The organism is Streptomyces sp. NPDC056987 (genome assembly GCF_042673865.1).
In the GTDB taxonomy this organism is placed as follows: domain Bacteria; phylum Actinomycetota; class Actinomycetes; order Streptomycetales; family Streptomycetaceae; genus Streptomyces.
This window is the reverse complement of sequence record NZ_JBHURV010000004.1, coordinates 169205-224465: the sequence shown is the minus strand read 5'-3', so window position 1 is coordinate 224465 and position 55261 is coordinate 169205. Positions and strand designations below refer to the sequence as shown.

At 72.7% G+C, this 55261-nt stretch carries 48 protein-coding genes, 4 tRNA genes and 2 pseudogenes (2 of these 54 cut by a window edge); 30 read left to right on the top strand and 24 right to left on the bottom strand.

Going from position 1 to position 55261, the window contains the following annotated elements; translation table 11 throughout:
• From ACFTZC_RS07085 to ACFTZC_RS07075, 3 genes are all read left to right on the top strand, one after another.
• A protein-coding gene (locus tag ACFTZC_RS07085) for a GlxA family transcriptional regulator (protein ID WP_382887589.1) crosses the window boundary here: on the top strand, positions 1-786 show its 3' portion. Its footprint begins 432 nt before the window's first position; the window shows 786 of its 1218 coding nt (coding positions 433-1218); its start codon lies beyond the left edge, outside the window; it ends in the stop codon at positions 784-786.
• 10 nt (positions 787-796) lie between these two features.
• Positions 797-1399, top strand: coding sequence for an oligoribonuclease (gene orn, locus ACFTZC_RS07080; protein ID WP_382887587.1), 603 nt, complete (start codon positions 797-799; stop codon positions 1397-1399).
• A 199-nt stretch (positions 1400-1598) separates the two neighbouring features.
• Positions 1599-1671, top strand: a tRNA-His gene (locus ACFTZC_RS07075).
• Here the strand turns inward: ACFTZC_RS07075 and ACFTZC_RS07070 are convergent.
• A pseudogene (locus ACFTZC_RS07070) lies at positions 1663-1788 on the bottom strand (hypothetical protein); the annotation flags it as partial. The gene ACFTZC_RS07075 and the pseudogene ACFTZC_RS07070 overlap by 9 nt on opposite strands.
• A gap of 207 nt (positions 1789-1995) precedes the next feature.
• On the opposite strand from ACFTZC_RS07070, the gene ACFTZC_RS07065 reads away from it, so the two are divergent.
• The 4 genes from ACFTZC_RS07065 (at position 1996) to ACFTZC_RS07050 (ending at position 6890) form a co-directional block, all read left to right on the top strand.
• Positions 1996-3339, top strand: a complete 1344-nt coding sequence (locus tag ACFTZC_RS07065) for an extracellular solute-binding protein (RefSeq protein ID WP_382887585.1) — start codon at positions 1996-1998, stop codon at positions 3337-3339.
• A 3-nt stretch (positions 3340-3342) separates the two neighbouring features.
• Positions 3343-4437, top strand: a complete 1095-nt coding sequence (locus ACFTZC_RS07060; RefSeq protein WP_382887583.1) for a carbohydrate ABC transporter permease — start codon at positions 3343-3345, stop codon at positions 4435-4437.
• A gap of 9 nt (positions 4438-4446) precedes the next feature.
• Positions 4447-5406 (top strand): carbohydrate ABC transporter permease, encoded by a 960-nt coding sequence (locus ACFTZC_RS07055; RefSeq protein WP_382887581.1) that lies wholly within the window; start codon positions 4447-4449, stop codon positions 5404-5406.
• A 74-nt stretch (positions 5407-5480) separates the two neighbouring features.
• Entirely contained in the window at positions 5481-6890 is a 1410-nt protein-coding gene (locus tag ACFTZC_RS07050; RefSeq protein WP_382887580.1) for a GH1 family beta-glucosidase, read from the top strand.
• A 165-nt stretch (positions 6891-7055) separates the two neighbouring features.
• On the opposite strand, the gene ACFTZC_RS07045 is transcribed toward ACFTZC_RS07050, so the two are convergent.
• Entirely contained in the window at positions 7056-8504 is a 1449-nt protein-coding gene (locus ACFTZC_RS07045; RefSeq protein WP_382887579.1) for a sensor histidine kinase, read from the bottom strand.
• Positions 8501-9229, bottom strand: a complete 729-nt coding sequence (locus tag ACFTZC_RS07040) for a response regulator transcription factor (protein ID WP_382887577.1) — start codon at positions 9227-9229, stop codon at positions 8501-8503. The genes ACFTZC_RS07045 and ACFTZC_RS07040 overlap by 4 nt, the downstream gene beginning before the upstream one ends.
• Before the next feature lie 148 nt (positions 9230-9377).
• On the opposite strand from ACFTZC_RS07040, the gene ACFTZC_RS07035 reads away from it, so the two are divergent.
• Positions 9378-9992, top strand: coding sequence for a hypothetical protein (locus ACFTZC_RS07035; protein WP_382887576.1), 615 nt, complete (start codon positions 9378-9380; stop codon positions 9990-9992).
• Positions 9993-10037: 45 nt separating this feature from the next.
• Here the strand turns inward: ACFTZC_RS07035 and ACFTZC_RS07030 are convergent, their stop codons facing one another.
• Together ACFTZC_RS07030 and ACFTZC_RS07025 are read right to left on the bottom strand one after the other, a co-directional pair.
• Complete coding sequence (locus tag ACFTZC_RS07030; protein WP_382887574.1) at positions 10038-10895, bottom strand: spermidine synthase; 858 nt, start codon at positions 10893-10895, stop codon at positions 10038-10040.
• 490 nt (positions 10896-11385) lie between these two features.
• A complete protein-coding gene (locus tag ACFTZC_RS07025; RefSeq protein WP_382887572.1) occupies positions 11386-11826 on the bottom strand; it encodes a hypothetical protein in 441 nt (146 codons plus the stop codon).
• Positions 11827-12139: 313 nt separating this feature from the next.
• Between ACFTZC_RS07025 and ACFTZC_RS07020 the strand changes: the two genes are divergently transcribed.
• Positions 12140-13537: a tetratricopeptide repeat protein gene (locus ACFTZC_RS07020; RefSeq protein WP_382887571.1), complete on the top strand. Its 1398-nt coding sequence runs from the start codon at positions 12140-12142 to the stop codon at positions 13535-13537.
• 24 nt (positions 13538-13561) lie between these two features.
• Here ACFTZC_RS07020 and ACFTZC_RS07015 read toward each other — a convergent pair whose 3' ends face one another.
• Complete coding sequence (locus ACFTZC_RS07015) at positions 13562-14158, bottom strand: histidine phosphatase family protein (RefSeq protein WP_382887570.1); 597 nt, start codon at positions 14156-14158, stop codon at positions 13562-13564.
• A gap of 215 nt (positions 14159-14373) precedes the next feature.
• Here ACFTZC_RS07015 and ACFTZC_RS07010 point away from each other — a divergent pair, with 215 nt between their 5' ends.
• The 7 genes and pseudogenes from ACFTZC_RS07010 to ACFTZC_RS06980 all read left to right on the top strand — a co-directional run bounded on the left by ACFTZC_RS07010 (position 14374) and on the right by ACFTZC_RS06980 (position 21145).
• Entirely contained in the window at positions 14374-15408 is a 1035-nt protein-coding gene (locus ACFTZC_RS07010; protein ID WP_382887789.1) for a phosphatase PAP2 family protein, read from the top strand.
• Entirely contained in the window at positions 15329-16543 is a 1215-nt protein-coding gene (locus tag ACFTZC_RS07005; RefSeq protein ID WP_382887569.1) for a hypothetical protein, read from the top strand. The genes ACFTZC_RS07010 and ACFTZC_RS07005 overlap by 80 nt, the downstream gene beginning before the upstream one ends.
• Positions 16534-18168, top strand: a complete 1635-nt coding sequence (locus ACFTZC_RS07000) for a hypothetical protein (RefSeq protein WP_382887567.1) — start codon at positions 16534-16536, stop codon at positions 18166-18168. The genes ACFTZC_RS07005 and ACFTZC_RS07000 overlap by 10 nt, the downstream gene beginning before the upstream one ends.
• A gap of 109 nt (positions 18169-18277) precedes the next feature.
• A complete protein-coding gene (locus tag ACFTZC_RS06995; protein ID WP_382887565.1) occupies positions 18278-19618 on the top strand; it encodes an AAA domain-containing protein in 1341 nt (446 codons plus the stop codon).
• Between the two features lie 73 nt (positions 19619-19691).
• Positions 19692-20054 (top strand): hypothetical protein, encoded by a 363-nt coding sequence (locus ACFTZC_RS06990; RefSeq protein WP_382887563.1) that lies wholly within the window; start codon positions 19692-19694, stop codon positions 20052-20054.
• A gap of 317 nt (positions 20055-20371) precedes the next feature.
• Positions 20372-21081: pseudogene (locus ACFTZC_RS06985) on the top strand (bifunctional DNA primase/polymerase).
• Positions 21072-21145: transfer RNA gene (locus ACFTZC_RS06980), tRNA-Lys, on the top strand. Before ACFTZC_RS06985 ends, ACFTZC_RS06980 begins: the two are co-directional and overlap by 10 nt.
• A 72-nt stretch (positions 21146-21217) precedes the next feature.
• Here ACFTZC_RS06980 and ACFTZC_RS06975 read toward each other — a convergent pair.
• Positions 21218-22435, bottom strand: a complete 1218-nt coding sequence (locus ACFTZC_RS06975) for a M6 family metalloprotease domain-containing protein (RefSeq protein WP_382887787.1) — start codon at positions 22433-22435, stop codon at positions 21218-21220.
• Between the two features lie 527 nt (positions 22436-22962).
• Here ACFTZC_RS06975 and ACFTZC_RS06970 point away from each other — a divergent pair.
• A complete protein-coding gene (locus ACFTZC_RS06970; RefSeq protein ID WP_382887560.1) occupies positions 22963-25026 on the top strand; it encodes a putative bifunctional diguanylate cyclase/phosphodiesterase in 2064 nt (687 codons plus the stop codon).
• Between the two features lie 59 nt (positions 25027-25085).
• Here ACFTZC_RS06970 and ACFTZC_RS06965 read toward each other — a convergent pair whose 3' ends face one another.
• The 3 genes from ACFTZC_RS06965 to ACFTZC_RS06955 form a co-directional block, all read right to left on the bottom strand.
• Positions 25086-26141, bottom strand: coding sequence for an LLM class flavin-dependent oxidoreductase (locus ACFTZC_RS06965; protein WP_382887785.1), 1056 nt, complete (start codon positions 26139-26141; stop codon positions 25086-25088).
• A 196-nt stretch (positions 26142-26337) separates the two neighbouring features.
• Positions 26338-27066, bottom strand: a complete 729-nt coding sequence (locus tag ACFTZC_RS06960) for a decarboxylase (protein WP_382887559.1) — start codon at positions 27064-27066, stop codon at positions 26338-26340.
• The gene (locus tag ACFTZC_RS06955) at positions 27063-28046 is read right to left on the bottom strand and encodes a decarboxylase (protein WP_382887557.1); all 984 of its coding nucleotides are present in this window, start codon (positions 28044-28046) and stop codon (positions 27063-27065) included. The genes ACFTZC_RS06960 and ACFTZC_RS06955 overlap by 4 nt, the downstream gene beginning before the upstream one ends.
• 188 nt (positions 28047-28234) lie before the next feature.
• Here ACFTZC_RS06955 and ACFTZC_RS06950 point away from each other — a divergent pair, with 188 nt between their 5' ends.
• Together ACFTZC_RS06950 and ACFTZC_RS06945 are read left to right on the top strand one after the other, a co-directional pair.
• Positions 28235-29185: a D-2-hydroxyacid dehydrogenase gene (locus tag ACFTZC_RS06950; protein WP_382887555.1), complete on the top strand. Its 951-nt coding sequence runs from the start codon at positions 28235-28237 to the stop codon at positions 29183-29185.
• Positions 29178-30713 carry an amidase gene (locus ACFTZC_RS06945; RefSeq protein WP_382887553.1) on the top strand — a complete coding sequence of 512 codons (1536 nt, stop codon included), beginning with the start codon at positions 29178-29180 and terminating at the stop codon, positions 30711-30713. Before ACFTZC_RS06950 ends, ACFTZC_RS06945 begins: the two co-directional genes overlap by 8 nt.
• A 73-nt stretch (positions 30714-30786) precedes the next feature.
• Here the strand turns inward: ACFTZC_RS06945 and ACFTZC_RS06940 are convergent, their stop codons facing one another.
• The gene (locus tag ACFTZC_RS06940; protein ID WP_382887551.1) at positions 30787-31284 is read right to left on the bottom strand and encodes a DUF3830 family protein; all 498 of its coding nucleotides are present in this window, start codon (positions 31282-31284) and stop codon (positions 30787-30789) included.
• Positions 31285-31391: 107 nt separating this feature from the next.
• Between ACFTZC_RS06940 and ehuB the strand changes: the two genes are divergently transcribed.
• From ehuB to ACFTZC_RS06910, 6 genes are all read left to right on the top strand, one after another.
• Entirely contained in the window at positions 31392-32294 is a 903-nt protein-coding gene (ehuB, locus tag ACFTZC_RS06935) for an ectoine/hydroxyectoine ABC transporter substrate-binding protein EhuB (protein ID WP_382887549.1), read from the top strand.
• Positions 32291-32983, top strand: coding sequence for an ectoine/hydroxyectoine ABC transporter permease subunit EhuC (ehuC, locus tag ACFTZC_RS06930; RefSeq protein ID WP_382887548.1), 693 nt, complete (start codon positions 32291-32293; stop codon positions 32981-32983). The genes ehuB and ehuC overlap by 4 nt, the downstream gene beginning before the upstream one ends.
• The gene (gene ehuD / locus ACFTZC_RS06925; protein WP_382887547.1) at positions 32980-33633 is read left to right on the top strand and encodes an ectoine/hydroxyectoine ABC transporter permease subunit EhuD; all 654 of its coding nucleotides are present in this window, start codon (positions 32980-32982) and stop codon (positions 33631-33633) included. The genes ehuC and ehuD overlap by 4 nt, the downstream gene beginning before the upstream one ends.
• On the top strand, positions 33623-34417 hold the full coding sequence (gene ehuA, locus ACFTZC_RS06920; RefSeq protein WP_382887545.1) for an ectoine/hydroxyectoine ABC transporter ATP-binding protein EhuA: 795 nt from the start codon (positions 33623-33625) through the stop codon (positions 34415-34417). Before ehuD ends, ehuA begins: the two co-directional genes overlap by 11 nt.
• Before the next feature lie 190 nt (positions 34418-34607).
• Positions 34608-35366 (top strand): IclR family transcriptional regulator, encoded by a 759-nt coding sequence (locus ACFTZC_RS06915; RefSeq protein WP_382887543.1) that lies wholly within the window; start codon positions 34608-34610, stop codon positions 35364-35366.
• Between the two features lie 67 nt (positions 35367-35433).
• A tRNA-Lys gene (locus ACFTZC_RS06910) sits at positions 35434-35507 on the top strand.
• Positions 35508-35590: 83 nt separating this feature from the next.
• Here ACFTZC_RS06910 and ACFTZC_RS06905 read toward each other — a convergent pair.
• The 4 genes from ACFTZC_RS06905 to ACFTZC_RS06890 form a co-directional block, all read right to left on the bottom strand.
• Positions 35591-36082, bottom strand: a complete 492-nt coding sequence (locus ACFTZC_RS06905) for a phospholipase (RefSeq protein WP_382887542.1) — start codon at positions 36080-36082, stop codon at positions 35591-35593.
• 353 nt (positions 36083-36435) lie between these two features.
• Positions 36436-37023 (bottom strand): lytic polysaccharide monooxygenase, encoded by a 588-nt coding sequence (locus ACFTZC_RS06900; RefSeq protein WP_382887540.1) that lies wholly within the window; start codon positions 37021-37023, stop codon positions 36436-36438.
• A 235-nt stretch (positions 37024-37258) separates the two neighbouring features.
• Positions 37259-39034, bottom strand: a complete 1776-nt coding sequence (locus tag ACFTZC_RS06895) for an SPFH domain-containing protein (protein WP_382887538.1) — start codon at positions 39032-39034, stop codon at positions 37259-37261.
• Positions 39031-40383, bottom strand: a complete 1353-nt coding sequence (locus tag ACFTZC_RS06890) for a peptidoglycan-binding protein (RefSeq protein ID WP_382887535.1) — start codon at positions 40381-40383, stop codon at positions 39031-39033. Before ACFTZC_RS06890 ends, ACFTZC_RS06895 begins: the two co-directional genes overlap by 4 nt.
• A 205-nt stretch (positions 40384-40588) precedes the next feature.
• On the opposite strand from ACFTZC_RS06890, the gene ACFTZC_RS06885 reads away from it, so the two are divergent.
• The 3 genes from ACFTZC_RS06885 (at position 40589) to ACFTZC_RS06875 (ending at position 45113) form a co-directional block, all read left to right on the top strand.
• A tRNA-Lys gene (locus ACFTZC_RS06885) sits at positions 40589-40662 on the top strand.
• Between the two features lie 483 nt (positions 40663-41145).
• A complete protein-coding gene (locus ACFTZC_RS06880) occupies positions 41146-43164 on the top strand; it encodes a glycosyltransferase family 2 protein (protein WP_382887533.1) in 2019 nt (672 codons plus the stop codon).
• Positions 43161-45113: a galactose oxidase-like domain-containing protein gene (locus ACFTZC_RS06875; protein WP_382887531.1), complete on the top strand. Its 1953-nt coding sequence runs from the start codon at positions 43161-43163 to the stop codon at positions 45111-45113. The genes ACFTZC_RS06880 and ACFTZC_RS06875 overlap by 4 nt, the downstream gene beginning before the upstream one ends.
• A 10-nt stretch (positions 45114-45123) precedes the next feature.
• Here ACFTZC_RS06875 and ACFTZC_RS06870 read toward each other — a convergent pair whose 3' ends face one another.
• The 7 genes from ACFTZC_RS06870 to ACFTZC_RS06840 form a co-directional block, all read right to left on the bottom strand.
• Complete coding sequence (locus ACFTZC_RS06870; RefSeq protein WP_382887529.1) at positions 45124-45843, bottom strand: nucleoside/nucleotide kinase family protein; 720 nt, start codon at positions 45841-45843, stop codon at positions 45124-45126.
• A gap of 161 nt (positions 45844-46004) precedes the next feature.
• Positions 46005-47060 (bottom strand): glycoside hydrolase family 6 protein, encoded by a 1056-nt coding sequence (locus ACFTZC_RS06865; protein WP_382887527.1) that lies wholly within the window; start codon positions 47058-47060, stop codon positions 46005-46007.
• Positions 47061-47154: 94 nt separating this feature from the next.
• Positions 47155-47787: a class F sortase gene (locus ACFTZC_RS06860; protein WP_382887783.1), complete on the bottom strand. Its 633-nt coding sequence runs from the start codon at positions 47785-47787 to the stop codon at positions 47155-47157.
• Between the two features lie 169 nt (positions 47788-47956).
• The gene (locus ACFTZC_RS06855; RefSeq protein ID WP_382887525.1) at positions 47957-48829 is read right to left on the bottom strand and encodes a hypothetical protein; all 873 of its coding nucleotides are present in this window, start codon (positions 48827-48829) and stop codon (positions 47957-47959) included.
• Between the two features lie 93 nt (positions 48830-48922).
• Positions 48923-49702, bottom strand: a complete 780-nt coding sequence (locus ACFTZC_RS06850; RefSeq protein WP_382887523.1) for an HAD-IIA family hydrolase — start codon at positions 49700-49702, stop codon at positions 48923-48925.
• Positions 49703-49836: 134 nt separating this feature from the next.
• Positions 49837-50874 carry a hypothetical protein gene (locus ACFTZC_RS06845; protein ID WP_382887521.1) on the bottom strand — a complete coding sequence of 346 codons (1038 nt, stop codon included), beginning with the start codon at positions 50872-50874 and terminating at the stop codon, positions 49837-49839.
• Positions 50875-51000: 126 nt separating this feature from the next.
• Positions 51001-52242, bottom strand: coding sequence for an ROK family protein (locus ACFTZC_RS06840; RefSeq protein WP_382887520.1), 1242 nt, complete (start codon positions 52240-52242; stop codon positions 51001-51003).
• A gap of 109 nt (positions 52243-52351) precedes the next feature.
• Between ACFTZC_RS06840 and ACFTZC_RS06835 the strand changes: the two genes are divergently transcribed.
• Positions 52352-53521 (top strand): Gfo/Idh/MocA family oxidoreductase, encoded by a 1170-nt coding sequence (locus tag ACFTZC_RS06835; RefSeq protein WP_382887518.1) that lies wholly within the window; start codon positions 52352-52354, stop codon positions 53519-53521.
• Complete coding sequence (locus ACFTZC_RS06830; RefSeq protein WP_382887516.1) at positions 53518-54012, top strand: heme-degrading domain-containing protein; 495 nt, start codon at positions 53518-53520, stop codon at positions 54010-54012. The genes ACFTZC_RS06835 and ACFTZC_RS06830 overlap by 4 nt, the downstream gene beginning before the upstream one ends.
• Positions 54013-54124: 112 nt before the next feature.
• Here the strand turns inward: ACFTZC_RS06830 and ACFTZC_RS06825 are convergent, their stop codons facing one another.
• Both ACFTZC_RS06825 and ACFTZC_RS06820 read right to left on the bottom strand, forming a co-directional pair.
• The gene (locus tag ACFTZC_RS06825; RefSeq protein ID WP_382887515.1) at positions 54125-54985 is read right to left on the bottom strand and encodes a fumarylacetoacetate hydrolase family protein; all 861 of its coding nucleotides are present in this window, start codon (positions 54983-54985) and stop codon (positions 54125-54127) included.
• Positions 54986-55089: 104 nt separating this feature from the next.
• On the bottom strand, positions 55090-55261 hold the 3' portion of the coding sequence (locus tag ACFTZC_RS06820; protein ID WP_382887513.1) for a YidC/Oxa1 family membrane protein insertase. 599 nt of this gene lie beyond the right edge of the window; the window shows 172 of its 771 coding nt (coding positions 600-771); its start codon lies beyond the right edge, outside the window; it ends in the stop codon at positions 55090-55092.

Below are 55261 nucleotides of genomic sequence, written 5' to 3'. Positions count from 1 at the left end.
CACTGGATGTACGCGCCGACGCTCGCCAAACGCTATCCGTCCGTCCACGTGGACCCGCGGGAGCTGTTCGTCGACGACGGGGACGTACTCACCTCCGCCGGAACAGCGGCCGGAATCGACCTGTGCCTGCATATCGTCAGGACGGACCACGGCGCGGAGGCAGCGGGGGCCCTGGCCCGCCGGCTGGTCGTACCGCCGCGCCGCAGTGGCGGTCAGGAGCGCTATCTGGACAGGTCTTTACCGGAGGAGATCGGCTCCGACCCGCTCGCCGAGGTCGTGGCCTGGGCGCTGGAACATCTCCACGAGCAGTTCGACGTGGAGACGCTCGCGGCGCGCGCGTACATGAGCCGCCGTACCTTCGACCGGCGGTTCCGGTCGCTCACCGGCAGCGCGCCGCTCCAGTGGCTGATCACCCAGCGGGTGCTCCAGGCACAGCGGCTCCTGGAGACCTCCGACTACTCGGTCGACGAGGTGGCCGGCCGGTGCGGCTTCCGCTCCCCGGTGGCGCTGCGCGGGCACTTCCGGCGGCAGCTGGGCTCCTCCCCGGCGGCGTACCGGTCCGCCTACCGGGCCAGGCGCCCGCAGGGCGATCCCATGCCACCGGGGGTCATGGAGTCGATGGTGCCCGCCCAGGCGTCCGCGCACTCCAGACGAGCGGCGGCGGCCGGTGCCCCCGGTCATCCGGCGGCGTCGGCGGCCCTGCCGGACCACGGCAAGCCCGGAGCGGACCTCTACGCGGCAGGTCCGGGCCGTCCGAGTCTGCCCGGCCAGCGGAGCGCCCCGTAGGGTAAGGCGCATGAACGATCGAATGGTGTGGATCGACTGTGAGATGACCGGGCTCTCGCTGGTCGACGACGCACTCATCGAGGTGGCCGCCCTGGTCACCGACTCGGAGCTGAACGTGCTCGGTGAAGGGGTGGACATCGTGATCCGCCCGCCGGACGCGGCGCTGGAGACCATGCCCGAGGTGGTGCGGCAGATGCACACCACCTCGGGACTCCTCGACGAGCTGGCGGGCGGCACCACGCTCGCCGCCGCCGAGGAGCAGGTCCTGGCGTACGTACGCCGGCACGTGAAGGAGCCCGGGAAGGCACCGCTGTGCGGGAACACGGTCGGCACCGACCGCGGCTTCCTGCTCCGCGACATGGCGACGCTGGAGGGCTACCTCCACTACCGCATCGTCGATGTCTCCTCGATCAAGGAACTGGCCCGCCGCTGGTATCCGCGGGCCTACTTCAACAGCCCGGAGAAGAGCGGCAACCACCGCGCGCTGGCCGACATCCGTGAGTCCATCGCGGAGCTGCGCTACTACCGGGAGGCGGTCTTCGTACCGCAGCCGGGGCCGGACTCGGACACGGCGAAGCAGATCGCCGCGAAGCACGTCCTGCCCCCGGAGTAGCCCCCTCAGGGCCTTCCCAAGGGCCTCCTCCAGGGCCTCCTCCAGGGCCCTTGGGCCCGCCCCCGCACCCGCCCGCTCGGGGCCCGCCCCGGGCCCGCGCGGGCCCGGTGTCACGGCCACGACAACGCGGGTGCGAGCACCCTCGCGGACCCTGTACACTTTTTCTCGGCCGGTCAGGGAACCACGAAGACCGGTCGTGGTGGGTATAGCTCAGCTGGTAGAGCACCTGGTTGTGGTCCAGGATGTCGCGGGTTCAAGTCCCGTTACTCACCCTCGATGAAGATCGCCCCCGGAGCCCGTACGACAGGGTCCGGGGGCGATCTTCGTTCGCTCGCGACCACCGCCGGTGCCGCCACCGCCACCCGCGCGAGGAATCCGCGCCGAGTCCAGCCCGGTCCCTTGACACCCCTACGGGGACCCGCGACGCTTCAACACAACACCTGTGGGAGCGCTCCCACCGTACCTGACCCATACATGCCCCGCACGTGGCCCGACCGCGCCGGATCCCCCCTCACACCGCGGACAGCGGCACGCAGCACGACGCACGCACGCGGTTGGCCGGAGGCCGGCGACGTCGGTGGCACTAGGAGGACGTCATGCGTACACGTACTCGCCCGTCCCGCAGGCTCGCGGCCCTCGCCGTCGTCGCGACCCTGGCCGCGGGCGCGCTGGCCGGCTGCGCCTCGGACGACGATCCGGCCGATGGCGCCGACAGCGCGAGCAGCGGCGGGGCCGTCGGGGGCAAGGGGAGGACGACGCTCACGGTGGGGGTCTTCGGCGCCTTCGGCCTCCAGGAGGCCGGGCTCTACGACCAGTACATGAAGCAGAACCCCGATGTCGTCATCAAGCAGACCTCCATCGAGCGCAACGAGAACTACTACCCCCAGCTCCTCACCCACCTCGGCTCCGGCAGCGGACTCGCGGACATCCAGGCCGTCGAGGTCGCCAACATCGCCGAGGTCACCGCCACCCAGAGCGGCAAACTGGTCGACCTCGGCAAGGCGCCCGGCGTCCGGAAGGACAGCTTCGTGCCGTGGAAGTGGGCGCAGTCCACCACCGCGGAGGGCAGGACCATAGGGCTCGGTACGGACATCGGCCCCGAGGCCATCTGCTACCGCAAGGACCTCTTCGCCCGGGCGGGACTGCCCACGGACCGCGCGGAGGTGGGCAAGCTGTGGGCGGGTGACTGGGGGAAGTATCTGGCGGCCGGGAAGACGTTCCAGGCCAAGGCGCCCAAGGGGACGGCCTTCGTGGACTCGGCGAGCGGTGTGATGGCCGCCATCACCGGCAGTTCGGCGGAGCGCTTCTACGACCGGGACGGCAAGGTCGTCTACAAGACCAACCCGGCGGTGAAGGGTGCCTGGGACGAGGCCGCCGCGTTCGCGAAGGAGGGCTTGACCGCCAAGCTCCAGCAGTTCACGCCCTCCTGGGACCAGGGCTTCGCGAACAGCACCTTCGCCACGGTCTCCTGCCCGCCCTGGATGCTCGGCTACATCCAGGACAAGGCCGGGGCCGCGGGCAAGGACAAGTGGGACGTGGCCGCCGCGCCGAAGCCCGGCAACTGGGGCGGCGCCTTCCTCACCGTGCCCGAGGCCGGGAAGAACAAGGAGGCCGCCGCCAAGCTCGCCGCCTGGCTGACCGCGCCCGAACAGCAGGCGGTGCTCTTCGAGAAGCGGGGCAGCTTCCCCAGCTCGCAGGCGGCGTACGCGCTGCCCGCGGTCTCCGGCGCCAAGCACCCGTACTTCGGCAACGCGCCGATCGGGCAGATCTTCACCCGGGCCGCCCAGGGCGTCCCCGTGCAGATCCTCGGCCCGAAGGACGGCATCATCGCGCAGAACCTGGCCGATGTCGGCATGCTCCAGGTCGATCAGAAGGGGACCTCGTCGAAGGACGGCTGGAACGCGGCCGTGAAGGCGATCGACAACGCGCTGGACCAGTGACCCATGGCCAGTGACGCACCCGCCGCCGCGCCCTCCGGGAAGGAGGGCGCGGCCCCGGCCGCGGCGCCCGGCGCGCGGACGACCGGCCGCCGGAGCCCCGGCTCGCGAACCGGCGCCCGGGGCCCCGGCTCAGGGAGCCCTGGGAGCCGGTCCGGGGACGAGCGCCTGGAGAGGCGGCGGGAGCGGCGCAGCCGCTGGTACCGCCGCGACGTGCGGTGGAGCCCGTACGCCTTCGTCGCGCCCTTCTTCGTCTTCTTCCTGGCCTTCGGTCTCTTCCCGCTCCTCTACACCGGCTGGGCCTCGCTCCACCGGGTGGAGCTGACGGCGCCCGGCGACATGGAGTGGGTGGGGCTGCGGAACTTCTCCCGGCTGGTGAGCGACGAGTTCTTCTGGAACGCGCTGAAGAACACGCTCACCATCGGGGTGCTGTCGACCGTCCCGCAGCTGCTGATCGCGCTGGGCGTCGCCCATCTCCTCAACTACCGGCTGCGCGGCTCGATGTTCTTCCGGGTCGCCGTGCTCACCCCGTACGCCACCTCGGTGGCCGCCGCGACCCTCGTCTTCGTGCTGCTCTTCGGCCGCGACTACGGGATGATCAACTGGGCGCTGGGGATGGCGGGGATCGATCCGGTCGACTGGCAGAACGGCGCGTGGACCTCGCAGCTCGCGGTCTCCACGATCGTCATCTGGCGCTGGACCGGCTACAACGCGCTGATCTATCTGGCGGCGATGCAGTCGATCCCCGACGACCTCTACGAGTCGGCGGCGCTGGACGGGGCCTCGCGGTGGCAGCAGTTCCGCCATGTGACCGTGCCGTCGCTGCGGCCGACGATCCTGTTCACGGTCGTGGTCTCGACGATAGGGGCGACCCAGCTCTTCGGTGAGCCGCTGCTCTACAACGGCGCCGGGGGCGCGAACGGCGGGGCCGATCATCAGTTCCAGACGCTCGGGCTCTACCTGTACGAGCAGGGCTGGGTGAATCTGCACCTCGGCCGGGCCTCGGCGATCGCCTGGACGATGTTCCTGATCCTGCTGGTCGTCGGCGCGGTGAACTGGCTGATCAGCCGCCGTCTGCGCACGAGCTCGCAGGGCCGGTGAGGGAGGCACATGTCCACGACGACAGAGTCGCACGCACCGTCACAGCCACCGTCCGGGACCGGGCCCCCGGGGCCCGCGCGGCCCGGCCGGAAGGCACGGAAGGCGGCCCGGAAGGCGGCACGGGGAGCGCCGGGGCGGGGCGCCGGGCGGCAGCTGCACGGCGGCCGGATCACCTACGCGGTGCTGATCGTGTTCACCGTCGGCTCGCTGTTCCCGCTGGTGTGGACGGCGATCGCGGCGTCCCGCAACAACACCCGGCTCGCGCAGACCCCGCCGCCGTTCTGGTTCGGCGGGAACCTCTTCAGGAATCTGGAGATCGCCTGGACCGACGCCAACATGGGGACGGCGCTGCTCAACACGGCCGTGGTCGCCGGGTCCGTCGCCGCCGGTACGGTGCTCTTCTCGACGCTCGCCGGGTTCGCCTTCGCCAAGCTGCGCTTCCGGTTCAAGAATCTGCTGCTCCTGCTGGTCATCGGCACGATGATGGTGCCGCCGCAGCTCAGCGTCGTCCCCCTGTACATGCTGATCGCCGAGCTGTCCTGGACCGACCGCCTCCAGTCCGTCATCCTGCCCACCCTGGTCAGCGCCTTCGGCGTGTTCTTCATGCGCCAGTACCTGACCGGGGCGCTGCCCACCGAGCTGATCGAGGCGGCCCGGGTGGACGGCGCGGCCAGCTGGCGGGTGGTGTGGCACGTCGTCTTCCCCGCCGCGCGGCCCGCGATGGCCGTGCTGGGGATGCTGACGTTCGTGATGGCCTGGAACGACTTCTTCTGGCCGATCATCGCGCTGACCCAGAACGGCAGCCCCACCGTGCAGGTGGCGCTGACCGGGCTCGGCCGCGGCTACATCCCCGACCAGTCGGTGATCATGGCGGGCGCGCTGCTGGGCACGCTGCCGCTGCTGATCGCCTTCGTGCTGTTCGGCAAGCACATCGTCGGCGGCATCATGCAGGGCGCGGTCAAGGGCTGAGCCCGCCGCCGCCACCGGGCGTCCCCGTACCTCACCCCCCACCACCCATCCCTACGGTCACTGGGAGTCGCACCATGTCCGAGAACTTCCCGCCGGGCTTCCTCTGGGGCACCGCCACCGCCGCGTACCAGATCGAGGGCGCGCCCCAGGAGAACGGCCGTACGCCGTCCATCTGGGACGTCTTCAGTCATACGCCCGGCAAGACGGCGAACGGCGACACCGGCGACCTCGCCGTCGACCACTTCCACCGCCGGGCCGAGGACGTCCGGCTTATGGCGGACCTCGGTCTGAACGCGTACCGCTTCTCGGTCTCCTGGCCGCGCGTGCAGCCCACCGGGCGCGGGCCCGCCGTCCAGCGCGGGCTGGACTTCTACCGCGCGCTCGTCGACGATCTGCTCGCCCATGGCATCGAGCCGGTCCTCACGCTCTACCACTGGGACCTCCCGCAGGAGCTGGAGTCGGCGGGCGGCTGGCCGGAGCGCGAGACGGCGTACCGCTTCGCGGAGTACGCGCGGGTCGTCGGCGAGGCGCTCGGTGACCGGGTGGAGCGCTGGACGACCCTCAACGAGCCCTGGTGCAGCGCCTTCCTGGGGTACGGATCCGGGGTGCACGCCCCGGGCCGTACGGACCCGGTGGCCGCCCTGCGCGCGGCCCACCACCTCAACCTCGGCCACGGGCTGGCCACTCAGGCGCTGCGCGCCGTGCTCCCGGCGCGGGCGCAGATCTCGGTGAGCCTCAACCCCGCCTGTGTACGGGCCCGCACGCAGGCGCCCGAGGACCTGAACGCCCGGCGCCGGATCGACGCCCTCGCCAACCGGGTCTTCAGCGGGCCGATGCTCGCGGGCGCGTACCCGGAGGACCTCTTCGCGGACACGGCGCGGCTCACGGACTGGTCCTTCGTCCACGCGGGCGACGCGGCGGTGGCCCGTCAGCCGCTGGACTCGCTGGGCATCAACTACTACCAGCCCGCCGTCGTCTCGGCCGCCAGGGAGGGGGACACGGAGCGGCACGACGGCCACGGCGGGGGCGACCACTCCCCCTGGCCGGGCGCGGACGACATCGCCTTCCACCGGCCGCCGGGCGAACTGACCGACATGGGCTGGTCGGTGGATCCGACCGGGCTCTACGACCTGCTGCTGCGCTACACGCGGGAGGCGCCGGGGCTGCCGCTGTACATCACGGAGAACGGGGCGGCGTACGAGGACAAGCCGGCCGCCGACGGCTCGGTCCACGACCCGGACCGGATCCGCTATCTGCACGGCCACCTGTCGGCGGTGCGGCGCGCGATCGGGGACGGGGCCGATGTGCGCGGCTACTTCCTCTGGTCGCTGATGGACAACTTCGAGTGGGCGTACGGGTACGACCAGCGGTTCGGCGCGGTCCACGTGGACTTCGAGACGCAGCGCCGTACGCCGAAGTCGAGCGCGCGGTGGTACGCGAAGGTGGCGGCGACCGGGGAGCTGCCGGAACCGCCGGTCGGCTGAGCGGGGCGGGGCAGGGCGGGCGGGAGCACGGGCGGCGGGCGGCTGGCGGGCGCGGGCGGCCGGCGGGCGGGCGGCGGGCGCCCGGGCCGCTCTCGGCCGACGGCCGACGGCTCACGGCGAGCGGGGGCCGGCCGTCACCGGTTCCCGGCGCCTCCGCGCCCGGGTTCACGCCTCCGCCGCCTCCGACCTGCGCGCTCCCCGGCGCGGCAGTCCCGGCCAGTTGCCGCGCCCCCGGCCCCGGCCCCGTCCGCGCCCGCGCGGCCGGTGACCGCGCCGTTCGTCCGGGGAGCGCCACCCGTCGAGGCCGATCCAGATCCGTATCTCCGTACCGCCGAGCACCGAGCGGCCGATCCGTACGTCGCCGCCCGTCGACTCCGCGACCCGGCGCACGATGTCGAGGCCGAGACCGGTGGAGCCCTCCCGGGCGCCGCTGTTGCCCCGGGTGAGCGCGGCCTTCGGGTCGGCGATGCCGGGACCGGCGTCCGAGACGAGGACGATCACGGCGTCCTCGCCGTTGTGCACGTCGACCGAGAAGGCCGTGCCCTCCGGGGTGTGGCGGAAAACGTTGCCGAGCAACGCGTCGAGGGCGGCCGCCAGTTCGGTCCGTACGACCGGGGCGCGCACCGGCCGGCCGATGCCGGCGACCCGTACCGTACGGTCCTCGTCCTCGGCCAGCGCGGACCAGAAGTCCATCCGCTCCCGGACCACTTCGGCGACGTCGCAGCCGCCGGCCGGTCCCGCCGCGACCGTCTGCGGTTTGGCCTCGCGGGCGGTGCGGATGATCGTGTCGACCTCGCGCTCCAGCTGCGCGACCGCCGAGCGGGTCTGGTCGGCCGCCGGGCCCTCGCCGAGCGAGGCCGCGTTGAGGCGCAGCACGGTGAGCGGGGTGCGCAGCCGGTGCGAGAGGTCGGCGGCGAGTTCGCGTTCGTTGGCCAGGAGCTGCACGACCTGGTCGGCCATGGAGTTGAACGCGACGGCGGCGGAGTGGAGTTCGGCCGGTCCCTCCTCGGGGACACGGGCGCCGAGCTTGCCCTCCCCGAGGGCGTGCGCGGCGCCCGCGAGCCGCCGCGCCGGCTCGACCATCCGGATGCCGAGCCGGTCGGCGACGGCGACCGAGCCGACGATCAGGGCGGCGCCGACGCCCGCGAGGACCAGCCAGGCGGTGGTGACACCGTTGGTGACCTCGTCCTGGGGGACGTAGATCTCGACGATCGCGATCCGGCCCGAGCCGAGCGCGGTCGGCTGGAGCAGCACGGAGCCGCCCGCGACCTCGGCGGTGGCGGCGCGCGGGGTGCTCCGTACGGTCTCCAGGTCCTTCTGCGCGGCCCGGCGGGAGCCGATCTCCAGGGCGCCCGCCCGGTCCTCCTCACCGGCCGGCACGTGGACGGCCATCCGCTCTTCGGCGCCCGCCTGGGTGGAGGCGACGGCGCGTTCCAGTTCGGCGCGGTCGGTGGTGATGGAGAGGGTGGGGCCCATGGCGGCGGCCTGCCGCTCGGCATTGGTGAAGGCGCGGTCCCTGGCCATCTCCTCGATGACGAGACCGAGGGGGACGGCGAAGGCGACGACGACCATCACGGTGACCGCCAGGGAGACCTTGACCAGGGCCCATCTCATGGGAGCGGCTCCCTGCGGGGCCGCGCGGGAGGGGGCCCCGCGGGCGGCTCCAGTTTGACGCCGACGCCGCGCAGCGTGTGCAGATAGCGGGGCCTGGCCGCCGTCTCCCCCAACTTCCGCCGCAGCCAGGACAGATGGACGTCGATGGTCTGGTCGTCGCCGTACGACTGCTGCCACACCTCGGCGAGCAGTTCCTTGCGCGGTACGACGACGCCGGGGCGCCCGGCGAGGAAGGTCAGCAGGTCGAACTCCCGGCGGGTGAGATCGAGCGGGGTGCCGTCCAACTCGGCCTGGCGGCGCAGCGGATCGATGGTGAGCCCGCCGACCCGCAGCACCCCCGGGGACGGCGCGTCGCCGGCGCCCGCGCGGGAGCGGCGCAGCACGGCCGCGATCCTCGCCGAGAGGTGGGCGACGGAGAACGGCTTGATGAGGTAGTCGTCGGCGCCGTCGTTGAGCAACCGGACGATCTCGGTCTCGTCGTCCCGCGCGGTCGCGATGATCACCGGTACGTCGGTGATGCCGCGCAGCATCTTCAGCGCCTCGGAGCCGTCGAGGTCGGGGAGTCCGAGATCGAGGATGACCACGTCGAACCGGAAATGGGCGACTTCACGCAGCGCCTCCAGGGCCGTGCCGACGCTCCGTACGGTGTGGGAGGCCTCGGTCAAGTGCCTGATGAGGGCGGAGCGTACGAACTGGTCGTCCTCGACCACGAGCACACTGGGCATGGGCGGCACCGTACGCCATCGGGGCGGCGGAGGCGGGCGGGTCCGGATGCCCGGGGCGGTGCGTGGTGGTGAGATGGGCGACGGACGGTGGTGAGGCGGGCGACGGGCGGTGGTGACGGCGGGACAGAGGTGGCGCGGGTGGTGCACTATGGCCCCGATGCGCAGAGGACTCGTACACGCGATCGCCTGGCTGCTCGCCACCGGCGCGGCGGTGACGCTGACCTGGTGGGGCGTGCACACGGTCATGTCCGGGACGGCGTACGACCCGCCCCGCGCGCTTCCGCTGCCGGTGGACGGGGTCCGGGAGCGGGACGTCTCGGCGCTGGACTCCTCGACGCGGCGGCCCCGGAGCCCGTCGCCGGAGCCGTCGGTGTCCTCGGCCACGCCTTCGGAGCCCGCGGGTGCGGAGGAGGACCGTACGTCGCCGTCCGCGCCCGCGCCCACCGGGTCGGCGACGAGCCCCGCGGGGCCGTCCGGGGAGAGTTCGGAGCCGTCCGCGGGCTCCGGTTCGGGCCCGGACTCCGGTTCCGGCGCCGGTTCCGGCCAGGTGAAGAGCTATGCGGTGGACGGCGGCCGGGTGGTGCTGGAACTGGGCGACTCCTCGGCCGAGTTGGTCTCCGCGACGCCGAACGCGGGCTGGCAGGTGCAGGCGTGGACGGAGGAGTACTGGATCCGGGTGACGTTCACGCGGGACGGCCGGGAGGTCTCGGTCTTCTGTACGTGGCACGACAGTGCGCCGAGGGTGGAGTTCGACGACCGTTGACGGGCCCGGTCGCGGGGGCGCCGCGAGGCGGTGCGGCGAGGGGCTTCAGTCCGCGAACGTACCGGCCGGGGGCAGCGGCGACGCCTTCGCGCCCGCGTCCGTGACGACGGCCGCCCCACCGGTGAAGTCGGCCAGTGCGCGCCCGTGTTCGACCCGGCCGGGATGCGGATCGCTCGCGACCCGGCGGGTCAGCTCGGCCACGGGCAGCTCCCGGTCCGCGGCGAGCAGGACGGCGTTGCCGAAGCGCCGGCCGCGCAGCACCGCCGGGTCGGCGGCGAGCGCCAGCCGCTCGAACGCGCCTGCGGCGGTGGCGATCTGGCCCCGGAGGTGGCCGAGCGGCGGACCGTCCGCGATGTTGGCCGCGTACCAGCCGTCCGGCTTCAGGGCACGCCGTACGTCGGCCAGGAACTCGGCGCTGGTGAGATGGGCGGGGGTGCGGGTGCCGCCGAACACGTCGGCAATCACCAGATCCGCCCAGCCGTCGGGCACCTTGGCGAGCGCGGCGCGGGCGTCGGCGGAGCGGACGCGGATCCGCGCGGTGGGGTCCAGCGGCAGGTGCTTCCGTACGAACTGGACGAGGCCCGCGTCCACTTCGGCGATCTGCTGGGTGGAGCGGGGCCGGGTGGCGGCGGTGTAGCGCGCGAGGGTGAAGGCGCCACCGCCGAGGTGCACGACGTGCAGCGGCCGCTGGGCGGGGGCCACGAGGTCGGTGGCGTGGCCGAGCCTGCGCTGGTACGCGAAGGAGAGGTACCCGGGGTCGTCGAGGTCGACATGGGACTGCGGGGCGCCGTCGATCAGCAGCGTCCAGGCGCGGGCGCGCTCGCGGTCGGGGGTCAGCTCGGCGACACCGGCGTCGACGTTTTCGACGACGGCCTCCGCCCGGTCCCGCCTGCTGCGTGCCACGCCCTCATTATCGGGGAGGCGCGGCGGCGCGGAGAACCGGGCCGGTGCCGGGGCCGGTGCGGGCGCGAGGGCCGGGGACGGGGCGGGCGCGGGCACCCCGGCCGGCGCGGGTACCGAGGCCGGCGCGGGTGCCGGGGTCGCTGTCGGCTCGGGCGCCGGAGCCAGGGCCTGCACGGGTGCCACGGCCGGTGCGGGCGCCGGGGTCAGGGCCGGTGCGGGCGCCTTTGTCAGGGCCGGTGCGGGTGCCAAGGTTGCTGTCAGCTCGGGCGCCGGAGCCAGGGCCTGCACGGGTGCCACGGCCGGTGCGGGCACCCGGCCGGTGCGGGTGCCGGGGTCGGTGCGGGTGCCGGGGTCGCTGTCGGCTCGGGCGCCGGAGCCAGGGCCTGCACGAGTGCCACGGCCGGTGCGGGCGCCGGGGTCAGGGCCGGTGTCGGCGCGGATGCCAGGACCAAGGCCGGGTCAGGGCCGGGGTCGGATCGCGCGCCGCCGGTCAGTGGCACCGGTCGGCGGCCTCGATCAGCCGTGCCGCCTCGCCCAGCGCCGCCCGGAGCACCACCGGATCCGTGACCGGCCCCGTCGCGTCGGGCGGCAGCAGCCAGCCCGAGCCGGTGACCGGCGGCTCCGAGGGGACGCGCCTGCCCCGGCCGAGCGTCTGCGTACAGGCGCTGCCCGGCAGGTCCCAGCCGGCCGCCGTGCCGGGCGGCACGAGGAAGCCGAGCGTGTCGCAGGAGCCGTCGTGCAGCACGGGACCGACCGCCGGGACGGCCCCGGCGGGCGCCGCGCCGCGCCGCAGGATGTCCACCGCCTCCAGCCCCTGCCGCGCCGGGACGGTCACCAGGTCGGGCGCTTCGCCGACGTCGTAGGGGCGCGCGCTGGACTCCTGGTGATGTGCGTGCTGAGCCGTCGTGCGTGAGCCACGGCTGGTCTCCATACCGACCTCCCACTCCCACTCCGACAAGGCGGGTCCTCCTCGTCGAACGCAGACACGTTGAGCGTCTCCGTCAGGTTCAACGCGGGGCGGCGTCAACGGCTACGGCGAAACGCCGCCGCAAAGGATGGCAGTTCATGGCGGATCGTGGGTGAGAAATCCGATTTGTAGCCAAACCCTGCGTATAAGCACTGTCACGGACGGTACGTTCTTGCTGCGCCGGGGTGACCGGCCGTGAACCGGCGGCGGGCCGGCCTGTCCGGATCCGTCCATCGGCCGTACCCGTCCATCGGCCGTACCAGGAGAGGGCTCGGCCATGACGTCGTCCCGGACAGTTCCCAACCTCGCCTTCCGCCGGCTGCGCGGTCAGCGCTCGCCGGGGGAGTTCGCCGCCGCCGTGCGCAGGGCCGCACGGGAGATCGGTGAACACGTGGCGTGCGACGCACGTTATATCGGACGGGTGGAGGCCGGCGAGATCCGCTGCCCCAACTACGCGTACGAACGGGTGTTCCTGCACATGTTCCCCGGGCTGACCCTGCGTGACCTGGGCTTCTCGGCGCGCGAGGACGTACGCGGCAGAGCGGCGCGGGTCACGTCCCAGCGCCGCCCCCCGGCCGCTCCCGGATCCCCCCTCACCCCCCCGCCGAGACCCCCGGCCGGGACGGCACCGACGAACCACCCCAGCGACACCAGCGAGGAGAGCGACGTGCTGCGTCGCGCATTCATCACCAGCGGCCCCGCCTCCGCGATGGCCGCCTCCCTCGGGCTCGGCGGTACCGCCGCCGCCTCCGTCCCGGCCCCCCGGCGGGTCGGCGAGGCCGAGGTGCACGCCGTCGAGGAGGCCGTACGGCGGATCCGGCTGCTCGACGACCGGCACGGCGCCGACGGGCTCTACCGGAGCGCCGCCCAGCCGCTGCGGGCCGCGTACACCCTGCTCGACGCGGGCACGACGACCCGGCGGGCCACCGCCGACCGGCTCTACTCGGGCGCGGGCGAGCTGTCGATCTCGGTGGGCTGGCTCGCCCATGACTCCGGCCGCTTCGACGAGGCGCGCTCGCACTACGCGGAGGCGCTGGCCACGGCGCGGATCGCGGGCGATCCCGCCCTGGAGGCGCACGCCTTCTGCAACACCTCGTTCCTGGCCAGGGACGCGGGCCAGTACCGGGAGGCCGTACGCGCCGCCCAGGCGGGGCGGCGGGCGGCGGCCAAGCTCTCCTCGCACCGGCTGCTGTCGCTGCTCGCGCTGCGGGAGGCGGGCGGCCGGGCGTGGCTCGGCGACCGTACGGGGTGCGAGCAGGCGCTGTCCCAGGCCCACGGCTACTTCGAGCGCGGGCCCTCGGACTCCGACCCCGAGTGGATGTCGTTCTTCGGCGAGCCCGAGCTGGAGGCGCAGGAGGCGCTCTGCCACGCGGCGTTGGGCGACTGGGCGCGGGCCGCGCGCCACGCGTACCGCGCGACGGTCCTCCAGCAGCCGCACTTCGCCCGCAACCTCGCCCTCTACCGCGCGGAGCTCGCCACCGACCTGGCGCGCGCGGGGGCGCCGGACGAGGCGGCGGCCGCCGGGCACCAGGTACTCGACCTGCTGGACGACATCCAGTCGTCCCGTATCCAGACGAAGCTCGCCGCGACGGCGCGGGTGCTGCTGCCGCAGCGGCGGCTGCCGGAGGTGGGCGCGTTCCTGGACCGCCACGCGTCGGCGAACGCGCGCGGGTGACGGGACGTCAGGAGCGGTAGCAGCTCAGGGCACGAGGTGCCCGGTGTCGTTCCAGACCTGGATGGCCGGCATGTCGTACGCCCAGCCCAGCACCGAGATCGACGTCGGGTCGAGCCGGATGCGGGCCGCGAACGCGATGTCCTCGCCGAGCCAGCGCGCCCCTATGGCGCGCAGGATGTGGCCGTGTGCGAAGACCAGGACGTCGCGGTCGGCGGAGCGCGCCCAGTCGACGACCTCGTCGGCGCGGGCCGCGACCTGCGCCAGGCTCTCGCCGTCCGGCACGCCGTCCCGCCAGATCAGCCACCCCGGGCGGGCCGCCTTGATCTGCGCCGGGGTCATCCCCTCGTAGGCGCCGTAGTCGAACTCCATCAGCGCGTCCCAGGCCTCGGCGCGCCCCCCGAACCCGGCCAGCTCGCAGGTCTCGCTCGCGCGGGCCAGCGGGCTGGTGCGTATCTCCGCGTCGGCCAGCCCCGACCAGGGCTCGCGGTGCAGCCGCTCGCCGAGCAGCTTGGCACCGCGGCGGCCCTCGTCGAGCAGAGGGACATCCGTCCGGCCCGTGTGTTGTCCGGACAGCGACCAGGCGGTCTGGCCGTGCCGGGCGAGCAGGATGCGCGGTGCCATGAAGATGCTCCCTGAAGTTCCGATTGATGCCGTTCCATCATCGCGCACCTGAACGAACGGCGACTTCCAGGGGGCAACCTCCTGACGCGTACCGGCGTCCCTCACTGCGTCGAAGGTGATGTTGTCGAACGCGGATTCCTGGGTACACCCGGCCGAAGACGTCGATCGCGTACACCGTACGGTTGAACGTCGGCCGAAAGCTGCATGAAAACATGATGGAGACCGCCCGGATGTCGTACCGCGCCAGCGCCAGCGCCGCCCGCGCCGGTGGGAGAACGACGCACCCCCCGCGACTGCGGCCCCGCTGGTGGACCGAGCTGGCGCTGCTCGTCGTGGTGTACGCCGCGTACTCGGCGGGCCGGCTCCTGGCGCGCGGGGACGTGTCGACGGCGGTCGACCACGGGCTGGCGATCCTCCGTGTGGAGAAGGCGCTGTTCCTCAACGCCGAGCATCCCCTCAACCGGCTCTTCACCAGCACTCCGGCGATCGGGATACCCGCCGACTTCCTCTACGCCTCGCTGCACTACCTCGTGACACCGGCGGTCCTCGTCTGGCTCTTCCGCCGCCGTCCCGCCCGCTACCGGGCGGCCCGCACCTGGCTGATGCTCTCCACCCTCCTCGGTCTCGTCGGCTTCACGCTCCTGCCCACCTGCCCGCCCCGGCTGCTGGACGCGGGGCACGGCTTCGTCGACACCATGGCGCAGTACAGCTCGTACGGCTGGTGGGGCACGGAGGCCAGCGCGCCGCGCGGGCTGGGCGGGATGACCAACCAGTACGCGGCGATGCCGAGCCTCCACGTGGGGTGGGCGGTGTGGTGCGGGGTGCTCCTGTGGAAGCACGCGCGCACCCCGCTGGTGCGGTGGCTGGGCGTCGCCTACCCGCTGGTCATCACCGTGGTCGTGATGGGCACGGCGAACCACTACTTCCTGGACGCGGTCGCGGGCGCCGCGGTGATGGGCGCGGGCGCGCTGCTGACGGGCCCCGCGACGCGCGCGCTGCACCGCGTACGGGCCATGGGCGCCCACCGGCCGGTGGGGACGGCGGAGCCGGCCGACGAGCCGTCACGGACGCACCTCACGGCCCCGGCCGCTCCCCCGGCACACGCGGCCGAACCGTCCCGTCCGGCCCGCTCGGTCCCGATTGTCAGCGGTGGATGCGAGACTTCGGCGGGTGAGCGATTCCCTGGGCAGCGGACCCGCAGCAGCACCAGCACCTCCTCCGCAGACGACACTCCGGCGACGGCTCGCTGAGCTGCGCGGCCCCACCGTCGCGCCGCATCCGCTCGACGCCCGCGCGCTGGCCGCCCTCGCGGCCAACCCCGGCTGCCGGCGCCGCGCGCTGCTCGACGGCGCGGGCGTCGACAAGGCCGCGCTGGCGACGGCGCTCGGCTCGCCGGGGCCGTTCGGACAGTCGCAGTTCGCGTTCATGCGCGGCAACGCCTTCGAGGCCAAGGTGAAGGCCGACGGGGGTACGGAGCTGATGCGGCTGGTCGCCGAGCGGCTCGGCGGCGCCGCGCCACCGCCCGGCCCCGGCGAGGTCCTCGTACCCGACCTGTCGGCGGCCGGTCCCGAGGGCCGGGTGGCCCGTACGGCGCTGGCGCTGCGCGAGGCCACGGAGGCGGGCGCGTGGGCGCTGCTGGACCATCCGCTGCTGGCCCTGGAGGTCGCGGGGTCACCGGCGTATCTGGAGCCGGACGCGGTGGTGGTGCGGCCGGACGGCCTGTGGACGGTCGTGGAGATCAAGTCCTTCCCGATGATCGACGGTTCGGCGGACGCGGCGAAGGTGGGCGCGGCGGCCCGGCAGTCGGCGGTGTACGCGCTCGCGCTGGAGCGGGTCGCCCTGCGCACCGGGGGCGCCGAGGTGGGCCACCGGGTGCTGCTGGTCTGCCCCAAGGACTTCTCCAACCTGCCGACGGCGTCCGTGGTCGACGTCCGCAAGCAGCTCTCGGTGACGCGCCGGCAGCTCGCGCGGCTCACCAGGATCGAGGAGATCGCTGCGGCGCTCCCCGAGGGCGCCACCTTCGATGTGGAGCGCTGCTCGGGCGCGGAGCTGACGAGCGCCGTCGAGGCGGTCTCCGCGGCGTACGCCCCCGAGTGCCTGGCCGCCTGCGAACTGGCCTTCCACTGCCGCTCGGCGGCGCGCGCGGACGGCGCGGTGGAGGCGCTGGGCCGGGGCGTACGGGGCGAGTTGGGCGGGCTGACGACCGTGCCGGCGGTGCTGGCGGCCGCCCGTGGCGAGGCGGGCGACCCGGCGGACCCGACGGTGGCGACGCTCCGGCGGGCGGCGGCGCTGCGCGCGGAGGCCCTGGACACGGCGCGGCGCCGCGCCGCGGAGGATGCCGGGGACGCCGCCGAGGGCGCTCTGGAGGCGGTCCCGTGTCGCTGATCGGTACGCTCGCCCGGCTGGAGGCCATGGAGAGCGGGCGCGCCCAGCCGCTGACGACGGTCCGGCACCGCCGGATCTCCGACCGGCCGCTCGTGCTGGTCCCGCTGACGACCGCGGGCGAGGCGGGCGCTCCGCTCGGCGCGCTCGTCGGGACGGACCGGGACGCGCCCCGGCTGCTGACCGTGGCGCAGCCGCGCGACCGCGATCTGCGGTTCGCGTTCCTCGGCGAGCTGGCCGAGGCGGTCCTGCCGCATCTGGACGCGTACGCCGATGTGATCGAGCCCGCCGAGCGGAACGAGACCGACCCGGAGACCGGGAAGCGGGTCAAGGTCGAGGTCGAACTGTGCGTGGACGCGCCGCAGCTGATCGTGCCGAACCGGCCGGGCGTCGACTTCGTCCGGCTGCTGGGCCGGTCGATGCGGTTCCGGCGGACGGCGGAGGACGACCCGGACGCGCCGTACCCCGCGCCGCCGCGCGTGCCGCTGCTCGGCCGCTGGCTGACGCATTACGGCGAGCGCGCCCGGGTGCCGGGCTCCTCGCTGCTGCTCGCGGTGACGGATCTACTCAACCGCCACTGGGCGACGGGCCAGTCCAACCTGGAGGACCAGCATCTGGGCGCGCTGCTGGCCTGGCTCGATCCGCGGGACGGCGTTCCGGGCGCGGAGGCGGCGCTCCGGGCGGAGCTGGGGCGGGACGGGGAGGGGCAGTTGGTGTGCCCGCCGGCCGGTCCGGCGACGGATCCGGCGTTCGACAACCGGCTGCTCGCCCCCGCGATCGAGGCGTACGACCGGGCGCGCGGCGCGCTCGCGGCGGCGGAGGACGGGCCGGGCGCGGAGGAGCAGCTGGCCCGGCTGGCCGCGGCCGAGCGGCGGATCCGCGAGCTGCTGGAGTCGGTCATGCGGCCCACGTGGGACGCGGTCTGGCAGGGCCTGGACCTGCTGGACGCGCTGCCGGAGGGCGAGCGCGTCGACGGCCGCTGGACGCGTGACCGCTGGTCCTTCACCGGCCACCGCGACCGGGTGCGCGCCGGGGAGCCGCCGCAGCCCCGCAGGGACGACGCGGTGACGGCGGCGCAGAAGCTCGCCTCGCGGGAGACGGCGCAGGGGCAGCTGGAGGCGCAGGAGGCGCTGGACGACCCGCTGGTGCTGGCGGGGCGCCGGCTGGCCGGGGAGGCGTTCCTCGGGGAGGTGACGGAGGTGGAGATGGCGTACAGCGAGAGCAAGCGGCCGAGCCCGCGCCCCCTGGTCACGCTCCGCACGGACGACCGCCCGCAGCTCGGCGCGGGGGTGAAAGTCTTCCGCTCGCTGGACGGCAGACCGCAGACGGCGGAGTTCGTACGGTACGAGGCGGCCGGCCCGGCGCGGGAGGAGGGCGGCCTGCTGGTGGTGCGGCTGACCGACCGCATGGGCCGGAGCAAGGAGCCCGCGCCGGGTTCCGTACCGGAGAAGGGCGACCGGATCGCCTGGACGCTCTTCGAGCACGACCAGCGGGGCGGCCCGAAGCTGCCCGACCCGGAACAGACGCCATGGACGCACGGCGGCCCGCCGGCCGGCCCGGAGGGGACGCTCGACGGGTCAGTTCCCGCGCCGGCCCCGGACCCGGTGACCGAGGAGGACTTCCTCTGAGCCCCCTCAGCCCCGCACACCGCCGCCGACCTGGCCAACCCGGCCGACCGGCCCGTCCCGGTCCCGGCCGGTGCCGACGCCGCCGCCCCCGATCCCCGGAGCCCCGCCGATGAACGAGCCCACCACCCTGGACCCGAGCGCCGCCGCGACGCGGGCCACCGACGCGATCCTGCGCGACACGCTGCACGGCGCGCACCGCGGAGTCGTCGTGGACTCGCCGCCCGGCGCGGGCAAGTCGACGCTCGTCGTGCGGGCCGCGCTGGAGCTGGCCGCGGCGGGGCGCCCGCTGATGGTGGTCGCACAGACGAACGCGCAGGTGGACGACCTGGTCGTGCGGCTCGCGGAGAAGAATCCCGAGCTGCCGGTCGGCCGGCTGCACAGCAACGACCCCGACCCGTACGACAAGACGCTGGACGAGCTGGCGAACGTACGGAAGTCGGCGAAGGCCGCCGATCTCGCCGGGCTCGACATCGTGATCTCGACGGCCGCGAAGTGGGCGCATGTCCAGGGGGTCGAGCCCTGGCGGCACGCCATCGTCGACGAGGCGTACCAGATGCGTTCGGACGCGCTGCTCGCCGTCGCCGGGCTCTTCGAGCACGCGCTGTTCGTCGGGGACCCCGGTCAGCTCGACCCGTTCAGCGTGGTGGGCGCGGACCAGTGGGCGGGGCTCTCGTACGACCCGTCCGCGAGCGCCGTCTCGACCCTCCTCGCGCACAATCCCGAGCTGCCGCAGCACCGGCTGCCGGTGTCGTGGCGGCTGCCCGCGTCGGCGGCGCCGCTGGTCTCGGACGCGTTCTATCCGTACACCCCGTTCCGCAGCGGTACGGACCACGGCGACCGGCGGCTCGCGTTCGGTGTCCCGTCCGACGGCTCGGGGCCCGACCGGGTGCTGGACGAGGCCGCCGCGTCGGGGTGGGGGCTGCTGGAACTGCCCGCGCGGCGCACGCCCCGGACGGATCCGGAGGCGGTACGGGCGGTGGCGCTGGTGGTGCGCAGGCTGCTCGACCGGGGGGCGGCGGCCACCAGCGAGCGCGCCCCCGCTCCGGTGCCGGTGACGGCGGACCGGATCGCGGTCGGCACGGCCCACCGCGACCAGGCGGCGGCGGTCCGGGCGGCGCTCGCGGAGCTGGGGGTGAGCGGTGTGGCGGTGGACACGGCCAACCGGCTCCAGGGCCGTGAGTTCGATGTCACGGTCGTCCTGCACCCGCTCTCGGGGCGCCCGGACGCGACCGCCTTCCACCTGGAGACGGGCCGGCTCTGCGTGCTGGCCTCGCGCCACCGGCACGCCTGCGTCGTGGTCTGCCGGGCGGGCGTGGCGGAACTGCTGGACGAGCATCCGTCCACAGAGCCGGTACAGCTCGGGGTGACGGTGAAATTCCCGGACGGGTGGGAAGCCATGCAGTCGACCTGGGCCCAGTGGTCGGAGCACCGGGTCACGTGGCGCCCCTGAGGCGTACTTGCGTGGGGCGGGACAATGGACCGTGGCCCGCGGGCCCGGTACACGCACGAGCAGGAGGACTGACATGGCGGATCCCGAGCGGAGTGAGCGGAGCGAGCGGCGGCGTCCGCTGCGACCCGCGCCGCTGCTCTTCGAGCCGTCCGAGGCGGTCTCCGACCCCGAGCACTTCTTCGATCTCGAATCGATCGAGGACCCCGCCGAGCTGCTCGCCCGGTCGACCGAGCTGACGCTGGCGTTCCGCGCGGCGACGGACCGGGCGGTGGAGTTCCAGGCGGTCGCCGCGGCGCAGCTCGCCGATCCGCGCAGGTTCGACCGGCTGACGACGGCGGACATCGCGGAGCGCGCGGAGTGGACCGAGGACTACGCGAAGAAGATGGTCGAGTTCGGCCGGGAACTGCTGGCGGGCGACGCGCAGCCGGGCCAGTAGCCCGGCGGTGACGCGCGGCGGGGCCGGTGGCCCGGCGGTGACGTGCGGCCGGGTCAAGTAGCCCGGGGGCGACGCGCAGCCGGGCCAGTAGCCTGGCGACGGCGTGCGGCCGGGTCAAGTAGCCCGGCAGTGACATGCGGCCGGGTCAAGTAGCCCGGCGACGGCGTGCGGCGGGCCCGGTGGCCCGGCGACGGCGTGCGGCCGGGTCAGTAGCCGGGCATATGCCGGGGTGCAGGTTACGCCCCTCTGGGCGGTCCTGTCCCGGTTTCCGGAAACCCTGGGGAACCGGTTCATCACTCCCGGTAGACCTTATGGTCATGAGCGCATGGCCAAGAGATGAAGCCCCCTTACGCCCCGGACCGAGCGAGGACGAGCGCCGCACCGACCTCTTCGGCCTGCTGAGTGACGCGGGCCGCCACCAGACCGCCCAGGTCACCCCGGCCGGCGCGGACTGGCTCGCGTCCGCGGGCCCCTCCCCCCGCTCCCTCCTCTCCCTCTGGGCGGCCCGGCCCGCCACCCCCGGCGTGCTGCCGTGCGGCTCCGCCTTCGACGTGGTGAGCGCGCCGGCGATGTTCGGGCGGCACATGCTCAACCGGCTGTGGTGCGACGGCCCCGGCTCGGGCCCGGTCGCCGCGCACCGGGGCCGCACCCTGCTCTTCGCGGCGCCGGGCACCGCCCAGCGGCTGCCGTCGCTGCTCTCCTGGGAGGAGTGGGGCGGCCGGGGCCCGGACGGGCGGGACACCGCTCCGCCGCCGCTGTTCTGCCACGGCGCGGGCGACGCCGTGACCGTACCGCCGCTCACCCCCGGCCCCCGGTCCGGACCGCGCTGGCTGGTCGCGCCGGACACCCGCCACCCGTGGCTGCCGGGGCCCGACGTGCTGCTGTGGGCCTGCGTCCGGGCGGCCCGTACGGCGGCGCGCACCGCGCTCGGGCGCCTGGGCTGACCTCCTCGAACGCCTCCGGCATATCGATTTTTCTTCGCGCCGATCCGGGTGCTAAGGTCTACGACGTCAGCAGGCGCCGCTAGCTCAGTTGGTTAGAGCAGCTGACTCTTAATCAGCGGGTCCGGGGTTCGAGTCCCTGGCGGCGCACCGACAGGGGAAGGCCCCTCGCTCCGGCGAGGGGCCTTTTCCGTACGCCCGCCCGCGGTCAGCAGTCCGCAGTCAGCCGGCCGGGGTGATCTTGACGGTGAAGGCACCCGAGGACGTCCGCTCGGCCACCTGCACCTGGGTCCCCTCCCCCGGCACGGTGAACGTCTCGCCGACCGCCAGCGGTGCGTCCGCCAGGGGCGGGTAGACCGACCGCTCCCAGCACGCCTCGCTGCCCGGGTGGGTGTCCACCACCTCGACCGGGCCGCCGCCGGACGCCTTCCCGCTCCGTACCCGGTAGATCAGCACCCCCTCCGTACAGGTGTGCAGATCGTTGCGGGTGGCGGTGCGCGCCTCGATCGCCAGGGCGGAGTCCTTGCCCGTACGCACCACCGCGAGCCGGGTCCCGGCGGCGCCCCCGAAGGAGGGCTCGGCCGCGACCGGATCGAGGGTGAGGAGGGTCGTTCCCGTCGGTGGGACGCAGCTCACCTGCCGCCGGTCCAGCCAGCCGAGCTTCCACTTGTGCCAGGCGAAGAAGTCCGGCGCCAGACCGAACTGGCTGCCCATCACGTCCCAGTCGCCGACGTAGGTGTCCCAGTCGCCCCTGTCGTCGGTCGGCCGGTGGTAGAGGTCCGCCAGGTCGAAGACGTGCCCGGTCTCGTGGGCCAGCACGTTGCGGTCGGGCGGATGCCGCTCGAAGACGGTGACGACGCGCTTGATGTCCGTACCGTCGGCCCGCATCGGCTGGTCGAAGTTGACCACCTTCGTGGCGTCGGAGTCGACGCCCGGCGCGTCCGGGTCAGCCACGAAATAGACCATGTCGTACCGGGAGAAGTCGATCTCCGGATCGGCGGCGGCCAGCGCGTCCCGCAGATAGGCGGTGCGCCGGGCCGGCTCCCAGTCGCGCCGTATCCCGTACGAGGTGGAGGGGCGCGGCATGGTGAACCAGCGGAGCTGCGGGTGCGCGCGGAGCGTGAACCTGCCGTACGAGGCCCGCTCGTAGAAACGGCTGGTGGCCGGGAAGTGGTCGGCGGCCAGGGCGTCCGGGGTGGCGAGCGGCCGGGAGTCCGGGAAGGAGAGAAAGATCATGACCGCGTCGAGGGAGCGGACGGGCCGGGGATAGTCGTCGTTCCAGGTGTCCAGGCCGACGGAGTGGTGCGCGGCGGTACGGGGCAGGGCGCACGGCCCCTGCGCGGTCGCGGTCGCGGCGGGCCCGGCCACCAGAGACGTGGTGGCGACCGCCATGAGGGAGGTGAGGGCCGCGGCGGCCCTGCGCAGCCGTGGCCTCTCCATTGCCTCGGGTGGCTGCGGATGCTCCACATCGACCTCCGGCTACGGCAGGGGAAACGGCGGTACGGCAGGTGCTGCGGGTGTGGCTGGTACAGCAGGTACGGCGGGTGCTGCGGGTACGGCTGTCGGTGCGGCGGACGCGGGGCGGCACGCCACCCCCACCTTGTGCCGTTTTGCCGCAATACGCCCTGTTGGGCTGCCCCACGTGGGTGAGAGCGGCCCGACACCCCGGGCGCGGCGGCGATGTCACAGCCGGTCACCTTTGGGTGGCCCGGTGCCACAGCCGTGCAGAAACGATCGCCCGACGCCGTGGGAACGGCTCTTCGGGGCCGCCTTCCGTACGGGGGAGCTGGAATGGCCGCCCGGCGTACCTCTATGATCGGCACACTTTCTCTGGCTGATCCCTCTCCACCACCCCCCTGTACGACACGACTGCACCGCGGGAGCGAGCCGTGAGCGGAACCTCCGAAGGGCCGCCCTCAGCGGCAGTCGCGGCAGCGGGCGGCGGACACCCGCCGAACACGGAGCGTATGGATCGTACGGAGCGTCAGACCATGGGCAGGGCCGTCCCCGACGACGACACCGAGCGGCACGACCGGACCACCGCCGAACAGACCGACCGCACCGAGCAGCGCGCGCCGCACGAGAGCGGTGAGGCGCGCGACTACCGCGCCGCCTTCCACATCTCCCGGCTCGCCATGGCGCTCCTCGACCGCGAGGGCACGGTCCTCGACGCCAACGACGCGCTCGGCGAACTCCTCGGCACCGGGGCCGACGCGCTGCCCGACCAGGCCGCCGCCGACCTCCTCGATCTGGCCTCCGACACCCGCACCTGGCACGCGTACCACGAAGCCCTCGACAGCCTGCGGGCCCGTTTCCGCTGCACCCGCCGGCTCAAGCACCCGGACGGGCGGACGCTGTGGGCCGAGGTCACCGTGGCCCCCGTACCGGACACCGACCGCGTGCTCCTGTCGGTCACGGACATCAGCGACCGCCGTGAACTCCAGGCGCGGCTGCGCCATCTCCAGCAGCACGACCCGGTGACCCGGCTGCCCAACCGCACGCTCTTCTTCGAACGGCTCGCCGCGGCGCTGGACTCGTCGGCGCCCGGCGACGGGCCGTTCGAGGGCGGGACGTACGGCAGCAGGACCTACGCCACCGGGGCGGCGGCGTACGGCACGGGCATCGCGTACGGCGTGGCGTCGGCGGCGGGTGCAGCGGCGGCGGCAGCTTCGGCAGCGTCTTCTTCGTACCGCGCGCGCGGACACGACCGCGCCTCCGGCGGCGTGACCGGACCCGGGCGAGGAAACGGGCGAGGAAACGGCAGAGGGGATGGCAGAACAGGGCGGATCGGCCTCTGCTATCTCGACCTCGACGGCTTCAAGGCCGTCAACGACACCCTCGGCCACCGCACCGGCGACCAGCTGCTGGCCGCCGTCGCGGGCCGGCTCACCGAGTGCGCCGACCACGGCGGGTACACGCGCAGCGGCGGCCACCTCGTGGCCCGGCTCGGCGGCGACGAGTTCGCGATCCTGGTCGAGGACTCCACCGGTACGGAACAACTCGCCGACCTCGCCCGCTCCGTGCTCGCCGCCCTCCAGCGCCCCTTCGACCTCGCCGGGCAGCGGCTCTCCGTGTCGGCGTCGATCGGGGTCGTGGAGCGCGCCGTGGAAGGCACCACCCCGACCGGGCTGATGCAGGCCGCCGACACCACGCTGTACTGGGCGAAGGCGGACGGCAAGGCCCGCTGGACCCTCTTCGACCCGGAGCGCAACGCCCACCGGATGACCCGGCAGGCGCTCACCTCGGCGCTGCGCCCGGCGGTCGAGCGCGAGGAGTTCGTCCTCCAGTACCAGCCGCTGGTGGGGATGGCCGACGGGATCGTACGGGGCGTGGAGGCGCTGGTCCGCTGGAACCACCCGCAGTTCGGCACCCTGTCGCCGAATCGGTTCATCGGTATCGCCGAGGAGGACGGCTCCATCGTGCAGCTCGGCGGGTGGGTGCTCCGTACCGCCTGCCGCCAGGCGCGGCGCTGGCAGCTCGACCACCCGGGCGCCCAGCCGCTGTTCGTCAGCGTCAATGTGGCCGTACGTCAGGTGTGGGACTCCGACCTGGTCGGGGACGTGGCCGGGATCCTGGCGGAGACCGGGCTCTCGCCGCACCTGCTGCAACTGGAGCTGACGGAGTCCGCGGTGATGGGCTCGGCGGGCCGCCCCCTCCAGGCGCTCCAGGCGCTGAGCGACATGGGCGTACGGATCGCGATCGACGACTTCGGCACCGGCTACTCCAACCTGGCCTATCTGAGCAGGCTGCCGGTCTCGGTGCTGAAGCTGGACGGCTCGTTCGTCCGCGGGTTCCGGTACGACGAGGGGGTGCACCCGAGCCCGGCGGACGAGACGATCGTGGAGGCGCTGATCCAGCTGGCGCACCGGCTCGGGCTGACGGTCACGGCCGAGTGCGTGGAGACCTCGGGCCAGGCGGCACGGCTCCAGCGGATCGGCTGCGACACCGGGCAGGGGTGGCTCTTCTCCCGCCCGGTGGCGCCGGAGCGGATCGCGGAGATAATCGCGGCGGTGAGCCCGAACGGCGTGTGACCGGCCGCCCGGCCGGGGACTGTCTCAGGCCGGGGGCCGTCTCAGGCCGGGCGGCCGCCTCAGGCCGGTGCCGACAGGCCGTATCCGTCCGCGATCAGCTCGTAGCTGCGCAGCCGGGCCGGGCCGCCGTGCGCGTTCGCGGTGATCATCAACTCGTCGGCGCCCGTGCGCTTCTGAAGGTCGTTCAGGCCGTCGACGACCGCGTCCTTCGTGCCGTGCACGATGTTGCCGAGCCAGCTGTTGACGAACTCCTCCTCCATCGGGCTGAACCGGTACGCCTCCGCCTCCTCCGGCGTCGGGACGAGCCCCGGCCGGCCCGTCCGGAGCCGGACCATCGAGAGCGCGCCCGTCATCACCTGGCGGCGGGCCTCGCGTTCGTCGTCGCTCGCCAGGGCCGCGACGCCGATCAGGGCGTACGGCGCGTCGAGCACGGCGGACGGCTTGAACGACTCGCGGTAGAGGTCGAGCGCCGGGACGGTGTTCTGCGCCGAGAAGTGGTGGGCGAAGGCGAACGGCAGCCCCAGCACCCCGGCCAGCCGGGCGCTGAAGCCGGAGGAGCCCAGCAGCCAGATCGGCGGGCGGGCCGCGGGGCCCTGGACCGGTCCCGGCACGGCGTGGATACGGGAGTACGGGTGGCCGTCGGGGAAGTCGTCGTCCAGGAAGCGGGTCAGCTCGGCGAGCTGCTGCGGGAAGTCGTCCGCGCCCTCGTTCAGCCGGTCGGTGCGGCGCAGCGCGGCGGCCGTCGCGCCGTCGGTGCCGGGCGCGCGGCCCAGGCCGAGGTCGACGCGGCCGGGGGCGAACGCCTCCAGCGTGCCGAACTGCTCCGCGATCACCAGTGGCGCGTGGTTGGGCAGCATGACGCCGCCCGAGCCGAGCCTGATGCGCTCGGTGTGGGCGGCGAGATGCGCGAGGATCACGGCGGGCGAGGTCGAGGCGACGCCCGGCATGGAGTGGTGTTCCGCGACCCAGTGCCGGTGGAAGCCGCGGCCCTCGGCGAGCCGGGCCAGCTCGACGCTCGTACGGAGCGCCTCGGTGGCGGTGGTGCCGCTGCCCACGGTGACCAGGTCCAGTACGGACAGGGGCACGGGCGCGGTGCCGCGGGCCGTCCCCCGGATCGGGTCCGCCTCCCTCGCCGTTTCCGTCGTGCCCCGATCCGTCGTGCCCCGAAGATCCGTCGTGCCTCGGCTCGCCTCGTCCACCGGTCAGCTCCTCCTGCGTGTGCGTCCTCGTGAAGTCAGTGCACAGCACCCAACAGGAGGGTATCTCCGTTTATTCCCCGGCCGGCGGGTTGTCCCCCGGCCGGGGAACCCGTCACGCCGGGGACGGCCTGCTCGCGAAGAGCGTGCCCAGTTTCGGCTCCCGCACCGTGCGCTCCGCGAGCCGCAGCCCTTCCCAGACCGTGACCTGGTTCGCCGTGAGCACCGGCTTGCCGAGCGCCTCCTCCAGCTCCGGCAGACACCCCGCCGTGTGCAGGGCCGTGTCGGGGAGCAGCACGACCTCCGCGTCCGGGTGGTCGCCCGCGCGGGCCAGCTCCAGCACCTGTTCGCGGCCCCACGTGCCGACCTCGGCGGCCGTGATGATCCCGCTCGCCCGGTCGGCCACCACCTCGATGCCGGCCGATTTGAGGAAGACCCCGAAGTACTCCGTGACGTCGTCCGGGTAGGTCGCGGCGACGGCGACCCGTTCCGCGCCCAGTGCCCGTACGGCGTGGGCGAACGCGAACGACGTGCTCGACGCGGGCAGCCCCGCGGCCCGGGCGAGGGCGCGCGTCTGCTCGTGCGCGCCGTCCCACCCGTAGACGAAGCTGCCGCTGGTGCAGGCCCAGACCACGGCCTCGGCACCGCCCAGCCGCAGCTCCTCCACCCCGGCCGCCAGCCGCTCCCCCGCGCCCATCTCCAGCAGCGCGTCGACGCGGTGGGCGTCCTCCCCGATGTCGGTGTGGACGACCTGCAGTCTGACGTCGCTCGCGAGCAGCATCTCGATGCGCGGGTAGTCGTCCTCGGCGGAGTGGCCGGGATAGAGGAATCCGACGGTGGTCATGTCCATCCTTCCGTATCGTCCGGCAGCGGCAGTGCCGACGGGACGGGCCCGCCGGGGCCGGCCGGTGCGACGGGTGACGCCGGTGCCACCGATTCCACCGTAGGCACGGACTCGGCCGACGGCTCGCCCTCCGCGGGCGGCGGAACCGTCGCGCTCGGGATGATCGGGGTGAGCGGCGTGATCGGCACGATCGGCGTGATCGGCACGATCACCGGCATCGGCGCGGCCGTGGGTGCCGACGGCGACGGCCGGTCGAGCAGCAGCGCCTGGTACGGGCCGACCGCGTGCGCGCCGAGCCGGCGCAGCGCGGCCCACATCGTGACCTGGTTGGCGGAGAGCACCGGCATGCCCAGTTCGGCCTCCAATTGCGGAATCACGTCGTACGTCGGCAGATTCGTGCAACTGATGAACAGCGCGTCGGCGGCCCCGACGACTGCCTGTCGCGCCATGTCCATGACCGACCGGTACGGGACCTTCCAGATGTCCCGGGTCAGCCCGAGGAAAGCGCGTCCCGTAACGGCTGCCCCCACCTCCGCCAGATACTCCTCCAGCGCCCGTGTCACGGACTCCGTATAGGGCGTGACCAGCGCGATCCTGCTCACACCCAGTTCCTCCAGCGCCTCGACGAGGGCCCCGGAGGTGGTGAGTGACGGCACCTCCCCGGCCCTGGTCATCGCCTCGCACATGGCTTTCTCGCCGGCCGGACCGCCGACGAAACTGCCCGAGGCGCAGGCGTACGCGACGACCTCGGGTTCGGAGACGCCAAGGGCCCGGACGGCCTCCCCCAGCGTCTCGTGCTCACTGACCAGCCTGGCCAGGTCGAGGGAGACCTCGACCGGCACGTAGGGCGTCCTGGTCAGGCGCAACGAGATGTCGTCGGGCACCCATCGCCACAGCTCGCGGTCGAGTGCGAAATCAAACGGGGCGACCACACCCACGCCACGCTGTGGCTGCGGTCCGCCCAGAAAGGAGACATCCATTGCCGGCCCCCTTGCTCACGCTCGTAGTGACAAGGCACATGCTCTTGTTGACGACGGTAGGAGGGGGATGCGAGCGTGGTCAATCGGTACATCTCAGACGTTGCACGGAATTTTCCAACGGGAAATCCCGCTCGGCCCGCGCACCGCTCCCACCTGGTGCAACGGCCCCGGCAGAAGGGCTGCTCCCCGTGCCACCACCCACCCTCCTCGTCCTGTCGGCGGACCCGCCGCCGCGCCTCGGCCGGCTCACGGGACGGGCCAGGATCACCTCGGTCGACGCGGACGGCCTCGCCGAGCGGCTTCCGTCCGCGGACGCCCTGCTGGTCTGGGACTTCACCTCGGACGCGGTACGGGACGCCTGGCCGGGCACGGGCCCGCGGCCCCGCTGGGTGCACACCGCGAGCGCGGGGGTGGACCGGCTGCTCTGCCCCGAACTGGTCGCGTCCGAGACCGTCGTGACCAACGCGCGGGGCATCTTCGAGGAGCCGATCGCCGAGTACGTGGCGGGGCTCGTGCTGGCCATGGCCAAGGACCTGCCCGGCACGCTGGAGCTCCAGGGCCGGCGCCGCTGGCAGCACCGGGAGGGGCTGCGGGTCGCGGAGAGCCGGGCCGTCGTGGTCGGCGCGGGACCGATCGGCCGGGCCGTGGCCCGTACGCTGCGGGCGCTGGGCGTCACCGTGGCCGTCACGGGCCGGACGGCGCGCCCCGGGGTGTACGGCGCCGATCAGCTCGACCGGCTGCTGACCCGGGCGGACTGGGTGATCTGCGCGGCCCCGCTGACCGACGCGACGCGCGGCATGTTCGACGCCCGGCTGTTCGGGCTGATGCAGCCGTCGGCGCGGTTCGTCAACGTCGGGCGCGGCCAGCTCGTCGTCGAGGACGATCTGGTCGCCGCGGTCTCCAAGCGGTGGATCGCGGGCGCGGCGCTCGACGTCTTCGACCAGGAGCCGCTGGATCCGCTGAGCCCGCTGTGGGACGTCCCCGGGCTGATCGTCTCCCCGCACATGAGCGGGGACACGGTCGGCTGGCGCGACCGTCTCGGCGAGCAGTTCGTCGATCTGTACGAGCTGTGGGTGGCCGGAAAGCCGCTTCCCAACGTGGTGGACAAGAAACGTGGGTACGTCCCCATGCATGACTGATCGCATCGGAGGCCACATGACGAACGGCGGCACCAGGGATCACGCAGCTACGGACCGGACGGCCACGGGCGGGACGACCACGGACCGGACCACCGCGGACCGGACGACCACGGGCGACCCCACCCGCCTCACCGACCTCACCGCACGCGCGCTGCTCGCGGGGTACGCGCGGGGCGACTTCTCCCCCGTCGACGCGACCCGTGCCGTACTGGACCGGATCGCGACGGTGCAGCCGCTGGTCAACGCGTTCGTACGGGTGGACTCCGAGGCGGCGCTCGCGCAGGCGGCGGAGTCCGCGGAGCGCTGGCGCAGGCAGGAGCCGCGGGGGCTGCTCGACGGGGTGCCGGTCTCGGTGAAGGACCTCTTCCTCCAGCGCGGCGGCCCCACCCTGCGCGGCTCCCGGGCCGTCCGACCGGGGGGCGCGTGGGACGAGGACGCGCCGGCGGTCGCGCGGCTGCGGGAGCACGGCGCGGTCCTCGTCGGGAAGACGACCACCCCCGAGTTCGGCTGGAAGGGCGTCACGGACTCGCCGCTGAACGGGGTGACGCGCAACCCGTACGACGTCTCCCGCACCTCGGGCGGGTCCAGCGGCGGCAGCGCGGCGGCCGTGGCGCTCGGCGCGGCGCCACTCTCCCTCGGCACCGACGGCGGCGGCTCGGTCCGTATCCCGGCGTCCTTCTGCGGGATCTTCGGCCTCAAACCGACGTACGGGCGCGTACCGCTCTATCCGTCGAGCCCCTTCGGCACGCTGGCGCACGCCGGGCCGATGACCCGGGACGCGGCGGACGCGGCGCTCCTCCTCGACGTGATCAGCGGCGCGGACTGGCGGGACTGGTCGCAGCTCGCCCCGGCGCGGCCCGCGCGGGACACCCTGGAGGCCGGTGCGGACGGGGTGAAGGGGCTGCGGGTGGCGTACTCCGCGTCCTTCGGCGGTCAGGTCGCGGTGCGCCCCGAGGTGGCCTCGGCGGTACGCGCGGCGGTGAGCCGGCTCGCCGAGCTGGGCGCGTACATCGAGGAGGCGGACCCGGACATCAGCGACCCGGTGGAGGCGTTCCACACGCTGTGGTTCACGGGGGCGGCGCGGCTGGTGGCGCCGTTCGGGAAGGAGCAGCGCAAGGAGCTCGACCCGGGGCTGCGGGAGATCGTCGCGGACGGCGAGCGGCGGAGCGCGCTGGACTATCTGGCGGCGGTGGACGCGCGGATGGAGCTGGGGCGGCGGCTCGGCCGGTTCCACACCTCGTACGACCTGCTGGTGACGCCGACGCTGCCGATCACCGCGTTCGAGGCGGGCAGGGAGACCCCGAAGGGCTCGGGGCAGCGGCGCTGGACGGCGTGGACGCCGTTCACGTACCCGTTCAACCTGACGCAGCAGCCCGCGGCGACGGTGCCGTGCGGGGTGGACGGGGACGGGCTGCCCATCGGGGTGCAGATCGTCGCCGCGCGCCACGCGGACGAGCTGGTGCTGCGCGCGGCGCACGCGCTGTACGAGTCGGGCGCGGCCCGGATCCCGGCCCCCGCGGCCGGCTGAGCGCCTGTGCCACCGGACCGGCGGGCGGGCAGCCACGGGCGGGCCGCCCGCCGGTCGGCCCGCCCGCCCGGCGCTACGCGCGCCGGAAGCTGAGCGTCTCGCCGATGGCCCCCGCCCGCCAGAGGTCCTGGCAGGCGTCGGCCATCCGGTCGAGGCCGTCGACGACGCTGCCCCAGACGATGCCGGGGACCCACCCCATGTCGCCGTTGATCAGCAGATTGTTGCGCTCGTAGAAGAGGGCGAGGTCCACGACCGTGCGGCGGCCCGCGGTGGCCTTCTCGTCGTAGCCGTACGACGCCGTGCCCAGCTCCGTGTCGGAGAAGGTGAAGTAGCACAGATCCCCGGGGATCGGGGTCACGGTCGGATTTTCGAGGGGTGGCTCCTCGGCGGCGAAGGCCGGAAACAGCGCGTAGATCTCGTTGCGCGCGTACTTCGCGTGGTACACGTCCGAGCCCAGCGGCAGTGCCTCCCACACCGCGGCGCAGGTGACCGGAGCCCGGTCGTCCAGGAGTTTCGCGGTGCAGTGCACCCCGCGCTTGTCCAATGACACGGTGACAAATCGATCGGTCATGCCCTCATGGTCCTCGTCCGGTCCGCCGAGTCAAGGGCACACCGGCCGCACGAGATCGTCTCAAATCAATATGCATAACCCGTATGGAGTCGGGTAGCCGCGCGCCCATGGCTTCACCACCTGAGAACACCACGGAAAGACGCTCAAAACGGAACATAGGCCGACGTTCCCTGCTTCTGGGTACAGCGGTGCTGGGCGCGGCGGGGGCGCTCGGCGCGGCCGGATGCAGCAGGGTTCCGACGGGTGACACCCTCGCCCGGCTGAAATCGCAGCGGACCGTCCGGCTCGGCATCGCGGGCGAGGCACCGTACGGGTACATCAACGACCAGGGCGATTTCACCGGCGAGGCGGTGGAGCTGGCGAAGGTCATCTTCAAGCGGCTCGGGATCGGCTCGGTGCAGCCCGTCGCGACCGACTTCTCCTCCCTGATACCGGGGCTCAACTCGCAGCAGTTCGATGTCGTCTCGGCCGGGATGTACATCAATGCCGAGCGGTGCAGCCAGGTCATTTTCGCGGACCCCGAGTACCAGATGCTGGACTCGTTCATCGTCCGCAAGGGAAACCCGAAGAAGCTGCTCTCCTACCAGGACGTGGTGCGCACGAAGGCGAAACTCGCCACGGGTACCGGCTACGCGGAGATCGACTACGCGATATCCGCCGGGATACCCGAGAAGGAGATCGTCATTCTCCAGGACCCGGTCGCCGGGCTGAACGCCGTCGAGTCCGGACGGGTCGACGTCTTCGCCGGTACGGCGCTGACCGGGCGCGAAGTGGTGAAGAACAGCCGCAAGGCCGAGGCGACCGAACCGTTCGCGCCGCTCGTGGACGGCGAGAAGAAGGTCGACGGCGGCGGTTTCGCGTTCCGTCCCACCGATACCGCGCTGCGGGACGCCTTCAACGTCGAGATCCACAAGATGAAGAAGAGCGGCGAACTGTTCCGCGTTCTCAAGCCGTTCGGATTCGCCGAGTCGGAGATGACCACCCTGACGGCAGAGGAGCTGTGCGCATGACCGCCGGCCTCTGGACCCAGTGGGTGCTGCCGGGTGTCTGGATCACCGTTCAGCTCACCCTGTACAGCGCGGCGCTCGCCACCTCCGTGGCATTCGCCGTGGGAATCGCCCGTACGCACCGTTCGCGCACCGTCCGTTTTCTCGCGGGCTTCTACACGGAGGTCTTCCGCGGCACGTCGGCACTGGTGCTGATGTTCTGGCTGTTCTTCGTCATGCCGGGACTCTTCGGCTGGGCCCTCGTCCCGATGTGGGCCGCCGTACTGGCACTGGGCCTGTCGTACGGGGCCTACGGCGCCGAGGTCGTGCGCGGCGCCCTGAACTCCGTCGCGCCGGCGCAGCGCGAGGCGGGCATCGCCCTGAATTTCACGCCGTGGCAGCGCATGCGGCTGATCCTGCTGCCGCAGGCGGTACCGGAGATGATCCCGCCGTTCTGCAATCTCCTCGTCGAACTGCTGAAGGGCACGGCGCTGGTCTCCCTGCTCGGGGTGGCCGACGTGTCGTTCGCCGCCTATCTGGTGCGGCTGGCCACCCAGGACAGCGCGCAGATCTACTCGATCACGCTGGTCATCTATTTCGTGCTCGCGTTCGTCCTCACGCGCGGCATGAAGGCGCTTGAGCGGAAGACGAAGGCCGGCATCGGCATCACCATGACACCGGGGACGCCGGGGACAGCGGGAGGCGCCCGATGAACAGCTGGGACTGGTCCGCCGTCGCGGACTTCATGCCACGTTTCTGGGACGGGCTGCTCCTCACCCTTCAGGTGCTCGTCCTCGGCTCGCTCCTCTCCTTCACGCTCGGGCTGGTCTGGGCGATCGGATTCCGGGCGCCGACGCGTTTCGTCCGGTGGCCGGTCAATGTCGTCACCGAGTTCATCCGGAACACGCCGCTGCTCGTCCAGCTCTTTTTCTTCTTCTTCGTCCTGCCCGAGTGGGGGGTCCAGTTCTCCGGGCTGACCACCGGGACGATCGCGATCGGGCTGCATTATTCGACGTACACCGCACAGGTCTACCGGGCCGGAATCGACGCGGTGCCCGTCGGGCAGTGGGAGGCGGCCACCGCGCTCAGTCTGCCCGTCGGCCGGACCTGGATCGCGGTGATCCTGCCGCAGGCGATCCGGCGCATCGTGCCGGCGCTGGGCAATTACGTCATCTCGATGCTGAAGGACACCCCGCTGCTCGCCGGGATCAGCGTGCTGGAAATGCTCCAGCAGTCCCGGCTGGAGAGCGCGGCCACCTTCCAGTACACCGAACCGCTGACCGTGGTCGGTATCGCCTTCATCCTCATCGCCTATCCGGCTTCTCTTCTCATGCGAGCCCTGGAGCGTCGTCTTGTCCGCTGACCGAATCCCCCCGCAGAGCACAGCAAAGTCCGCAGACACCGCCTCCGACACCGAGCTGATCCGCTTCGAGAACGTCACGAAGAGATTCGGCGCGAACACCGTCCTGGACGACCTCTGTTTCTCCGTACGGCCGGGAAAGCACGTCACGCTGGTCGGCCCCTCGGGGTCGGGCAAGACCACGATCCTGCGGCTGCTGATGACGCTGGTCAAACCCGACGAGGGCATCATCACCGTCAACGGCGACCAACTGTTCCCCGCCTCCGAGAAGCATGTGCGCGAAGTGCGGAAGAACATCGGCATGGTCTTCCAGCAGTTCAACCTCTTCCCCAACATGAACGTCCTGCGCAACATCACGGAGGCACCGGTCCGGGTGCTCGGGCTCGACAAGGACGAGGCCGAGGAACGCGGCCGGGAACTGCTCGACCTCGTCGGGCTCGGCGACCGCTGCGCGGCGAAGCCGACCCAGCTCTCCGGCGGGCAGCAGCAGCGCGTGGCCATCGCCCGCGCGCTGGCGATGCGGCCGCAGATCCTGCTGCTGGACGAGGTCACCTCGGCGCTCGACCCGGAACTGGTCGCCGGGGTTCTGGACGTCCTGCGGGACATCGCCCACACCACGGACATCACCATGCTCTGCGTGACCCACGAGATGAACTTCGCCCGGGACATCTCCGACGACGTGATGATGTTCGACGCCGGGAAGGTCATCGAGTCGGGACCGCCGGAGAAGATCTTCACGGACCCGGAGCACGAACGTACGCGCGAGTTCCTCGGCGCGGTGCTCTGAGCGCCGCGCTGACCTGCGCCCGGTCTCACACCCCGTTGACCAAGTATCCCTCTGGCATATGCCAGCGTGGCGCGGCCCAGTACAGCGACCTGGGCCGCGCCGAATTCGGTGGTCAACAGCGCCCCTCTTTCCCACCCTTGACGGCTATCGTGGTGGTGAGCTTGCGGTAACAACCTGCCAAGGGGGGACCGTGGTGCTGAAGCCGGAGCCGACCGCCCCGTTCCATTCGGTGCGGTACGTCCTGCGTGTGCTGGAGACGGTGTCCCGGCACGGCGGCGGGGTGACCGCCGCCAGGATCGCCAGCGAGAGCGGGCTGCCGGCCGGACATCTCGCGCCGCTGCTCGCCATGTTGCGCCGCGAGGGATACGTGGAGCAGGCGGCGGACGGGGCGTATGTGATCGGCGATTCGCTGACCCTGCTCGGTTCCGGCGCCGACCGGGCGCAGGTCCTCGAAACGCGGCTCCAGGACACCCTCGCCGAGCTGCGCGACGCGATCGGCGCGGCCATCTACGTCAGCCGGTACGTCGACGGCGAGATCAGGATCACCCAGGTCTCCGAGGGCCCCCTCACCCCCGCCGTCAACGAGTACGTGGACTTCCGCACGACGGCGCACGCGAGCGCGATCGGCAAGTGCCTGATGACCCAGCTCGACCACGGCGGCCGCAAGGAACACCTCGCCCGCCACAAGATCGCGCGGTTCACCTCCCGCACGATCACCAGCGAGCGGCTGCTCCTCTCCCGGCTGGACGGCCACCCGCCCACGGTCCCCGTACTGGACCTCCAGGAGTACGCGGTCGGCACGGTCTGCGCGGCCGTCCCGCTGACGGCGGGCTCCGCGGTCGGCTGCCTCGCCCTCTCCCTCCCCCTGGAACACGCCCACCGGCTGCGCGCGGCGGCCGAGACGCTCAACCGCAGGGCGGCCCCGGTGGCGCTGGCCCTGACGATCTGAGCCTCGGGGGGCGGAAGCGCTGGTGCCGAGCACCCTCGGACACCGGGTATTATTTTCGAGTCAGCAGGCGCCGCTAGCTCAGTTGGTTAGAGCAGCTGACTCTTAATCAGCGGGTCCGGGGTTCGAGTCCCTGGCGGCGCACCGACACGGGAAGGCCCCTCGCGCGAGCGGGGGGCCTTCCTCATGCTCATGTCAGATCACATCAGGTCGGACCGGGCCGGGGCTCAGGCCGCGCCCTTCGCTCCGCCGCCCTTCTGTCCGTCCACGCCGAAGATGTCCACCGCGTGGTAGTACGTCCACGCCGTCGCGTCGCAGGACGTCTTCGTCGCGCCCGAGTACGCCGAGCACACCCGCTTCAGGTCCGCGTAGAACGCGGAGTCGAGCCGGGCCTTGTTGGCGTCGAACTGCCCGGCCGCCTTGTAGTTGCGGTAACCGAAGTCATGGCGCGCGCACGAGGTCGCGAAGGGGAAGCCGAACGGGTTGTCGGGCGAGGAGGAGCAGTAGTCCGTGGACCAGTCGAAGGCGTAGGCGGACCAGGCACCCTGGTTGCCACGGGCCGCGACCCACGAGTTGTAGCTCGCCGCGCTCTCCTGGGTCCAACCGCTGAGCACCTGCGGCTTGTCGGCCGGTGCGGCGGTGGCCTGAGCGGCCGTCAGGAGGGAGAGGGGGAGGGCGAGTACGGCTGCTGCGAGAGGAAGTGCCAGACGTCTGCGCATGACGGAAAACCTCCGGGCATATGGGGGGAGACGCTCCATGACTGGGTTGGCACGGAGCGCCCACAGCGTGAACTCCGCGGCTGTCGCACGGGTCTACGCGCGATGACCGACGCGGGAATGGTGCCCCAATTCCAGCCACCTGGAAACCCCCCTGGCGTTCACACGCCCCGTGGGAGCAAAGCCTGTTGACGGTCCGTCCGCACTTGCCCGATTGGCTCCCGGGCGGTTGGTGCCGTACACCCGAAGTCTTCACGAGCCGACCCGCCGCCGGACCGGGCCGGGAGGCCGGACCGACGGCGGGTCAGCTCACGCGTGGATCAGAACGGCCAGAACTGTCAGAACGGCCAGAACCGTCAGAACTGGACGTCGGAGCAGGAGTAGAAGGCGTTCGACGTGTCCGCGATCGTCCAGACCGCCAGGATGACATGGCGCCCCGACTTCGACGGGAGGGTGCCCGAGTGCGAAAGCGTGGCGGGCGGCTGCTGGTTGTTGTACGGCACCGTCAGGAACGGCTGGGTCTCCAGGGCGGCACGGGTGAGCTTCTGCGACGGGTTCCAGCCGTTCTTGGTGATGTAGTACCGGAAGTCGGTCGTCGCGTGCCGGGCCGTGAACTGCCAGCGGAAGGTGTGGCTCTGGCCACTCGTCAGCTTGGTCGTGGGCCACGCACCGCCGCGCGGGTCGTCGAGCTGCGCGAACTGGCCGTTGCCGCCCGAGCAGATGGAACCGTCGGCGGGACCGGCCGCCGGGAAGCCCTTGGGCCCCTCGACGCTCTGCGGTTCCCACTGGATGTTGCCGCAGTTGGTGACGGTGCCGTTGGCGCAGAGCTTCTGCCGGCTGATCGGGGAGTCGGTGTAGCCATGGCTGCTGGCGCTGCCGGTGGCGAGCAGGGAGACGGCGGTGACGGCGAGGCCGACGACGGCCGCGCCCATCTTCTTTCGCATGCTTCGCTCCAGAGAACGTGGGGGAGTTCGGTGAGCCGTACCGCACGCGCGCGCAGAGGGAGAACGACTGTTGGTCTGGACCAAGTCTCAGAGTATGGAGGTTTTTTGGTCGTGTCCATAACAAGTACACAACGCGGTCCAGACCAATCGACCGATCATCGCTCAGCCGTCTCCCCCGCGTCCCCCAGCTCTCTCCTGGCTCTCCCTTGGCTCTCTCCCAGCCGTGCGGCCGGGCTCAGATCTGCTCCGCGGCCCCCTGCCGGCCCGTGTAGAACGCGACCGTGAGGTCCTTCACCAACGCCTTGCGCTCGTAGTCGTCCAGCTCGACCAGGCCGCGCGAGGTCAGCCGGTGCACCGTGTCGTCCACCGCGTCCACCACCGACGTCAGTACGGAGTCCCGCTGCCGGGCGTCGATCGCCGCGATCCGGCTGCGCTGCATCGCCGCGGCGATCTCCGGCGCGTACTCGATCCTCGTCGGCTGCGCGGAGAAGACCTCGACGCCGACGGGCCGGCACTCCGCGGACAGCATCCGGGTCAGCGCGCCCCCGACCGCCTCCGCGTTGCGCAGGGTCGGCGCGTCGTGGTGGAACGCGTCGGCGGGCAGCTGCGAGAGCACCCGCGCCATCGCCGCCTCGACCTGCTCGCGCAGATACTCCTCGTGGTCCTGGACACCGAGGGCCGCCTGTACGGTGTCCCGCACCCGCCAGACGACGAGGACGACGACGCGCAGCGCCGTACCGTTCGCGTCGACCGCGGGCATCGGCTCGCTGCGCCAGTGCCGCAGCCGTACGTCCACCCGGCGGCGCAGCAGCAGCGGGCTCACCCAGAGCAGTCCCGTACGGCGCACGCTCCCCCGGTAGTCGCCGAAGAGCGTCAGCACCCACGCCCGGCCGACCTGGCCGCGGCCGAGCCCGCCGAAGGCGAAGAGCGCGACCGTCGCACCGAGCGCCAGCAGCGCCCACTCGCCGAGGCCGATGCCGTCGTACGGGAACGAGGGCAGCCGCAGCGCCTCCGTCACCGTGTCCGGCAGGGCCCCGGCCCACCAGGCCACGGCCGCGCACCCGAGCAGCGCGGCGAGGCCGACGAGCGCGGCGGCCGAGCCGGGCAGCGCGGGCCCCGGGCGCTCGGTGAGGCGCGGATCGCCGGGCGGCGCGGCGCGCGCGGGGACGGCGGTCGCCGGCGCGGGCGCGGGAACGTGCCGGATCCGGGGCTGTTCGCCGGTCCCCCGCCGCCGCCCGACGACGGTGGGCCTGACCGGCCCTCCGGCGACCGCCCGCGCCTGCGGGTGCGTGCCGGGCTCGTCGCGGAAGAGGAGGTGGACGGGGATCTCGTGGGTGGTCTCGCCGACGATGAGCGGGCTCCAGCGGGGCCGGTCGCCGGGGTGCGCGGGGCGCGCGGACCGTACGGAGACCCCGTTGCCCCGGCCGAAGGCACCGGGCTCCAGCTCGAACACCGGGCGCACGGCCCGGGGCGGGGTGGTCCACGTCTCGTCGGCGGCCCGGGGCGGGGGCTCCGGGGCCGCGACCTCCGCGACATCCGCGACGTCCGGCAGGGGCGTGGCCTCCGGCGGGGCCGCCGGACCGACCGGATCCGCGGTGCGCCCCGGATCTACGGTGCGCGCCGGGCCTTCGGCGTCCACCGGGTCCTCGGCAGCCGCCCTTACGGCGTCCGAACCGGTGGTCCCCACGGGGAGGCTCGCCCCCGGCTCTCCCGGCCCCTCCGGCTCCCTCGGCTCCCTCGGCTCCTCCGGTCCGTGCGCCTCCCGGGCCGGCTCGGGCGCCGCCTCCACCTCCGTCTCCTGGACGGGCACGGCCTCCGGCGGTGGCGCGGCCTCCGGCGCGGGTTCGGGGCGTACCGTGAACAGCCCGCGCAGGCCGTCCTCGTCGCCCCGCGCGCGCGGGCCGCCCGGAGTGCCGGGAGTGGTCGGGCCGCTCAGGCCGCTCGGGGTGGTCGGGTCGTCGCCGGTCGGGGTGGTCGTCGTCATCGTCACCGTCATCCTCGTGTCCGTCATGCGAAGAGTCGCCGCCAGGTCCCCGGGCCGGGGTAGCCGTCGGCCGCCGCGCCGCGCCAGCCCTGGGCCCGCTGGAACGCCTCGACATTGCGCCGGTCCGCCTCCGTCCACCGCGGGCCCGGCCCCGTGGCGTAATGCCGGCCGAAGCCCCGCTTCACGAGCTGACGGCCGAGCTGGGCGACGTACGTGCTGGAGCTGCCGGGCCGGAAGTACGCGCTCCCGGGGAACGCCGGCGCGGTGGTCGTTCCCCCGCCGGGCGGCCGTCCGTGGCCGCCGCCGGAGGTGCCGCCCGGGGGCCGCACGGGCGGGATGTTCTTCCCGAGGCCCTTCACCAGAAGCCGCCAGGTCCCCGGGCCCGGTGTGCCGTCCGCCGCCGCGCCGCGCCAGCCCTGCGCGAGCTGGAACGCCCGGGTGGCCCGCCGGTCCGCGTCGCCCCACCCCGGTCCCGGCCCTCGGGAGTAGAAGCGCTTGCCGCCGCGCTCCACCAGCATCCGGCCGAGCTGGGTGACGTACTTGTTGCGGGCACCGGGGCGGAAGGCGCCCGCCCCGGGGAAGGTCGCGGACACTCCGCTCGCGGCCCCCGTACCGGCCCCCGGCCCCTTGCCGTCGGGCCGTTCGACGAGGCCCTTGTAGCGGTACGGGATGTAGCGGCCGTTGTTCTCCCAGTACGCCATGGGCGTGGACTGCGCACGGGCGTTCGGCTTGGTCTGCTCGTACGCCCGGTAATAGGTGTGCGTGTAGTCGGTCCAGCCGCCGAAGAGCGTGACGTGCGACCCCTTGTTCGGGTCGTCCGGGTTGTGGAAGAGCAGCATGTCGCCGGGTTGCAGCTGCTCCCGGTCGATCCGTACGCCGAACTCCGCGAGGCTGCCGGTCCATTCGTTGCCCGCGAGGTTCCAGGCCATCGAGACATAGCCGGAGCAATCCTGGCGGTACCCGTCCGACCAGTACTTCTCCATGCTGTACGGCACCTCGGCGGCCACCCACAGCTTGGCGCGGTTGATGATCTCGGCGCGGGTGGACATGCGCGGCTCCGCCGGCGGCCGACTGGAGCCCGGGCCCGGCAGGGGGCGCCCGTGGAGGGGCCCGCTGCCGCCCTGCGGGCTCTCCGGGTCGGGGTCGAAGGCCACGGCGGACGCCGCGCCCGCGGCGCGCGCCGGTTCGGCCCCCGTCGCGCCCAGGGCGACCCCGGCGGCGGTCATCAGGACCAGCGCACGCCGGGCGCCGTGCGCCGCCGGGTGGCCGCCGGACCGTACGGGCAGGCCTTTGGCCAGATCACGCCGCCGCTCGGCGCACCCGGCGCAGGGACAGTCGGGAGCGGGCTCGTACTCCTCGAAGACCGGGACGATCATGCGATCCCCTCCACACTCATCCTCATCACGAATCTCTTCGTTCAAGATCTTTCGACCCGGCGACAGGGGCGCCGGCGCGTCAACTGTGCGGACAAATCGCATTTTGACGGATCAACGGTAAGAAAGGACAATCCGACAGGCCGTAACGGCCATCAATTGGTCGGAGCCACCCCTCACGGTCGGGTAGAGTTCTCCAGGTCAGCAGGCGCCGCTAGCTCAGTTGGTTAGAGCAGCTGACTCTTAATCAGCGGGTCCGGGGTTCGAGTCCCTGGCGGCGCACGCAGAGTGGAAGCCCCTTCACAGCTTGTGAAGGGGCTTCACTCATGCCCGCACCGGCCGACGACTCGCGGAATCACGCCAAACTTGGCGCCTGCTCGCCATCGCATCCGTCACACCGAACACACAAATCGCCCAGATGCGCGCTAATCGGCTGTTCTCTCCCTTGCGATCCGCACGATGGTCGGACAACCTATCCTCAACTCATCACCACCAAAGGAGCACGCGATCCGCACAGTTGTGCGCGGCGCGCCCAGTTGTTCCAGCGGTGGGGATGCGGCGGGGCGGGGGCCCGTACGGACGCGGCTTGTGCGGTGCCGTCGGCGACATCGCGCAACCGGACCGGCCACTCCTCCTGTCCTAGGGAGACAGCGGCCGCACTTCACGCGCCCGGGGTGACGGACGAGGGGCGCCACTCCGGACGCGAACATCCGGGCAGAACACTCGATCAATCACGCAGTACGTGTGCGTGCGGGGGGATGACTCATGACGTCGACGCCAGACGGACCGGCCGGACAGGCCGGACCGGCCGGGGACCGGCGGGAGCCCGACGCGTCCCGGACCACCCAACTCCGCATACCCGCGCACCTGAGAAGGGCCGGACAGCGGCGGCAGGCCAGGGCCGCCGCCCTCCCCAAGTACGACTACGAGCACTACAGCCGGCTCGCCGGGCCGTTGACCAGGCCCGACGCGGACAAGCCGTACAAGGTGCAGTACCGCTCGCTCCTCTCCCAGGAGACGCACCGCATCCGGGCCGCCCTGCTGCTCGGCGCGGCGCCGCTCCTCTCCATCGGGCTCTTCGTCTGGCTGATGCAGCCGCAGCACTGGACCGAGCGCGACCCCAACCTCAAGAACGACACCCTCCTCGTCCTCGACATCGTGATGCTCGTCTCCATCGGACTGATCGAGCTGTTCCGCACGATGAACGTGATCTCCAACGCGCACGCGACGCTGGTCGCGCGCGACCCGGTCCCCGTCATACCCGAGAGCGGTACGCGTGTGGCCTTCCTCACCTCCTTCGTGCCGGGCAAGGAGCCCCTGGAGATGGTGACGAAGACGCTGGAGGCGGCGGTCCGGATCCGGCACCGCGGCGTCATGCACGTCTGGCTGCTGGACGAGGGCGACGACGCGGCGGTCAAGGAGGTCTGCGCCCGGCTCGGCGTGCACCACTTCTCCCGCAAGGGCATCGCGAAGTGGAACCAGCCGAAGGGCGCGCACCGCGCCAAGACGAAGCACGGCAACTACAACGCCTGGCTGGACGCGCACGGCGACGACTACGACTACTTCGCCTCCGTCGACACCGACCACGTACCGATGCCCAACTACCTGGAGCGGATGCTCGGTTACTTCCGCGACCCGGACGTCGGCTTCGTCATCGGCCCGCAGGTGTACGGGAACTACGACTCGTTCGTGACGAAGGCCGCCGAGTCGCAGCAGTTCCTCTTCCACGCGCTGATCCAGCGCGCGGGCAACCGGTACGGCGCCCCCATGTTCGTCGGGACGAGCAACGCGGTCCGGATCAGGGCGCTCAAGCAGATCGGCGGTCTCTACGACTCCATCACGGAGGACATGGCGACCGGCTTCGAGATGCACCGCCACCGCAACCCCGTGTCCGGCAACAAGTGGCGCTCGGTCTACACCCCCGACGTGCTCGCCGTGGGCGAGGGCCCGTCCGCCTGGACGGACTTCTTCACCCAGCAGCTGCGCTGGTCGCGCGGTACGTACGAGACGATCCTCAAGCAGTACTGGAAGGGCTTCTCCTCGCTGCCCCCGGGCAAGCTCTTCAACTACACGATGATGATCATCTTCTACCCGATGTCGGCGCTCAACTGGATCCTGGCGGCGCTGAGCTGCGCGCTCTTCCTGGGCATGGGCGCCTCCGGGGTGCAGATCGACCCGACGATCTGGATGATGCTGTACGGGAACGCCTCGGCCCTCCAGATCGGCCTCTACATCTGGAACCGCCGCCACAACGTCTCCCCGCACGAGCCGGAGGGCTCCGGCGGGCTCGCCGGGATGGCGATGTCGGCGATGTCGGCGCCGCTGTACGCCCGTTCGCTGATGGACGCCGTACTGCGCCGCAAGAGCAGCTTCGTGGTGACGCCGAAGGGCGACTCGTCCAGCCCGGACACCCTCTTCGGCACGTTCCGGGTGCACTTCTTCTTCATCCTGGTCTTCGGCGGTTCGATGGTCGCGTCGCTGATCCTCGGGCACGACCACCCGGCGATGCTGACGTGGGCGACGCTGGCGATGCTGATCACGGCGGCCCCGATCTTCATCTGGCGGTGGTCCATGCGCCAGGAGCGGCGTACGAAGCGCCGGCGCGGGGCGCACCGTGGCGGCGGCACGGAGGGCGCGAACACGGCAGGTAGCGCAGGCGCGGCGGAACAGGCCGTACCACCGCTGGACCGTACGGCGCCACTGCCGCAGATCCCGCAGCAGCAGTACCAGGCAGCACCGACAGCACCGACAGCACGGATTCCTCTTGGGGGACGTAAGAAATGAGCGCGATTCCCGTCCGGCAGAACCACCGCAAGAACCGGGCCCGGCGCATCGCGATCGGCGCGGCCGTCGTCGTCGCGGTGGCCGGCTTCAACGGACCCGCGCTCTACCGCTTCGGCTCGGAGCAGTACCACGAGTACAAGATCAACCGCCCGGACTACAAGGCGGCGAACGGCTACTGGGAGTTCCTGGACGTCCCGGCCAAGTTCAAGATCAACTCGATCCACGCCTCGCTGCTGCACACCGGCAAGGTGCTGCTGATAGCCGGCTCCGGGAACAACCAGAAGAACTTCGACGCGGGCAAGTTCGAGTCGGTGCTCTGGGACCCGGAGACCAACACGTACAAGATGATCCCCACCCCCAAGGACATGTTCTGCTCCGGGCACACCCAACTGCCCGACGGGAACCTGCTCATAGCCGGCGGCACGAAGCGGTACGAGAAGCTCAAGGGCGACATCACCAAGGCGGGCGGCCTGATGGTCGTCCACAACGAGGACCCGGACAAGCCGATGACGCTCCCCGCGGGCACGGTGTTCACCGGCAAGGAGAACGGCAAGACGTTCGTCTCCAAGGACCCGGTCCTGGTCGAGAAGGCCACCAAGGTCTTCGACAAGCAGACCGGCGCGTTCGTGCGCAACGACCCGGGACTCGGCCGTATCTACGTCGAGGCCCGCGAGTCCGGCGCCCAGTACGAGACCGGCACCGAGGACAACTACCGCGTGCAGGGCATGAAGGGATCCGACGCCCGCAACGTCTACGGCATCGCGCAGAAGCTGGCTCTCGACAAGAAGGACTTCCAGGGGATCAAGGAGGCCTACGAGTTCGACCCGACCGCGGAGAAGTACATCAAGGTCGACCCGATGAACGAGGCCCGCTGGTACCCGACGCTGACCACGCTCCAGGACGGCAAGGTCCTGGCGATGTCGGGGCTCGACGAGATCGGCCAGATCGTCCCCGGCAAGGACGAGATCTACGACCCGGAGACCCGGACGTGGAAGTACACCGGGATCATCCGGAAGTTCCCCACGTACCCCGCGGTCTTCCTCATGGACAACGGGAAGCTCTTCTACAGCGGCTCCAACGCGGGGTACGGACCGGCCGACGTCGGCCGTGACCCGGGGATCTGGGACCTGAAGACCAACAAGTTCGACAAGATCCCCGGGCTGAGCGACCCCGACCTGATGGAGACCTCGGCGACGGTGATGCTGCCGCCCGCCCAGGACCAGAAGTTCATGGTGATCGGCGGCGGCGGGGTCGGCGAGTCGAAGAAGTCCAGCGACAAGTCCCGGCTGGTCGACCTGAAGGAGGACGACCCGCGCTTCAAGGACGGCCCGACCCTGGACCAGGGCACCCGCTACCCGAGCGCCTCCCTGCTCCCCGACGACAGCGTGCTGGTCACCGGCGGCTCGAAGGACTACCGCGGGCGCGGCGGCTCGAACGTGCTCCAGGCGCGGATGTACGACCCTGCGTCGGACTCGTACACCCGCGTGGCCGACCCGGCGGTCGGCCGCAACTACCACTCGGGCTCGGTGCTGCTGCCCGACGGCCGGGTCATGATCTTCGGCTCGGACTCGCTCTACGCGGACCAGGCCAACACCAAGCCGGGCGTCTTCGAGCAGCGCATCGAGATCTACACGCCGCCGTACGGTTTCCGCGACACGCGTCCCGAGGTCACGGACGGGCCGAAGGAGGTCGAGCGCGGCGCGTCGGTGACCTTCAAGGTGAAGGACCCGGGCGCGGTCAAGACGGCGAAGCTGATGCGCCCGAGCGCGGTCACGCATGTCACGGACGTCGAACAGCGCACGGTGGCCCTGGACTTCGAGAAGACGGCGGACGGCATCGAGGTCACGGTGCCGAAGAACAGCGCGCTGGTGCCGTCGGGGTGGTACATGCTCTTCGTGACGGACGGGGAGGGCACACCGTCGAAGGCGGTGTGGGTGGACGTGCAGTAACAGCTTCCGGTCAGTAGGCCGGCAGTCGTACCACGAGGTCGGCGTGGGCGCGGGTGCGCGCGATCAGTGCGGCGTTGTTCTGGTCGGTGCCGTGCGCCCACGCGTGGGCCTCCGCCGGGCTCTTGCCGAACTCCACATGCCGGTCGACGAGTCGGCGCAGCCGCAGCGCCTCGTCCGGCTCGACGTACCAGGACTCGTCCAGCAGCGGCCGTACACCGGCCCAGGGGGCGTCGGGCAGCAGCAGGTAGTTCCCCTCGGTGATGACGAGCCGCGCCTCGGGGCCGATGACGATCTCCCCGGCGATGGACTCCTCGATCTCCCGGTGGAACCGCGGCGCGTAGACGGTCTCCCCGCCGCCCGCGGTCTCCCCGACACCGTTGTCCGGGCCGTTCGGTTCGTCCGGGCCGGCCGCAGCACGCAGGCGGCGCAGGAGCGCGGTGTATCCCCCGGCGTCGAAGGTGTCGGGGGCGCCCTTGCGGTCGCGGCGGCCGAGGGCGAGGAGCACGGAGTTGGCCAGGTGGTAGCCGTCCATCGGCACCAGGCAGGCGGCGGGCCCCAGTTCGCGGGCGAGCAGCCCGGCGAGGGTGCTCTTGCCGGCCGCCGGGGCGCCGGTGATGCCGAGGAGCGCCCGGCCGGGGCGCTCCAGGAGCCCGCGGGCCCGGTCGACGAGGGCGGTGAGGCCGGTCTCGACGGGGAGCCCGGGAGCCGGGCCGGAGGTCGGAAGGGGCACCTGGTTCTCCAGTACGGACGGCCCGGCAGGCGAGCCGACGGGCGGGCGAGCGGGGGCGGCATGGCGGAGGCGCAGACGCAGGCGGGGGCCTGGCCGACGGACGGCGGGTGGCGGCATGGCGAAGGCCCTGGCCGGCACGGGTCAGGGCCTTCGGTACCTGTCTACTTCGTGTTGCGCGCCAGGTCCAGGGCGTACTTCTCGTACCAGTCCCCGGCCTTGGGCCCGCCCTTGCAGTCCCCGTCCGACTCGCCGGGGCGTTTGATCCACAGGTACGCCTTGACCAGCGGGTCACCGGTCTGTGTCGTCGGGTCCTCGCCGAGGGCACGGCCCGGCGGGTTGCACCAGTTCTCGCTCGGATCGCCCTTGGTGTAGGGGCCGTTGCCGTTGCGGCTGGTGTCGATCACGAAGGGCTTGCCGCCGACCTTCGCGGAGAGCCGCTTGCCGTAGTCCTTGCTCGCGTCGGTCGTGTAGAAGTTGGAGACGTTGACCGAGAAGCCGTCGGCGGCGTCGACGCCCGCCCGCCGGAGGGGGTCGAAGAGCGCGTCGGGGGTCTGCCACCCCGGGTTGCCCGCGTCCAGGTAGACGGTCGTGGCGGGCTGCTGCTTGAGCCGCTCGACCGCGCCCTTGAGCAGGGCGTACCGCTCCTCGTGGAACTCCTGCGGGGTGCAGCCGTCCACCAGGTGCAGTACGGCGTCGGGCTCCAGCACCACCGTCGCCCGGCGCTCCCCGATGCCCCGCGCGACCTGGTCGACCCAGGTCCGGTACGTGTCGCCGTCCGCGGCGCCGCCCTTGGAGAACTGGCCGCAGTCGCGGTGCGGGATGTTGTAGAGGACCAGCAGGGCGTCGCGGTCGGCCTTGGCCGCCGCTTCCGTGAACCCCTTGGCCTGCGCCTCCGCGTTGTCGGGGGTGATCCACTCGGCGGCCGGCTGTTCCGCGATCTTCCTGATCAGCGCGGCGTTCCCGGTCTCCCCCTTGCCGGTGTACGCGGCGGCCTGGCGGGCCGCGCCGCCGTCGGGGTTGACCCAGTACGGGTCCTCCGCCTTGGGGCGCTGGCTCACCGGCGCCGCCTTCCGGTCACCGTCGCCGTCGTCACCGTCGCCGCCGGACGTACAGCCCGCCAGCAGCAGCGCCGCCCCCGCGACGGCCGCCCCGGCCTTCCTGACCCTCGGTCCCGTGCGGACGCCCCCACGTCCGCCACCGGAATAGCTGCCGTACATCCACTCCCCTTCGAATGCCGCCCGGAGCCACCAATCCTGGCATACCGGGTCCCGCGCCCGGCCCGTTACGCCGTCGGCCCGTCCCGGCGCGCGATCAGCGCACGCCGGTCAGATAGGCCGACACCACCACGTTCGCCGTATAGGCCCGCTCCGTACGGTCGAAGGTGCCACCGCAGGTGATGAGGCGCAGCTCGGCGCGGGACCTCTCGTGGGCCCCGTAGACCTTCTTCGCGTCGAACCGGTCCCGGTCGACGACCTGTACGTCGTCGATGGTGAACTCGGCGGTCTTCCCGTCGGTCCGGGTGACGCGGATCTTCTCCCCCGTCCTGGCCGAGCTGAGCCCGTAGAAAACGGCCGGTTCCGTCTGCGTGTCGACATGGCCGACGAGGATCGCGGCGCCCTCCGCGCCCGGCCGGACGCCCGCGCCGTACCAGCCGACCGTGTCCGGCGCCGAGTACGGCGGCGGGTCGACCGCCCCGGAGGCGTCGAGCCCGCGCGGCACGACGGGTGCCTCGATGCCGAGGGACGGGATCTCGACCCGCCGCGGGGTCCCCGCCCCGGGCGTGGACTCCAGCGGGGTACGGGACGGCGGCAGTTCGGCGCCCAGCGAGCTGCCGGCGGCGGCGACGTCCCCGGCGGCGGGCCCCGCGACGGCTCCGGGGACCTGGCCGTCCCGCCCCCAGAGCCAGAGGCCGAGCAGGAGTACGGCCCAGGCGACGCCGGTCATCAGCCGCCCCGAGCCGTACGCGTAGCCGCCGCGGTGCCAGCCGGGGCGGCGCCCCCAGGAGCAGTGGTCCACGGAACAGTGCCCGGTCGAACAGAACGCGGAGGAGCAGTGGTCTATGGAACGCCGTCCCGACCAGCCGGGCCCTGGGGGCCGGTGTGCTGAAAACATGTCAGTTCGCGTCCCGCCCGGCCGCCGTACGCTGCCGCCGTACGCTCCTGAAGGCCACGGCGACCGCCGCGATACCGGTGAGGACCAGGCCGATCACGGCGTGCGAGGTGCCGGGTCCCACCGTTCCGGCGGGCTCGCGCTCCTCCGCCCGTCCTGCGGGCCGTGCGTCCGCGGGCCGGGTGTCCGCGGCGGGCTGTGCGTCCGCGGCGAGTTGGGCCGTACCGCCGCCGCCGGCCCGGACCGGGGCCCAGGGCTCCCGGCGGTCGTGGTCACGGCGGTCCTTGTCCCGGCGGTCGTGATCGCCTCGGTCGTGCTCACCGCGCTCGCGGTCCCGGCGGCCGTCGTCACCGCGGTCCTGGCCGGGACGCTGCTGGTCCGCCCGGTCTGGATCGGGCTTGCCTGGATCGGGCTTGCCTGGATCAGGGCGGGCCGGATCGGGCCGGGCCGGATCGGGCCGGTTGCGGGCGACGACGTCGAAGCTGCCCGAGCCGGGGTGGTTGTGGCCGTCGCACCTGATGTCGATCTCCTGCCGTCCCCCGGTCGCGGACGCCTTCACCCGCACGAGACCGGAGAGCGGCACCTTGAAGTCGGGATTCCTGGCCGCCTCTTCCTGGTCACGGATCCAGTCCTCACCGTAGGCGCGGGGGGCCAGGTTCACGTCGTTGGCGAAGACCGGGGACACGCCCACGGCCTCAAGGCCCTTGCATCCCTCGGCGCGGATCTCCACCTGATCGCCTGGGGCGGCGGTGGACGGGATGACGGTGACCCGGACGCCGTCATGGGCCTGGGCGGTGGTGGCGGTGCCGAGGACGGGTGCGGCCACCAGGACGGTGACCACACCTGTGGCACGGAGAGCGAGCAGAGCAGTACGCATCGTGAACCTCCTGATACTGGCAAGGCTCACCCGTGCGCGGGGTTTTCGCATCCTCAACGGCGCGGCGTCACCCCGTAGACCCCTCTGACGTGCTCAGACGCGGTCGACGAGATCGGCGATCGAGTCAACGACCTTCGAGGGGCGGAAGGGGTGCCGGTCGACATCGGCCGGAGTGGTGACGCCCGTCAGGACGAGGAAGGTCTCCATCCCCGCTTCCAGACCGGCCAGTACGTCGGTGTCCATGCGGTCGCCGATCATCGCGCTGGTCTCGGAGTGCGCGCCGATGGCGTTGAGCCCGGTGCGCATCATCAGCGGGTTCGGCTTGCCCGCGAAGTACGGGTCCTTGCCGGTGGCCTTCGTGATCAGCGCGGCGACGGCGCCGGTGGCGGGCAGCGGCCCCTCGGTCGACGGGCCGGTCTCGTCGGGGTTGGTGCAGATGAACCGCGCCCCGCCGTTGATCAGCCGGATCGCCCTGGTCAGGGCCTCGAAGCTGTACGTACGGGTCTCGCCGAGGACGACGTAGTCCGGCTCGTGGTCGGTGAGGATGTACCCGATGTCGTGCAGCGCGGTGGTCAGTCCCGCCTCACCGATGACGTACGCCGTGCCGTTCGGCCGCTGGTCCTCCAGGAACTTGGCGGTGGCGAGCGCCGAGGTCCAGATGTTGGCCACGGGGACGTCGAGCCCCATCCGGGCGAGCCGGGCCTGGAGGTCGCGCGGGGTGTAGATCGAGTTGTTGGTGAGGACGAGGAACGGCTTGCCCGAGTCCCGCAGCCGCTTGATGAACTCGGCGGCGCCGGGGATCGGCACGCCCTCGTGGATGAGGACGCCGTCCATGTCGGTGAGCCAGGACTCGATCGGCTTGCGCTCTGCCACTGGACTGTTCTCCGCTCTGCGGGGCCGAATATCGGTGGCCACATCTATGGGCCGGATGGCCGAATACATGCCATCGACGGCTCCCAGCCTAACCAGGCCGCGCGAGGGACGGTACGGGGCTCGGCTTCCGCAGGTCAGGCCCGCCGGTCGCGCCCGACGCGGCGGATCCCGAGGGCGAGTACGGCACCGGCGGTGCCCAGCGCCAGGGCGGCGACGACCCGGCCGGCGAGGTCGGCACGGGTTCCGGTGGCGGCGAGTCCCGGGAAGCCGAGGAGACCGGGCGCGGCGGGGGCGGCCTCACGGCGCGGCACCGGCGCGGCACCGGTCCAGGGGCCGCCGGGCGCACGGAAGTCGGCCGGGCGGTGCGCGGCGGGAGCGGAGGCGGAGACCGGGGCGGAAGCCGGAGCCGGGGCCTGAGCCGGAGCCGGGGCCTGGGCCTGGGCCTGAGCCGAGGCCGGGGCCGGGGCCTGGGCCTGGGCGGAGACCGGAGCTGAAGCCGGGGCGGCGTCCTGGGCGGCGGCCGAGGTGGAGGCCGAGGTGGAGGCGGCGGGGGCTCCGGCCGGAGCGGCGACGGCGAAGCGGTAGGTGTCGGACGCGCCGACCCAGTCGCTGTCGTTCCCCCGGCGCTGCACCGTCGCGGCGGTGGCCGAGATCCGGTTCGGGCGCGCGCTCGCGGTGAAGGCCAGCCGCGCCCGGACGGTGACGGTCCGGTGCGCCGCGACGGTGAACCCGGACGACCCGTCGTCCCGTACGGCGACGATCTCGTCCTGGTCGGTCCGCTCCAGCGGCAGTGCGCGCATACGCCCCCGGTCGTCGGCCATCTCCAGCTTCACCTGGGAGGCGTCGAGCACCCGGTCGCGGTCGTAGAGGACCACGACGGGGTGGATGTTGCGGCACTCCGCGCCGGTGGTGTTGGTCAGGTCGAGCGACCACTCCCCGGCCGCGCCGCCGGCCCGGTACGCGCCCGGGCCGCCGCGCAGCTCGGCCCTGATCGGAAAGTCGGGGTCGGCCACCCTGCCGCAGGTCCGGCCCGGGTCGCTGCCGACCGGGCCGGCCGGCGCGGCCGGGGTGACCGGCGCGTCCGTGGTGGCCACGGCGAGCGCGGCGAAGGTGGCGAACACGGCGAACACGACGAACGCGGCGACGGCGGCGAGGAGGTGAAGCGGTCGCACGGAACGCATGACGGAACGGCCTTCGCTGGTCGCTGGGCGGTCGGGGCGCCCCGACCGTGCCACGGGCCCGGGCTCCGACCGGCCACGCCACCCCACATACCAGTCAGAAAGTCATACGAATACACCTCATTGGGCCAGTGCGGCTCGCCGTCGGCCGAACACCGGCGCGAGCACCAGCTGCGCCGCGCCCTCCGCGACCGCGTGCGCGCCTCCCCCGGCGAGCTCCACCGGGATGCCCGCGCCCCCGGCGCGTTCGGCGATCACGGCGCGTACGCCCCGTACGAAACGCTCCTCGTGCGCGGCGATCGTCCGGCCGCCGAGCAGAACGCGCTCGATGTCGAGCAGGGCGACGAGGTTCGCGGCGCCCGCGCCGAGGACCCGCGCCGCCTCCGCCAGGTCGCCGCGCGCGACGGCGGCCAGGCAGAGCACCTCGACGCAGCCCCGGTTGCCGCAGTCGCAGAGCGGCCCGTCGAGCTGGATGACCTGGTGCCCGAACTCCCCCGCACCGGTGTGCGCGCCCCGGTGCAGCGCGCCGCCGAGTACGAGCCCGGCGCCCAGCCCCGTACCGAGATGGAGGTACGCGAACGAGTCCCCGGCCCCCGGGGCATCCCCGGCAACCTCCGGACCCCCGGTTCCGGCGTGCCCGCGCAGGGCGAGTCCGAGCGCGGCGGCGTTGGTGTCCTTGTCGAGGACGACGGGCAGCCGGAGCCGGGCGGCCAGGGCGTCCCGCAGCGGAAAGCCCTCCCACTGCGGGAAGCCGGTGACCCGGCGGGGCACACCGGTCGTGTGGTCGAGCGGCCCCGGCATCGCGACCCCGACCCCCAGCGGCCCGACCCCCAGCGGCCCGGCGCCCCCATCGCACCCGCCCGGCCCGCCCCGTACGGCCTCGACCTGTGCCGCCGCCGTCTCGACGACCTTCTCCGCGCCCGCGCCCAGGTCGAACGGGACCTGGCGGACGGCGACCGGCGCGCCGGCCAGATCCACCAGCACCGCCGTCAGCTCGTCCCGGTCGAGGTGCAGCCCGACGGCGTACGCGGCCGAGGGCACCAGCCTCAGCACGGTCCTGGGCTTGCCGCCCGTGGAGGCGCGGCGTCCGGCCTCGGCCGCGAGGCCCTCCGCCCGCAGCCGCGCCGTGATCTTGCTGACGGCCTGCGGGGTGAGCCCGGTGCGCTCGGCGAGTTCAAGCCGGCTGATGCCGCCCTCGCCCGCCGCGCGGAGCAGGTCGAGCACGAGCGCGGAGTTGTACCCGCGCAGCACCGGCAGATTGGCCCCGGAGCCACCCGTACCGCCCGTACCGCGCACACCACCCGTACCACTCGTACCACCCGCATCACGCATGCCCTCGCCCACACCCACACCCACACTCATACGCACCCCATGTCCCCGCCCATACCCGCACCGGCCCCCGTTCTTCTGCTCACATCCGCCATTGTCCACCGCTCTTGCACTTTGGAAACGCCGTTGCTTAAGTGGTTGCATGACTGGTACCGGCACCCCTCCGCGCGTCGGACTCGTGGGCTACGGCCTCGCGGGTTCCGTCTTCCACGCTCCGCTGATCGCCGCCACCGAAGGACTCGTCCTCGACACGGTCGTGACCGCCGCCCAGGAACGCCGGGCGCAGGCGCGGGCCGAGTTCCCGGACGTACGGTTCGCGGCGACGCCGGAGGAGCTGTGGCAGCGGGCGGACGAGCTGGACCTGATCGTCATCGCCTCCCCCAACAGGACGCATGTCCCGATCGCGACGGCCGCGCTCAAGGCCGGACTGCCGGTCGTCGTGGACAAGCCCCTCGCGGGCACCGCCGCCGAGGCGCGCGGGCTCGCGGCGCTGGCCGAGGAACGCGGGCTGCTGCTCTCCGTCTTCCAGAACCGCCGCTGGGACAACGACTTCCTCACCCTCACCCGCCTTCTCGGCACGGGCCGGCTCGGCGACGTACAGCGCTTCGAGTCCCGCTTCGAGCGCTGGCGCCCGCAGCTCAAGGGCGGCTGGCGCGAGTCGGGCGCGCCGGAGGAGATCGGCGGGCTGCTGTACGACCTGGGCAGCCATGTGGTCGACCAGGCGCTGGTGCTCTTCGGTCCGGCGGTACGGGTCTACGCGGAGGCGGACGTACGGCGCCCCGGTGCCCAGACCGACGACGACACCTTCCTCGCGCTCACGCACGCGAACGGTGTCCGCTCACACCTGTACGCCAGCGCCACCACGGCCCAGCTCGGCCCGCGCTTCCGGGTGCTGGGCTCGAAGGCGGGGTTCGTGAAGTACGGCCTCGACCCCCAGGAGGCGGACCTGCGCGACGGCCGGCGCCCCGGCGGCGGCCGGGCGGCGGGCTGGGGCCTGGAGCCGGAGTCGCTGTGGGGCCGGCTCGGCGCGGGCGACTCACCGCTGACCGGCGGGGGCCACCCGGTGGAGACCGAGCCGGGCGACTATCCGGCGTACTACGCGGCGATCGCGGCTGCGCTGCGCGACGGCACGCCGCCGCCGGTGACCGCGTACGAGGCGGCGGCGACGCTCGATGTCCTGGAGGCGGCGGTGCGTTCGGCACAGGAGGGCGTCACCGTCACCCTGGAACACCCCGTGAACACCACTACGGAGACCGCCCCGGAGCACACCACTCCGCAGACCGCCGAGGCCCAGGAGGCCCCCCACTCATGAACGCCACGCCCACGGCCCCCACTTCCGTCACGGCCCCTACGGTCGCCGCACTGGAGAGCCAGGAAGCCCGCCTGACGTTCCGCCACTTCACCCACGAGACCGCCTGGGAGCTGGGCACCCTGCTGGTCGAGCTGGCGCGCGCCCGGAACGCGCCGGTGGCGATCGACATCCGCCGGGGCACGCAGCAGCTCTTCCACTGCGCGCTGCCCGGCTCGACGGCGGACAACGACGCGTGGATCGACCGGAAGCGCCGGGTCGTGGAGCGGTACGGAGCAGCCTCGCTCCTGGTCGGCGCCCGCTGCCGCGCCAGGGGCACCACGTTCGAGGAGTCCTCCCGCCTGGACCCGGACCGGTACGCGGCGCACGGCGGCTCGTTCCCGATCACCGTGGAGGGCGCGGGCGTCATCGGCTCGGTGACGGTCTCGGGCCTGCCGCAGGTCGAGGACCACGCGCTGGTGGTGGAGGCGCTGGAGAAGCTGCGCCGCGACTGAGGCACCGCACGGCGGCGCGGGTACGGGGGTACGGCAAGCTGTTGCCGTACCCCCGTACCCCCGTACCCCCTTGCCCCGCGTCCGCACGGCGGCGGATCGGCGGGCAGGCGGGTCAGGCGTCCTTGAACTCCTGCCGCTGCCGCCCCAGCCCGTCGATCTCCAGCTCCACCACGTCGCCCGCCCGCAGATACGGCTTCGGCTCCGGCCGGCCCATCGCCACGCCCGCCGGGGTCCCGGTGTTGATCACGTCGCCGGGATACAGGGTCATGAACTGGCTGACGTACCGTACGACCTCCCCGACGGCGAAGATCTGCTCGGCGGTCGTCCCGTCCTGCTTCAGCTCCCCGTTGACCCAGAGCCTGAGCCCCAGCGCCTGCGGGTCGCCGACCTCGTCGGCGGTCACCAGCCAGGGCCCCAGCGGGTTGAACGTCTCGCAGTTCTTGCCCTTGTCCCACGTGCCGCCGCGCTCGATCTGGAACGCGCGCTCGGACACGTCGTGCGCGACGGCGTAGCCGCCGACGTGCGCGAGGCCGTCCTCCGCCGAGTCGAGGTAGCGCGCGGTGCGCCCGATGACGACGGCGAGCTCGACCTCCCAGTCGGTCTTCACGCTGTTCCGGGGGACGAGAACGGTGTCATCAGGTCCGATCACTGTGTCCGGCGCCTTGAAGAAGATGATCGGCTCGGCCGGGATCTCGGCGCCGGTCTCGGCGGCGTGGTCGTGGTAGTTCAGCCCGATGCACACGATCTTGCCGATTCGGCCGAGCGGCGGCCCGACGCGCGTTCCCGCGCCGTCGATCACCGGCAGCTCGCCACCGGCGGCGGCCTGCCGTATCCGGTCCAGCGCGGCGTCGTCGGCGAGCAGCGCCCCGTCGATGTCGCCGACGAGCCCGGACAGGTCCCGGAGCGTCGTCCCGTCCTGGTCGAGCAGCGCCGGGCGCTCGGCCCCCGGCGTACCGACACGCAGCAGCTTCATGGTCCCTGGTCTCCTTCTCCTCGGCCGGATCTGCGATACATCCGATCATTACGCGGGATCGAGGGCAACCCCCCGACCACCCCGTGGACGCCCGGCCCGCCCCCTCACATCGCGGTGCCGGGGGCGAGGGCGCCCGCGACGGGCATGTCCCGGTAGAGGAAGTACCGCTCGGCGGCCGTCCAGGTCGTACTGGTCACCACGTACAGCGCGGCGGCGAGCGGCACGACGGCGACGGTGAAGAGCGTCGCGAAGGACATCAGCGGCATCATCTTGGTC

What these genes read in the sequence shown, in the direction of transcription:
- orn (WP_382887587.1), top strand. Translation starts at nt 797, where the DNA reads ATGAACGATCGAATGGTGTGGATCGACTGTGAGATGACCGGGCTCTCG.
- ACFTZC_RS07065 (WP_382887585.1), top strand. Translation starts at nt 1,996, where the DNA reads ATGCGTACACGTACTCGCCCGTCCCGCAGGCTCGCGGCCCTCGCCGTC.
- ACFTZC_RS07060 (WP_382887583.1), top strand. Translation starts at nt 3,343, where the DNA reads ATGGCCAGTGACGCACCCGCCGCCGCGCCCTCCGGGAAGGAGGGCGCG.
- ACFTZC_RS07055 (WP_382887581.1), top strand. Translation starts at nt 4,447, where the DNA reads ATGTCCACGACGACAGAGTCGCACGCACCGTCACAGCCACCGTCCGGG.
- ACFTZC_RS07050 (WP_382887580.1), top strand. Translation starts at nt 5,481, where the DNA reads ATGTCCGAGAACTTCCCGCCGGGCTTCCTCTGGGGCACCGCCACCGCC.
- ACFTZC_RS07045 (WP_382887579.1), bottom strand. Translation starts at nt 8,504, where the DNA reads ATGAGATGGGCCCTGGTCAAGGTCTCCCTGGCGGTCACCGTGATGGTC.
- ACFTZC_RS07040 (WP_382887577.1), bottom strand. Translation starts at nt 9,229, where the DNA reads ATGCCCAGTGTGCTCGTGGTCGAGGACGACCAGTTCGTACGCTCCGCC.
- ACFTZC_RS07035 (WP_382887576.1), top strand. Translation starts at nt 9,378, where the DNA reads ATGGCCCCGATGCGCAGAGGACTCGTACACGCGATCGCCTGGCTGCTC.
- ACFTZC_RS07025 (WP_382887572.1), bottom strand. Translation starts at nt 11,826, where the DNA reads ATGGAGACCAGCCGTGGCTCACGCACGACGGCTCAGCACGCACATCAC.
- ACFTZC_RS07020 (WP_382887571.1), top strand. Translation starts at nt 12,140, where the DNA reads ATGACGTCGTCCCGGACAGTTCCCAACCTCGCCTTCCGCCGGCTGCGC.
- ACFTZC_RS07015 (WP_382887570.1), bottom strand. Translation starts at nt 14,158, where the DNA reads ATGGCACCGCGCATCCTGCTCGCCCGGCACGGCCAGACCGCCTGGTCG.
- ACFTZC_RS07010 (WP_382887789.1), top strand. Translation starts at nt 14,374, where the DNA reads ATGGAGACCGCCCGGATGTCGTACCGCGCCAGCGCCAGCGCCGCCCGC.
- ACFTZC_RS06995 (WP_382887565.1), top strand. Translation starts at nt 18,278, where the DNA reads ATGAACGAGCCCACCACCCTGGACCCGAGCGCCGCCGCGACGCGGGCC.
- ACFTZC_RS06990 (WP_382887563.1), top strand. Translation starts at nt 19,692, where the DNA reads ATGGCGGATCCCGAGCGGAGTGAGCGGAGCGAGCGGCGGCGTCCGCTG.
- ACFTZC_RS06975 (WP_382887787.1), bottom strand. Translation starts at nt 22,435, where the DNA reads ATGGAGAGGCCACGGCTGCGCAGGGCCGCCGCGGCCCTCACCTCCCTC.
- ACFTZC_RS06970 (WP_382887560.1), top strand. Translation starts at nt 22,963, where the DNA reads ATGGATCGTACGGAGCGTCAGACCATGGGCAGGGCCGTCCCCGACGAC.
- ACFTZC_RS06960 (WP_382887559.1), bottom strand. Translation starts at nt 27,066, where the DNA reads ATGACCACCGTCGGATTCCTCTATCCCGGCCACTCCGCCGAGGACGAC.
- ACFTZC_RS06955 (WP_382887557.1), bottom strand. Translation starts at nt 28,046, where the DNA reads ATGGATGTCTCCTTTCTGGGCGGACCGCAGCCACAGCGTGGCGTGGGT.
- ACFTZC_RS06945 (WP_382887553.1), top strand. Translation starts at nt 29,178, where the DNA reads ATGACTGATCGCATCGGAGGCCACATGACGAACGGCGGCACCAGGGAT.
- ACFTZC_RS06940 (WP_382887551.1), bottom strand. Translation starts at nt 31,284, where the DNA reads ATGACCGATCGATTTGTCACCGTGTCATTGGACAAGCGCGGGGTGCAC.
- ehuB (WP_382887549.1), top strand. Translation starts at nt 31,392, where the DNA reads ATGGCTTCACCACCTGAGAACACCACGGAAAGACGCTCAAAACGGAAC.
- ehuC (WP_382887548.1), top strand. Translation starts at nt 32,291, where the DNA reads ATGACCGCCGGCCTCTGGACCCAGTGGGTGCTGCCGGGTGTCTGGATC.
- ehuD (WP_382887547.1), top strand. Translation starts at nt 32,980, where the DNA reads ATGAACAGCTGGGACTGGTCCGCCGTCGCGGACTTCATGCCACGTTTC.
- ACFTZC_RS06905 (WP_382887542.1), bottom strand. Translation starts at nt 36,082, where the DNA reads ATGCGCAGACGTCTGGCACTTCCTCTCGCAGCAGCCGTACTCGCCCTC.
- ACFTZC_RS06900 (WP_382887540.1), bottom strand. Translation starts at nt 37,023, where the DNA reads ATGCGAAAGAAGATGGGCGCGGCCGTCGTCGGCCTCGCCGTCACCGCC.
- ACFTZC_RS06895 (WP_382887538.1), bottom strand. Translation starts at nt 39,034, where the DNA reads ATGACGGACACGAGGATGACGGTGACGATGACGACGACCACCCCGACC.
- ACFTZC_RS06890 (WP_382887535.1), bottom strand. Translation starts at nt 40,383, where the DNA reads ATGATCGTCCCGGTCTTCGAGGAGTACGAGCCCGCTCCCGACTGTCCC.
- ACFTZC_RS06880 (WP_382887533.1), top strand. Translation starts at nt 41,146, where the DNA reads ATGACGTCGACGCCAGACGGACCGGCCGGACAGGCCGGACCGGCCGGG.
- ACFTZC_RS06875 (WP_382887531.1), top strand. Translation starts at nt 43,161, where the DNA reads ATGAGCGCGATTCCCGTCCGGCAGAACCACCGCAAGAACCGGGCCCGG.
- ACFTZC_RS06865 (WP_382887527.1), bottom strand. Translation starts at nt 47,060, where the DNA reads ATGTACGGCAGCTATTCCGGTGGCGGACGTGGGGGCGTCCGCACGGGA.
- ACFTZC_RS06860 (WP_382887783.1), bottom strand. Translation starts at nt 47,787, where the DNA reads ATGACCGGCGTCGCCTGGGCCGTACTCCTGCTCGGCCTCTGGCTCTGG.
- ACFTZC_RS06855 (WP_382887525.1), bottom strand. Translation starts at nt 48,829, where the DNA reads ATGCGTACTGCTCTGCTCGCTCTCCGTGCCACAGGTGTGGTCACCGTC.
- ACFTZC_RS06840 (WP_382887520.1), bottom strand. Translation starts at nt 52,242, where the DNA reads ATGAGTGTGGGTGTGGGTGTGGGCGAGGGCATGCGTGATGCGGGTGGT.
- ACFTZC_RS06835 (WP_382887518.1), top strand. Translation starts at nt 52,352, where the DNA reads ATGACTGGTACCGGCACCCCTCCGCGCGTCGGACTCGTGGGCTACGGC.
- ACFTZC_RS06830 (WP_382887516.1), top strand. Translation starts at nt 53,518, where the DNA reads ATGAACGCCACGCCCACGGCCCCCACTTCCGTCACGGCCCCTACGGTC.
- ACFTZC_RS06825 (WP_382887515.1), bottom strand. Translation starts at nt 54,985, where the DNA reads ATGAAGCTGCTGCGTGTCGGTACGCCGGGGGCCGAGCGCCCGGCGCTG.